Genomic DNA, 55,746 nt, shown 5'->3' with positions numbered 1-55,746 from the left:
GTCATCGACGACCAGGGCCTGCACGTTCTCCAGCCGCGCCCCGTTCACCGACACGGACGCGAGCGTGACCGCCGAGGCGCGCATCGAGCCGCCGGCGGTGGTGACGTCGAAGCCGCGCTTCAGCTCTGCGGTCCTGATGCCGAGGCGCCGCGCATCCTCGGGGGTCAGCGCCACGGCCGTCGCGCCGGTGTCGACCAGGAAGCGCACCGGCTTGCCGTTGACCTCGGCGTCGGCCCAGAAGTGGCCGTCCGAGCCCTTGGCCACCGCGCCCGAGCCCGGCCTGGGCGGGCCGGCCGCGAAGCCGGCGGCTTCCAGCCGCGCCATGCGCAGCGGCTGCGGATCGATGGCGGCCATCGCGCCCGCGCTGGCGGCGGCGGACAGGGCCGCGACAAGCGTGAGCCTGCCGAGAGAAGACACCACAACATCACCTGGTAAGCGGCCGTTCTGGCCTGTCTTGTGCGGCGATGGTTACCCGCTCAGCGTTGGAAACCCGTGAATCGACAGGGTTTCCCGGTGCTTAACCGTGTGGCTCAGAAGAGGCCGAGCTTCTCGGGGCGGATCAGGCCGCGGCGGCCGGGCAGGTCCTCGAGGATCGCTTCGCGCTCGGCGTCGGTGAACCGCGTCCACTGCGCCACCTCGGCGAGCTTGCGGTAGCAGCCGAGGCAGAGGCCGCTTTCGCCGTCGACCACGCAGACCTTGATGCAGGGGGTCTTGATCGGGGCGGGCGGCGCGGCGCTCACGCCGCTCATCCCGGGATCGCGTAGGTGACGTTGGCCTGGGCCGCTAGCCGGTCGGGGTTCTCGCTCCACATCCGCACGTCGCAGACCGCGAGGCGGCGGCCGAGGCGCAGCAACTCGCACTCGGCGTGGATGTCGCCCGGCTGGGCGCCGCGCAGGAAGCTCATCGTCAGGTGCGAGGTCACGGCCATCAACTGCGGGCCGATGTGGGCGAGCGTGATCGCGTAGGCGGCGTTGTCGGCCACGCCCATCAGCGTCGGGCCGGAGATCACGCCGCCGGGCCGCAGGATTCCCTCGCGATAGGGCGAGATCATGTGCAGCCGCCCGGGCTCGATCTCGGTCACCCTCGCCATCAGGGCAGGGTCGGCGTCAGGGAAGGCCCGGCGCAGGAGCGCGTTCACGCCGTCCACGTCGAGTTTCGGTTCCAGCTTCAGCATAGCAACCATCTGACACGATGTGACCGCATCATTACAAGTCGTTTATGCTTCGACGTAACAACTATGTATCATGACTTAATATTAATGCGCGAATACTGATTATTGCAGCTTGTTCATTTGAGATGAGGCGAGGCCGCGTGCAGTCTTCGTTCAGATTTCCAGGGAGAACGCTTATGAAGTTCGCAGCCTTCGCACTTGCCGCCGCCGCGCTGACCGCCGGTTCGGCCGTCGCCGGCGACCGCGTCACCGACGTGGATTTCCTCAAGGCCAACCGTTGCAAGGGCCTGGCCACGTCGATCACCGGCGTCGTCGACCCGGCCAGCCTGGACAGCTTCATCAAGGCCGAGCGCGGAACGCGCGCCGCCTACATCTCGGAACGTGCCTCGGAAGAGTTCGCCAAGGCGAGGAAGGAAGGCCGCAGCGCCGACCGCAAGGAGCGCCTGACCGCCGAACTGGCCGGCCCGTGCCAGGCCTACATGGGCGGCGCGTCCGCGATGGCCAAGCAGTAGGTCCCCGAGACACCCCGCATCGAGTCCCAAGCCCAACTGACCGGCTCTCGTCCGCCGGCGCGCCGCTCCCCGAGCGGCGCGCTTCTTTTTTTGCCAGGAACCAAGCTCGGCCATAGGCTTTGATGCGAAGCGGCGTGTGCGCGGCCGCAGGCGAGGGGCGTTGTCGATGTCGCTGCTGATCCCCGGCGAGACCTGCTGGCGGACCGAGCGGGCCGACCGCGCGGCCTTCCTGATCGACACCGAGGCCTATTTCACCGCGCTCGCCGAGGCGTTGCAGAAGGCGCGGCGCTCGATCCTGATCCTGGGCTGGGGCTTCGACCCGCGCACGCGCCTGACGCCCGACGGCCGCGACGGCCCGGCCGACGCGGACGAGGTGGGCCGGGTGCTCCTGCGGATCGCGTGCGAGCGACCGGAAGTGGATGTGCGCCTGCTGATCTGGAAGTCGGCGCTGCCCATCAGCGCGACGCAGGAGTTCTTCCCGCACAAGGCGCGCAAGTGGTTCCGGAACACGCCCGTCAAGTTCCGCCTGGACGACCAGATCCCCCTGGGCGCCTGCCACCACCAGAAGGCGGTCATCATCGACGACCGGCTGGCGTTCGTGGGCGGCGGCGACATCGCCGTCGACCGCTGGGACACGCCCGGCCATCTCGAGCAGGACATGCGGCGCATCATGCCCGACCAGGAGTGCCACGCGCCGCGGCACGAGGTGATGATGATGGTCGACGGCGCCGCGGCGCGCGCGCTGGGCGACCACTTCCGCGAGCGGTGGCGCTTCGGCGTGGACGAGGTCCTGGCGCCGCCCGAGGACGCCGGCGGCGACCCCTGGCCCGACCGCGTGCCGCCGTCGCTCCTGCACCCGCAGGTGTCGATCGCGCGCACCCGCCCGGCCTGGGGCGGCGAAGGGCGGATCGAGGAGATCGGCCGGCTGGCCCTGCGCTGCATCGCCGAGGCGAAGGAGACCATCTACCTGGAGAACCAGTACTTCACGTCGCCGGTCGTCACCGAGGCGCTGGCGCGGCGGCTGGGCGATCCGGACGGCCCCGACATCGTGCTCGTCGCCACCGGCCAGTCGCCGAGCTGGTTCGACCGGCTCACCATGGACCACGCCCGGGGCGCGATGGTGTGGCGGCTGCGGGTGGCCGACGTGTTCGGCCGCTTCCGTGCGCTCTACCCGACGACGCCGGCCGGCTCGAAGATCATCGTCCACTCCAAGACCAGCATCTTCGACGATCGGATCGTGCGGATCGGCTCGGCCAACCTGAACAACCGCTCGATCGGCTACGACAGCGAACTGGAGCTCGCCGTCGAGGCCGACGAGGACGAGGCGCGCCTGGCGGTCGGCGCCTTCCGCGACCGGCTCGTGGGCCATTTCATGGGCGTGACCGGCGACATGGTCTCCAAGACGCGCCGGGAACGCGGCGGGCTCTGCGCCGCCATCGACCACCTCAACCGCGGCGGCCGCCTCAAGCCCGTGGATCCCCGGCGCGGCAGCGCGATGCAGGAGTTCTTCGCCAACCTGCACCTGGGCGACCCGTCCGACCCCAGCGACGCCTGGCGGCCGTTCCGCCGGCGCGACCGCCTGTTCGGCCAGGCGCGCGAACTCACCACGCGGCCACGCTAGACCAGAGCCTTCGGCGCTCAGCCCGAGGGCGCGAGGTCGAAGTCCATCACCAGGGGCAGGTGGTCGGAGGCCACACGGCTCAGCGGGTCGAAGGGCGCGAAGACGTCGTCCACCCGGATGCCGGGGCTCACGAAGTGGTGGTCGATGCGCAGCACCGGCAGCGGCGAGGGGAAGGTCGACGTCGGCTGTCGGCGCCGCGCGAGCGTGCGGGCCGGCCGCAGGCGCCGGGTCAGGGTGCGGTAGACGAGGGAGCTCGCGGTGGCGTTGAAGTCGCCCAGCAGGATCGCCGGCCCCCGGCACTCGGGGTGCTCCAGCCACTCGGGGCCCGCCAGGTGCGCCGCCTGGATCTGCTGCTCGCGCGGGACGAGGCCCAGGTGGGTGTTGACGATCTGCAGCGGCCGCCCCGCGACCTCCACCTCGATCCACAGCGCCCCGCGCGGCTCCAGCCCGCGGATGCGATCGTAGCCGGGCAGGGCGGCGGCCTTCACCAGCCGCTCGGGCAGGCCCGTGAGGATGGCGTCGCCATAGCGTTCCTCCTCCACCTGCATCGCGGGGTGGAAGTGGTGGGCCATGTCCAGGCGCCGCGCGATCTCGTGCGCTTGGTCGACGCCGCCCGTGCGGCGGCGGCCCACGTCCAGCTCCTGCAGCGCCACGATGTCGGGGTCGAGCGCCGCCAGCACGGCGGCGACGCGGCCCACGTCGAGGCGGCGGTCGTTTCCGACGCAGCGGTGGACGTTGTAGGTCACGATACGGGGCATGGAAGCGGGGGTTGTGGCGGCTCGGGGCCGCAGAGGCAATGAAAACGGGGGCAAGGTTGCCAACTCCCATCCTCAGGGTTCAGTTTCCCGGGCGCTGGTTTGTCATCCGGGGGAGAACGATGAGCGCAGCCCTTGTCGCGGTCCTGTTCCTGCAAGGCGCCGCTGCGGCCCAGCGCCCGGCGCCGTCCACGGCCGACCTGCCGCCCTGGAGCCGGACGCCCACGGCCGAGGACATGACCAAGGCCTACCCGCCCGAGGCGCTGGCCGCCAATTTCGCCGGCTCGGCCACCATCGAATGCACCGTGGGCGCCACGGGCGCGCTCGGCGACTGCGTGACCATCAACGAGACGGCCCCGGGCTTCGGCGCGGCGGGGCTGGCGGTGGCCGACAAGTTCCAGTTGCCGCTCAGGAGCCCGTCGGGCGCCAGCACGGTGGGCCGCAACGTCCGCTTCCCGATCCGCTGGCTGAACCCCACCAGGGCCAAGCTCGAGACCGCCGTGATGTACGACGACGAAGGCCGCGTCGGGAACGTCGCGTTCAACTGCCGCGTCCGCGAGGACCGCGCGCTCGACAACTGCGTGGTGGTCGACGCGCGGCCGGCGGGCACCAACCTGTTCGCCGTCGCCGGCCCGGTGGCGCTGCGCGCCAAGGCCCCCGCCAACATCAAGGCCGGCACGCGGGTGCTGATGGTCGTCGAGCTCCGCGCGAACAGATAGGGCAGGGTCATGTTGAGTTCCGTCCTTGCGGCCGCCCTGATGCAGGCCACGGCGCCCGCCGCCCCGGCCGCGCCGTCGATCATCACCAACCCGGACTGGCAGCGCCGTCCGAGCGGCCAGGACGTCGGCCGGCTCTATCCCAAGGCCGCGTTGAAGGACGACCTGGCCGGGCGCGCCACGATCTCCTGCGACGTGGCCGTCGATGGGCGGCTTACCGGGTGCCGCGCGACCTCGGCCAATCCGGAAGGCGCGGGCTTCGAGGAGGCGGCCCTCGCCATGGCCGACGTGTTCCGCATGCGGCCGCTCACGAAGGACGGTCGCCCGGTGGCGGGCGGCGTCGTTCGGATCCCGATCATGTTCATCATACCGGCCAACCTCCGCGCCACGCCGGTCGCCGCGCGGAGTCCCGAGGTGAAGGCCGAGATCGTGGAGCTGGACTGCCGCTACAGGGACCTGCACCTCGACAACTGCTTCGCGCGCGGCGCGAGCACGGCGAAGGCGCAGGAGGTGGCGCTGAAGCTCGCCGAGGACGTCACCCTGCCGCCGTTGCCGACCGCGCGCCGGCAAGGCCGGATCGTGCTTCCGCTCGTCTTCACCGATGCGTCCGGCGCCATGGCGTCGCCCGACGTGGTGACGCGGCCGATCTGGCACGACCGCCCGACGATCCAGGACGTCTACCGCGCCTACCCGCCGGCCGCGAAGAAGAGCGGCGAGGTGGGCAACGTGGTCGTCGAATGCCAGATGGAGGGCCGCGGGCCGCTCGGCGCCTGCACGGTGCTCAGCGAGGATCCCGCCGGCCGGGGCTTCGGTGCGGCGGCGCTGACGCTGATGCCGAAGTTCCGCGCCGACGAGGCCGACGCCTTCGGCCTGAAGGTGGCCGGCCGCAAGGTGCGCATCCCGATCCGCTTCTCCTCCGCCCCGCCGCCGACGCGCGGGACGGGGAACTGAGGGAGGACGCGAGGCCATGGTCGCGTTGGCGCTCGCCGCGATGCTGCAGGCCGTGGCGCCCGTCGAGGCTACCGCCTCGTCGGCAGGCCGTGAGATCGCCAACCCGGACTGGCGCCGGGTCGAGCGGGGCGGCAGTCCGCTTCGCTTCTACCCGGCCGCCGCGCAGAGACGCGGAATAGAAGGGTCGGCGACGATCGCCTGCGTCGTCGACGCCGGCGGCATGCTTCATGACTGCCAGGTGCTTTCCGAGGCGCCAGTCGGTGTGGGCTTCGGCGAAGCGGCGGTTCGGATGTCCGTGCTCTTCCGGATGCATCCGTTGGACAAGGATGGTCAGAAGGTCGACGGCGGCGTGGTGCGAATTCCCATTCGATTCCGCTTGCCGCGCCGCTGACTCCAGCGCGCGGGCGTCTGGGAAACCCGGCTTCCGCTGACGTTGACGCAAGCGTCATCTTTCGCAGCGCCACTGCCTTGCGTATAGGGTCGGTCCGATACGGCGTAAGCTGCACGCCCTGACGGAGGACGGCCATGAACCTCGATTTCACCCCGGAAGAGAACACCTTCCGCGAAGAGGTCCGGACCTTCATCAAGGAGAACTACCCGGCTGCGCTGCGCAAGGCGCAGGACGAGGGCCGTCCGCTGACCAAGGACGAGTACCTGATGTGGCACAAGATCCTGGCCAAGAAGGGCTGGGTCGCGCCGGGCTGGCCGAAGGAACTGGGCGGCACGGGCTGGACGCCCACGCAGAAGTACATCTGGTCGGAAGAGACCGCGCGCGCCGACTGCCTGCCGATCCTGCCGTTCGGCATGTCGATGCTGGCGCCGGTGATCTACACGTTCGGCACCGACGAGCAGAAGAAGACGTTCCTGCCCGACATCTACAACGGCGACGTCTGGTGGTGTCAGGGCTACTCCGAGCCGGGCGCCGGGTCGGACCTGGCCAGCCTGAAGACCAAGGCCGAGCGGATCACCGCCGACGACGGCAAGGAGTACTACATCGTCAACGGCCAGAAGACGTGGACGACGCTGGGCCAGCACGCCGACTGGGGCTTCTTCCTGGTCCGCACCGATCCCGACGCCAAGCCGCAGTCGGGCATCTCGTTCCTGCTGATCGACATGAAGACGCCGGGCATCGAGGTCCGGCCGATCATCACGCTCGAGGGCGGCCACGAGGTGAACGACGTCTTCCTCGACAACGTGAAGGTGCCGGTCGAGAACCGCATCTTCCACGAGAACCAGGGCTGGACCTGCGCCAAGGCGCTGCTGGCGCACGAGCGCAGCGGCATCGCCGGCGTGGCGCGCTCGAAGCGCAACCTCGAGAAGCTGCGGACCATCGCCAACACCGAGCGGTCGGACACGGGCAGCGCCCTGCTCAGCGACTCCTTCTTCCGCCGCAAGGTGGCCGAGTTGGAGATCGACCTGACGGCGCTGGAGTTCACCGAACTGCGCACCCTGGCGGGCGAGTCGAGCGGCAAGGGCCCCGGCCCGGAGAGCTCGATCCTCAAGATCAAGGGCACCGAGATCCAGCAGCGCCTGCAGGAGCTGGCCCTGGAGGCCGTGGGCCACTACGGCGCGCCGTTCCTGCGCGACCTGTCGGGCTCGAACGCCACCGTGGGCCCCGACTACGCCGACGGCCTGGCGGGCGAGATGTTCAACGGCCGCAAGACCTCGATCTACGGCGGCTCCAACGAGATCCAGCGCAACATCATCGCCAAGATGGTGCTGGGGCTTTAGGGCAGTCGGTTCCCCTCCCCCTTGCGGGGAGGGGCTAGGGGTGGGGGTGTCTACGGTGAGGTGGGGGCAGCACCCCCACCCCCGGTCCCCGCAAGGGGGAGGGGAGATTTGGAGCGAACGCCAGGAGCGATTCACCGATCCGACCGCGCGGACCGTTCCGCGCGTCGGATGCGGCGCACGCCAACCTACGCCGAACGCGATCTCTGGCAGGTGCTCCGCAAGACCGACCTTCACTTCCGGCGACAGGCGCCGTTCGGGCCCTACATCGCCGACTTCGCCTGCCACTCCGCCCGACTGATCGTCGAGCTGGATGGCGGCATCCACGACTTGCCTTCCGTAGCGGCGAAGGACTTGGAACGAGAGGCTTGGCTGACGGCCCGCGGTTATCGCGTTATGCGGTTCCGGAACAGCGAGCATCCCGAGGACATCGTCCGCATCATCTTCGAGCGGCTCAGCGCCGACACCCCCACCCCCAGCCCCTCCCCGCAAGGGGGAGGGGGGCAGAAGGAGTAGACCACCGTGGATTTCAGCTTCACCGAAGAACAGTCGATGCTGCGCGACACGGTGGCGGCGTATCTCGCCGACCACTACGACTTCGACAAGCGCCGCGCCGTCGTGACCAAGGAGCCCGGCTGGCGGCCCGAGGTCTGGAAGGCCTTCGCCGAGGAGCTGGGCATCCTGGGTGCGCCGTTCTCGGAGGAGCTGGGCGGCCTGGGCGGCGGCGCCATCGACAACATGGTCGTCATGGAGGAATTCGGTAAGGCGCTGGTCGTCGAGCCCTACCTCGGCACCGTGGTGATCGGCGGCGGCTTCCTGAAGCACTCGGGCCATGCCGGCGCGGCCGACCTGATCGGCGGCATCATCGGCGGGACCAACATCTTCGCCTTCGCCTACGCCGAGCCGAAGGGCCGCTACAACCTGGCCGCCCTGGAGACCACGGCGAAGAAGGACGGCGCGGGCTGGGTCCTGAACGGCCACAAGGCGGTGGTGATCGGCGCGCCGTTCGCCACCCACCTGATCGTCACCGCCCGCACCGCCGGCGGCCCGCGTGACGCGCAGGGCATCTCGGTGTTCCTGGTCGAGAAGGGCGCCAAGGGCGTGACCACGCGCGACTACCCGACCGTCGACGGCCTGCGCGCCTCGGAGGTCTACTTCGAGAACGTGAGCCTGGGCGCCGACGCCCTGATCGGCCCGGCCGACAACGGCCTGCCGCTGGTCGAGAAGGTGGTGGACGAGGCCATCGCCGCCACCTGCGCCGAGGCCTGCGGCGTGCTGCGCAAGCTGCACGAGGGCACGCTGGAGTACACCAAGCAGCGCAAGCAGTTCGGCCAGCCGATCAGCTCGTTCCAGGTGCTGCAGCACCGCATGGTCGACATGTTCATCAACGTCGAGCAGGCCGTGTCGATGACCTACATGGCCAACATCAAGGTCACCGACGACGCCGAGCGCGCGAAGGCCGCCTCGGCCGCCAAGGTGCAGATCGGCAAGGCCTGCCGCTTCGTGGGCCAGAACGCCATCCAGTTGCACGGCGGCATGGGCATGACCGACGAGATGGCCATCGGCCACTACTTCAAGCGCGCCACCATGATCGAGACGGCGTTCGGCTCGGTCGACCATCACCTGGCCCGCTACGAGTTCTTGAGCCTGGGCGCGGCGGCCTGATCCTCCGACAGGAACGTCATCCCGCGGCTTGTCCGCGGGACCCATGAATGGCGAGATTCCGGAGGCCCGCGGCGGCGACGCTCGCGGGCCTTCTGCCATGTCCGCGCGTATGGGTCCCGCGGACAAGCCGCGGGATGACGTTCTGGTGGGGTGGGGAAGTTCGGGTTGTCCGAACGACCCCTGCGCGGCACACCTTCGCCATGGGCAAGGACGCACAGGTCGCCGCGCGGTTCGCCGACGGCCCCGATGAAGGCCGGTTGCAGTACGAGGCGCCGAAGCTGCTGTTCCGCGGGCGCGAACGGCGCGTGTGGGACGCCGAGGCGCTCAAGGGGGTCCGCGCCGAAGGCCCCGACCTCGTGCTGACGGACGGCGCCCGCTTCACGCTCGGCGAGAAGGCGGCCGCGAACTGGGCCGACGCGATCGCCAATCCCAGGGGGCGGCTCGACAAGATCGGCGTGAAGGCGGGCATGCGCGTCGCCGTCCTGGGCGTCGCCGACCACGCCTTTGCCGGCGAGCTGGCCGCGCGCGACGCGGCGCTCGTGAACGACCTCGAAGCCCTGGACCTCCTGTTCTACGCCGCCGACAGCGCGGGCGAACTGGCCCGCCTCGGCGAGCTCGTGCCGGCGCTGGCGGAGAGGGGCGCGCTCTGGGTCGTCTCGCGCAAGGGCAAGGCCGCCACTGTCAGGGACGTCGAGGTCATGGCCGCGGCCAAGGCCTTCGGCCTCGTCGACAACAAGGTAGTGGGATTTTCCGACACCCTGACGGCGCTGCGCTTCACGCGCCGCCGCGGATGAGCGCCGACATCGCCGGCTTTGCGCGGACATGACGTCAGCCCGCGGTTGCGGGGCAGGGCCGGGGCGCCCTAACCGGGAGCGCGATGGCCCTCCGCGACTTCGCCCTGCTCATGGCCATGTGCCTGGTCTGGGCGGTGAACAACATCGTGTCGAAGTATGTGGTGAGCACGCTGGACGTGCCGCCGCTGTTCTATGCGGCGTGCCGGTTCCTGATCGTGGCGGCCTGCCTGATCCCCTTCCTGCGGCCGGCGCCGAAGCCGACGTGGCGGCTGATCCTCACCGCCTTCCTGATGGGGGGCGGCAACTTCGGCCTGATGTTCGTGGGGCTGAAGTACTCCACGCCGTCGGCCGCGGCGGTGGTGCTGCAGCTCGGCATGCCGATGACGCTGATCCTGTCGATGATGTTCCTGGGCGAGCGCGTGCGCTGGCGGCGCGGGCTGGGCATCGCCCTCACCTTCGCCGGCGTGCTGACCGTGATGTACGACCCGCACGGCTTCGCCCTCTCCACCGGGCTGATGCTGATCGCCGGCGCGACGCTGATGTCGTCGGTGGGCGTCATCCTGACCAAGCAGATGGAGGACATGCGGCCCATCACCTTCCAGGCCTGGGTGGGGCTGGTGTCGCTGGCGCCGATGGCCGCGCTCTCGGCGATCTTCGAGCCCGGGCAGGTGGAGATCGCGCTGCACGCCGGCTGGCCGTTCCTGGCCGCAGTGGCGTTCTCGGCCTTCATCGTCTCGGTGGGCGCGCATACGCTCTACGTGACGATGCTGCAGAAGTACGAGGCCAACCTGATCTCGGCGCTGATCCTGGTGACGCCGCTGGAGACCATCGCGCTCGGCGTCCTCGTCCTGGACGACCCGTTCGGGCCGCGGCTCCTCGTCGGCAGCGCGCTGGCGCTCGCCGGCGTCTTGATCATCGCCCTGCGGGGCAGTCAGGTGATGGCCATGCTGCTCGCCATGCGGAATCGCGCGTGATGGATGTGATCCCGGCCCCGTCGCCGAACTTCGACGCGCGCACGACGCCGCCCTCGATCCTGGTGCTGCACTACACCGGGATGAGATCGGGCGAAGAGGCCATCGCGCGCCTGCGCGACCCCGATGCGCGGGTCAGTTCGCACTACGTGGTCGAGGAGGACGGGCGCGTCTTCAGCCTGGTGGCCGAGGAGCGGCGTGCATGGCACGCGGGCGTCTCGTTCTGGCGCGGCCGCAGGAACGTCAACGGCGACTCCATCGGCATCGAGATCGTGAACCCCGGCCACGAGTTCGGCTACCGCGCGTTCCCGGACGCCCAGGTCGCCGCCGTGACCGAGCTCGTGGGCGACATCCGCACCCGCTGGGCCATCGAGGACCGCGACATCGTCGGCCACGCCGACGTCGCGCCTGCGCGCAAGGAAGACCCCGGCGAACTCTTCCCCTGGAAGCGCCTCGCCGAGGCCGGCCACGGACTCTGGGCCGAGGCCCCGCCCGCGCCCGGCGCCCCGATCGGAGAGGGCGAGGAGGGCGCCGCCGTCTTCGCCCTGCAGGCCGGCTTCACCCGCCTCGGCTACGACCTCCCGCCCTCGGGCCGGTTCGACGCCGACACCGCCGCGGTGGTCCGGGCCTTCCAGCGGCACTGGCGACAGGCGCGGGTGGACGGCCTGGCGGACGGCGAGACGCGCGCGCGGCTGATCGCGCTGCTGCGGCTCTCTTCCCTCCCTTAATGGCGAGGGAAGTGCTAAGTCGCCCGTGGATCAGACGGCCGGGCGGTCGCGGCGCTTTCGGGCGTCGAGGAAAGTCCGGGCTCCACGACGACATGGCGGTGGGTAACGCCCACCGGGGGTGACCCCAGGGATAGCGCCACAGAGAGCAGACCTCCTTCGCCTCGGCGGAGGGAAGGGTGAAAGGGTGGGGTAAGAGCCCACCGGGCCGCTGGTGACAGGGGCCGCATGGCAAGCCCCGCCAGGAGCAAGACCGAATAGGGATCCCGCGTCCTCTCCCATTCTTCGGAGCGGGAAGGGCAGGGCCGTCGCCGGCCCAGGGATCCGGGTAGGTCGCGAGAACCGGCCGGCAACGGCCGGTCCAGAGGAATGACCGTCACGCGCCTCCTTCGCGAGGAGAGGGTGCGGACAGAACCCGGCTTACAGGCCGTCTGATCTCTTTCCCGACCTTGCCTCCCCCCGCTCCGCGCCAAAGATGTTCCAAGTATGTTCTGTGGATAACTCTTGCGAATTAACCATGAGACCGTTGGACACCTCTGTTTTGGCTCAAATAGTCATCTGGTGTCATTGAAACCCACTCAGTCCCATGTTAACCCAATTGCAATTCGTCGGTCGGAACGCGGGGTCGGGCGCGGGTTCCAGAGGCCGCTGAAGGGCAGGGGGCTGGTTCAGAGGGATGTTTCTCTCGACGTTCGAGAAGCAGCTTGACGCAAAGCGGCGCATCGTCGTGCCGCAGGAGTACCGCGCCACGCTCTCGGCGGACGGTGTCTTCGTCTTCCCCTCCATTCGCTCCAACTGCATCGAAGGCGGCGGTCAGGCCCTGTTCGACCGCTATGGCGCGATGGCCGACGAACTGGAGTTCGGCGACGAGCTGCGGGATTCCATCGAACGCAACGTCTTCGGCGAGATGCAGAAGCTCTCCTTCGACACCGCCGGGCGCATCACCCTGCCCGAAGGGCTCTGCGACCAGTACGGCATCGGCGACTGGGTCGCCGTCGTCGGTCTGCGCGACCGCTTCGAGATCTGGGAGCGCGACGCCTATCGCGCCCAGCGCGACGCCGACCGCGAGCGCGCCCGCACCGGCCTGGCCGACATGCGTGTGCGCCAGCGCGCCGCGCGGCTGGGGGGCGGCGCATGAGCGCCCCTTCCAAGACCAGCCCGGGCAAACCTCATATCTCCGTCCTGCTCGACGAAACGGTCGAGCATCTCGCCGCCAAGCCCGGCGACGTGATCGTGGACGGCACCTTCGGCGCGGGTGGCTACACCCGCGCGATCCTGGCGACAGGCGCGAAGGTCGTGGCCTTTGACCGCGACCCTACGGTCCGTCGCTTCGCCGCGGGATTTCCGGAAGACCGCTTCAGACTGGTGGAAGCGAAATTCTCGGAAATGGACGCGGTCCTCGGCGAGGGCCATGCCGATGGCGTGGCCCTCGACCTCGGGGTGTCCTCGATGCAGTTGGACGAGGCCGCGCGCGGCTTCTCGTTCATGGCCGACGGGCCGCTCGACATGCGCATGGGCGGCGACGGTCCGAGCGCGGCGGACCTGGTCAATACGGCCGAGCAGGACGAGCTGGCCCGCATCATCTTCGTCTACGGGGAGGAGCGCGAAAGCCGCCGCATCGCCCGCGCCATCGTCAGGCGCCGGGCCGAGCAGGCCTTCACCCGCACCGTGGAGCTGGCCGAGTTCGTCGAGCAGGCGCTGGGCGGCCGCCGGGGCGCCAAGATCCATCCCGCCACCCGCACCTTCCAAGGCCTGCGCATCGCGGTGAACGACGAACTGGGCGAGCTGGAGGCGGGCCTCGCCGCCGCCGAACGCGTCCTGAAGGCCGGCGGGCGGCTCTGCGTCGTCACGTTCCATTCGCTCGAAGACAGAATCGTGAAGACGTTCCTGGGCGAGCGGGCGGGGCGGACGCCTTCCGGGTCGCGTCATGCGCCGCCGGTGGCGCAAGGACCCGCGCCCAGCTTCCGCCTGCTCTTCAACGGCGCTCAAGGCCCGTCGGAAGCGGAGGTGGCGGCCAATCCCCGCGCCCGCTCGGCGAAGCTGAGAGCGGCGGTGCGAACCGACGCTCCGGCCTGGACCCTGCTTCGCCAGGGCTACGCGGGGCAGGGGGCGGCGCCTGTCCTTCGCAGCTCCGGAAGGAGCGTAGGAGGATGAGCGTGTTTTCGAAGAAGGTCCGGGGTTTCCGGCTGCTCGACCTGATCGGGGTCGGCTTCCTGATCGCCCTGATCCTGGGCGTCTATCTGGCCAAGACGATGGCCGGCCGCGAGCGCGCCGAGATCGCCTCCGTCGAACGCGAGATCAGGACCGAGAGGTCGCGCATCCGCCTGTTGCAGGCCGAGGTGGCCCACCTGGAACAGCCCGGCCGCATCGAGCGGCTGGCGGCCACCTACCTGAAGATGGAGACCGTGCCGGCCAACCGCGAGGCGCGCGCCGACGAGCTTCCGGGGCTGGCCAAGGCCGGCCCTGCGCCGGCGTCCAAGGCCCCGTCGGCCGTCGCCGCCATGGTCGACGGCGGCAACCACGTCCCCGGCGTCCCGCCGCCGCCGCCGCCGGAGGCCAACCCCGTGCGCGTGGCGCAGGCCGCGCCGGTCGTCGCCACGCCGGCCGCCGGAGCGGCGCGATGAGCCTCGATCAGCAGGCGTTCGGCCGCTGGGGCCTGCCGCGCTGGCTCGCCGAGCGCATGTGGGGCCTCGAGCATGCCTTCGAGCGCGCCCGCGCCTCGGGCCGCGCCGAGGACGACACCCGCCTGCGCATCTTCTTCGTGATGGTGCTGTTCGGCCTGGGCTTCCTGACCGTGGCGGTCGGCGCGACCCGCGCGGCCCTGTTCTCGGATGCGGCCAGGACCAGCGGCATGATCGCGCCGGTCGGCGCCTCGCGCGCCGACCTCGTCGACCGCAACGGCCAGTTGCTGGCCCGCGATCTCACGCACTACGGCCTCTACATCGATCCGCGCGAAATCTGGGACCAGGCCGAGACCCGCCGTTCGCTGCTGGCGATCCTGCCCGACCTCGAAGCCGAGCGGCTGGAGCGGGCGCTGCGCGGCCACCGCCGCATCTTCGTCCTGGGCGCGCTGACCCCGGCCGAGCGCAACAGGGTGCATGAGCTGGGCCTGCCGGGCGTGACCTTCGAGCCCGAGCCGCGGCGCGTCTATCCGCTGGGCCCGAGCGCGGCCCACATCATCGGCTTCTCCGACGCCGGCGGCGAAGGCCTGTCGGGCGCCGAGGCCGCCTTCAACGACGACATCCGTGCGGCGGCCGCCGGCAACGGCACGATCCCGCTCTCCATCGACCTGCGCGTCCAGGGCGCGCTGGAGGACGAGCTCTGGAAGGCCGTGGCCGAGTTCACGCCCAAGGGCGCCGTGGGCGTGGTGACCGACGTCCACACGGGCGAGATCCTGGGCCTTGCGAGCTGGCCTGTGTTCGATCCCAACAAGCCCGGCAAGGCCGGCGTCTACGCCCAGACCAACCGCGCCGCGGCCTCGGTCTTCGAGATGGGCTCGACGTTCAAGGGCTTCACGGTCGCCATCGGCCTCGACACCGGGGTGGCCACGCCCACCTCCACCTACGACGCGACCCAGCCGTTCCATCTCGGCTACCGGACCATCCACGACTACCACGCCGCCCGGAAGGTGCTGAACCTGGTCGAGGTGTTCCAGCATTCGTCCAACATCGGCACCGCCAAGCTGGCCGTGGGCATCGGCCCCGAGAGGATGGGCAAGTACTTCAACGGCCTGGGCCTGACGACGCCGGCGAAGGTCGAACTGATCGAGAGCGCGCGTCCCCTGACGCCCAAGGTCTGGAACGAGGACGCCGTCGCCTCCACCTCGTTCGGTCACGGCATCAACGTGAGCCCGCTGGCCCTGGCGCGGGCCTACGGCGCGGTGCTGAACGGCGGAAAGTTGATCCCGCTCACGATCCGGAAGGTGGAACCGGGCGCGCAGATCGACGGTCCCAGGGTCATGTCCGAGAAGACCTCGCTCGAGATGCTGTCGATCATGCGGGCCAACGTCACCGGCGGCTCGGGCAAGTCGGCGAACATCGAGGGCCTGTACGTCGGCGGCAAGACCGGCACCGGCGAGAAGTACGACCCGGCGATCCGCGGCTACAGCCACGCCAAGCAGGTCTCGTCGTTCGCGGCCATCTTCCCGACCACCGGCGGGGTCGCCGACAAGCGCTACTTCGTCCTGATCCTGATGGACGAGCCGCACGCCACGGCCCGCAGCGCCGGCTACGCCACCGGCGGCTGGGTCGCCGCGCCGGCCGTCGGCCGCGTGATCGAGCGCATCGCGCCGTTCCTGGGCGTCCAGCGCCGCCACAACGTCGCCCAGGCCGTCCCCGTGGAGCAGCCCACCGCCGAGGGGGCGAGCGACGGCCAATGACCCTCCTTCGCCAAGGCATCGGAGGGCTTCGGCCCAGATCCTTCGAAGCTCCTGCATGGAGCGAAGCCGGATGACCGCGCGGCTCTCCAAGATCGTGAAGCGCGACCTGGGCGTGGATCCGGAGATCGCCGGCGTCACCGCCGACAGCCGCAAGGTCGGGCCGGGGTTCCTGTTCGCCGCCCTGCCGGGGTCCAGGGCCGACGGCGCGACCTTCGCGGCCAAGGCCGTCGAGGCGGGCGCGGCGGCGGTCATCGCCGACCAGGACCTGAACCTCGCGGTCCCCACGATCGTCTGCCGCGATCCGCGCAGGGGCTACGCCCTGGCCGCCGCCAACTTCTGGGGCCGCCAGCCGCAGACCTGCGTCGCCGTCACCGGCACCAACGGCAAGACGTCGGTCGCGAACTTCTGCCGCCAGATCTTCGCCGGCGCCGGCCACGTCTCGGCCAGCATGGGCACCCTGGGCCTCACCGTCTCGCGGCCCGACGGCGCGGTCGACCAGCTCACCCCGCCCGGCCTGACGACGCCCGACGCCGGCGACGTCGCCGAGCTGCTGGCGCGCATCAGCCAGATGGGCGTGACCCACTTCGCGATGGAGGCCTCGTCGCACGGCATCGACCAGCGCCGGCTGGACGGCGTGCGGCTGGCCGCGTCCGGGTTCCTGAACCTGACCCAGGACCATCTCGACTACCACGTGACCATGGACGCCTACCTGAAGGCCAAGCTGCGCCTGTTCGAGCAACTGATGCCGCGGGGCGCCACGGCGGTGCTCAACGCCGACAACGAGGCCTTCCCGTTCTTCGCGGCCGCCTCGGTGGTGTCGGGCCAGCGGGTGATGAGCGTGGGCGAGACCGGCCAGGCGCTGAAGCTGCTCGCCCGGGAACTGTTGCCCGACGGCCAGCGGCTCCAGGTCCGCGCGGAGGGCCGGGTGTTCGACATGCGCCTGCCCCTGGCGGGCGATTTTCAGGCTTCCAACGCCCTGGTGGCCGCCGGCCTCTGCAAGGCGGCGGGCCTGTCCTACGAGGAGGCCTTCGCCGGCCTCGAGAAGCTGACCGGCGTAGCCGGGCGCCTGCAGCGCGTCGGGACCACCGGCCACGGCGGCGAGGCTTACGTGGACTACGCCCACACGCCCGACGGCCTGGAGACGGTGCTGAAGGCGCTGCGGCCGCACGTCCGCGGCAAGCTGGTCGTGGTGTTCGGCGCCGGCGGCGACCGCGACAAGACCAAGCGCCCGCTGATGGGCCAGGTCGCAGCGAAGTTCGCCGACGTCGCGATCGTCACCGACGACAATCCGCGCACCGAGGTCGCCGCCACGATCCGCGCCGAGGTTCTCGCCGGCGCGAAGGGCGCGAAGGAGATCGGCGACCGCCGCGAGGCGATCCGCGCGGCCGCCGCGATGCTGCAGGACGGCGACATCCTGGTCGTCGCCGGCAAGGGCCACGAGCAGGGCCAGATCGTGGGCGACGTGGTCCACCCCTTCGACGACGTGGCCGAGACCGCCAGGGCGCTGGAGCTGGTCCATGGCTGACCCGCTCTGGACGTCGAAGGATATAGCGGCGGCGACGGGCGGGGTGGAGGCAGGCGGGTTCGCGGCCACCGGCGTTTCCATCGACACCCGCAGCCTGGAGCCCGGCGACCTTTTCGTCGCGCTGGCGGGCGCGCGCGACGGCCACGAGTTCGTGGCGCAGGCGATGGCCGGGGGCGCGGCCGGGGCCCTGGTGAGCCGCGACGTCGATGCGCCGGCGGTGAAGGTCGCCGGCGACGTGCTCGTGGCGCTGGAGAAGCTGGGCGTGGCGGCGCGCGAGCGGGCGCCGCAGGCCAGGCGCGGCGCGGTCACCGGCTCGGTCGGCAAGACCTCGGTCACCCAGGCGGTTATGGCGGGCCTTTCGCTCGCCGGACCGGCCCATTCGTCCGTGAAGAGCTACAACAACCACATCGGCGTGCCGCTGACGCTGGCGCGGATGCCGGCCGCGACGCGGCGCGCGGTGTTCGAGATCGGCATGAACCACGCCGAGGAGATCCGGCCGCTCTCCAAGCTCGTCAGGCCGCACGCCGCGCTCGTCACTACGGTCGGCCCCGTCCACACCGAGAACTTTCCCGACGGCGAGGCGGGCGTGGCCCGCGCCAAGGCGGAGGTGTTCGAAGGCCTGGAGCCCGGCGGCGTCGCCGTCCTCAACGCCGACAACCGCTGGTTCGACCTGCTGGCGGCGGCAGCCCGGGACGCCGGCGCCGTCGTCCGCACCTTCGGCCGGGCCGAGCACTGCGACGCCCGCCTGATCGACTTCCAGGTTCCCGGCTCCCACGCCGTCGTCCAGGCCCGCTTCGACGGCACGGCGATGGACTTCCCGATCCTGCAGACCGGGCTGCACTGGGGCCTGAATGCGATGGCCGTGCTGCTGATGCTGCAGGCCCTCGACGTCGACCTCGACAAGAGCCTGGCCGCGCTGGGCGCGTTCGAACCGCTGGCCGGGCGCGGCGCCGAGAAGACCGTCGCCGTCTCCGGCGGCGCCTTCACGCTCATCGACGAGAGCTACAACGCCAACCCGATCTCGATGGCGTCGGCCATCGCCACCCTGGGCGCGCGGGCCGCGCCGGGCCGCCGGATCGTGGCCCTGACCGACATGCTGGAACTCGGGCCGCAGCAGGCCGAGTTCCACGCCCGCCTCGCGGAGCCGCTGGCCTCTGCGTCGATCGACCTCGTCTTCTGCGCCGGTCCTCTGATGAAATCGCTCTGGGACGCCCTTCCGCCGACTCGGCGCGGCGGCTACGCGGAAACGGCGGCCGAACTCGCGCCGCGCGTCGCCGAAGCCGTGAGAGCGGGCGACGTCGTGATGGTGAAGGGGTCGAACGGGTCGAAGGCCGGGCAGGTCGCCCAGGCGTTGGCCGCGCTCGGCGACCCCTCCAGCGCCCGACCTGGGGAGACGCGCTGATGTTCTACTGGCTCTACCTGGCCTTCGGCGCGCACCAGTACGTCCCGGTCCTCAACCTGCTGAAGTACCAGACCACCCGCACGAGCCTGGCCATCTTCACCGCCTGGTTCGTGGTGACCCTGCTGGGCTCGCGCTTCATCCGCTGGATGCGCGCCAGGCAGGGAAAGGGCCAGCCGATCCGCACCGACGGCATCGAGCGCCACGTCATCGAGAAGGCCGGAACCCCGACCATGGGCGGGGTCATGATCCTGGCGGGCCTGTTCGCCGCGGTCCTGCTCTGGGCCGACCTGACCAACGTCTACGTCTGGGCCGTGTTGATCGTGACGGCCGGCTACGGCGTCCTGGGCTTCACGGACGACTACGCCAAGGTGACCAAGCAGAGCAGCGCCGGCATCTCCGGGAAGCTGCGCCTGGTGCTGGAGGCCAGCATCGCCATGGCGGCGGTCCTGCTGATCATCCTGGCGGCGCCGAAGCCGCCGGAGAACCCGGAGATCCTGACGTCGGTCACCTTCCCGATCTTCAAGCAGTACTTCGTGGACCTCTCCTGGGGCTACCTGCTGTTCGGCGCCTTCATCATCGTGGGCGCCGCCAACGCGGTGAACTTCACCGACGGGCTGGACGGCCTGGCCACGGTGCCGGTGATGATCGCCGCGGCCGCCTACGGCCTGATCGCCTACCTGGTCGGCAACTTCGTCTTCGCCAACTACCTGCAGCTCCATTTCGTGCCCGGGGTGGGCGAACTGGCGGTGTTCTGCGGGGCGCTGCTGGGCGCCGGGCTGGGCTTCCTCTGGTACAACGCGCCGCCGGCGAAGATCTTCATGGGCGACACCGGCTCGCTGGCGCTGGGCGGCGCCGTGGGCGCGATCGCGGTCGCCACACGCCACGAGATCGTGCTGGGCATCATCGGGGGGCTGTTCGTCGCCGAGACGCTGTCGGTGATGATCCAGGTCGTGTGGTTCAAGCGCACCGGCCGGCGCATCTTCCTGATGGCCCCGGTGCATCACCATTTCGAGAAGCTGGGCTGGTCGGAATCGACGGTCGTGATCCGGTTCTGGATCGTCGCCGTGATGCTGGCCCTGGTCGGCCTCGCCACCCTGAAGCTGCGGTAGGGAGGGTCGGCGCAGGCGTCATGATTCCGGTCCGCGGATTCGAAGGGAAGACCGTCGCCGTGTTCGGCCTGGCCCGCACGGGCCTGGCGGCCGCGCGCGCCCTCGAAGCGGGCAAGGCCAGGGTCGCGCTCTGGGACGACAACCCCAGGACCCGCGCCGCCGCGGAAGCCGAGGGTTTCACGCTGACCGACCTCACGAGCGCCGACTGGTCAGACTTCGCCGCGCTGATGCTCTCGCCGGGCGTTCCGCTCACCCACCCCAGGCCGCACTGGACGGTGGAGAAGGCCAGGGCCCAGGGCGTCGAGATCCTGGGCGACATCGAACTCTTCGCGCGGACCGTGAACGCGGCGCCGGAGCACAGGCGGCCGAAGGTCGTCGCCATCACCGGCACCAACGGCAAGTCGACCACAACCGCGCTGATCGGCCACGTCTGCGCCGAGGCCGGGCGCGACGTCCGGGTCGGCGGCAACATCGGCTCGGCGGTCTTCGGCCTGGACGACATGCACGGCGGCGCCGTCTACGTGCTGGAGCTGTCGTCCTACCAACTGGACCTGACGTCCTCCCTGAAGGCCGACGTCACGGTCATCCTCAACATCTCGCCCGACCATCTGGAGCGGCACGGCGACATGGAGGGCTACGTCGCGGCCAAGAAGCGGATCCTCGCCAACCAGGGCAAGGGCGACACCGCCGTCATCGGCGTGGACGACGCCTGGGGCCAGATGATCTGCACCGAGATCACCGCCGCCAACCGTCGAACCATCGTGCCGGTCAGCGCCAGCAAGGCCATGAGCCGCGGCGTCTACGTGCTGGACGGCCTGCTCTACGACGCCTCGGGCGAACGCACCGTCGAGGTCGCCGACCTGAAGCGGGCCCGCTCGCTGCCGGGCCGGCACAACTGGCAGAACGCGGCCGCCGCCTTCGCCGCCGCCAGGGGGCTGGGTGTCGATCCGGCCGCCGCCGCCCGCGCGCTGATGACGTTCCCGGGCCTCGCGCACCGGATGGAGACCCTGGGCGTGGTGGGCAAGGTCCGCTTCGTCAACGACAGCAAGGCGACCAACGCCGACGCCGCGCGCCAGGCGCTGTCGTCCTACCCGCAGGTCTACTGGATCGCCGGCGGCCAGCCGAAGTCGGGCGGCATCGACGACCTCGCCGACCTCTTCCCGCGGGTGGTCAAGGCTTACCTCGTGGGCGAGGCCGCGCCGGCCTTCGAGCAGACGCTGGAGGGCAAGGCCGCGACCGTCCGATGCGGCACGATCCCCGCCGCCGCGGAGGCCGCCTTCCGCGACGCCGAGGCCTCTGGCAAGGACGCGATCGTCCTGCTCTCGCCGGCCTGCGCGTCCTTCGACCAGTTCGCCGACTTCGAGCAGCGCGGCGACGCCTTCCGCGCCGCCGTCAACGCCATCGCCGCCGGTCAGACGCCCTCTGGCAGGGAAAGCAGGGGGGCTGCATGACCACCACCACGCCGAACAGCCACAGCCATGCCCATGCGTTCCCGCGCTCCGACCGCTCGCCGCTGGGCGTCTGGTGGTGGACGGTCGACCGCTGGATGCTGGGGGTCGTCGCGATCCTGATCGGCATCGGCGTGGTGATCTCGTTCGCCGCCAGCCCGGCCGCCGCCATGCGCATGAACATCGGCGACCCATTCCACTTCGCGGTGCGCCAGTGCGTTTTCGCCGCTGGGGCCATCGTCATCCTGATCAGCGTCTCGATGCTGGACGTGAAGGGGATCCGACGCGCCGCCTTCTTCATCTGGATCGCGGCGATCGCGGTGATGATCGCGCTGCCGTTCATCGGCCACAACGCCAAGGGGGCGACCCGCTGGATCGAGTTCGGCGGCTTCACCTTCCAGCCCTCGGAATACATGAAGCCCGCCCTGGTCATCCTGGTCGCCTGGATGTTCGCCGAGGGGCAGAAAGGGCAGGGCGTACCCGGCGTCTCCATCGCCTTCTGCCTCTTCGCCGTCTCGGTGGGCCTGCTGCTGATCCAGCCCGACGTGGGCCAGACGGTGCTCATCACCGTGGCGTTCGGCGCCGCCTTCTGGATGGCCGGCGTGCCCATATCCTGGGTGATGGGCCTGGGCGCCGTCGCCGTCGCGGGGCTCAGTTCCACCTACTTCCTCTTCCCGCACGTCCAGAGCCGCGTCGACCGGTTCTTCTCGCCGGAGAAGGCCGACACCCACCAGGTCGACGCCGCCGCGGTGGCCCAGGCCGCCGGCGGCCTCTTCGGCCGCGGTCCGGGCGAGGGCGTCATGAAGCGCAAGGTGCCCGACCTGCACACCGACTTCGCCGCGAGCGTCGGCGCCGAGGAGTTCGGCCTCGTGTTCCTGCTGCTGGTGATCTCGCTCTTCGCATTCGTCGTGGTGCGCGGCCTCATGCGCGCCATGAAGCTGAACGATCCGTTCGAGCAGGTGGCCGCCGCGGCGCTCTTCGTGCTCGTCGGCCAGCAGGCGATCATCAACCTGGCGGTGAACCTGAACATGATGCCGACCAAGGGCATGACGCTCCCCTTCATCAGCTACGGCGGCTCCTCGATGCTGGCCAGCGGGCTGACCATGGGCCTCGCGCTGGCGCTGACCCGTCGCCGACCCGGCGCGTACGTTCCGACCGAAGGCCTGGCCAAGGCGGGGGCGTACAACTGATGGGGCCTCCCCCGAAGAGGAACGATGCGTAAGATCGCCGTCGTCGCCGCCGGGGGCACCGGCGGGCACCTGTTCCCCGCCCAGGCGCTGGCCGAGGCCCTGATCGCGCGCGGCTGGGGCATCGTGCTGGCCTCCGACGAGCGGGTGGCGGGCCTGGCGCAGGACTTCCCGGCCGAACGCCGCATCGGTCTCTCGGCGGCCACCTTCAGGCGCGGCGATCCCGTCGGCATGCTCCGGGCGGGGTTCGCCGTCTCCCGCGGCGTCCTGCAGGCCCGGGCCGTCTTCCGCGAGATCGGCCCCAGGATCGTCGTCGGCTTCGGCGGCTATCCCTCGGCGCCGGCCCTCGTGGCCGCGATCCTCGACCGCCGCCCGACCGTCATCCACGAGCAGAACGCGGTGATGGGGCGCGCCAACCGCGTGCTCGCCCCCTACGTCCGCACCGTCGCCTGCGCCTTCCCGACGCTCAAGAAGGCTCCGGAGAGGGTGGCCGGACGCGCGCAGGTGGTCGGCAACCCCGTGCGCCCGCCGATCCGCGCGCTGTTCGACCTGCCCTACATGCCGCCCGAGCCGAACGGCCCCGTCCGCCTTCTCGTCACCGGCGGCAGCCAGGGGGCGCGGCTGCTCTCCGAGCTCGTCCCCGAGGCGATCAAGGCGCTGCCCGAAGACCTGCGCAAGCGCCTGCAGATCGTCCAGCAGACCCGGGCCGAGAGCATGAACACGGCCCGCCGAGCCTACCGCGACGCGCTCGTCGACGCCGAGATCGCGCCCTTCTTCCGCGACATCGCCAGCCGCCTGCGCGACGCCCACCTGGTCATCGGCCGGTCCGGCGCCGGCACCGTCTGCGAGTTCGCAGTGGCCGGGAAGCCCGCGATCCTCGTACCCCTGGCCATCGCGCTGGACGACGACCAGGGCCAGAACGCCCGGCTGCTGGCCGACGCCGGCGGCGCCGAGATCGCCCGCGAGGCCCAGCTCACCGTCGAGAGCCTGGCGAGCGCGCTCACCATCCTGCTGAACAATCCGGCGCGGCTCGCCAAGATGGCCGCTTCCAGCCGCAGCGTCGCCATTCCCGACGCCGCCGAACGCCTCGCCGACGTGGTCGAGCGGACCGCGGGCGCCTAGGCAGTCCGGTGCTCAGGCCGGGCGGAGGTCGGGCCGGGCGGAGGTCATGGGGTCCCGCCCTTGCGCGTCCAGGTCTTCAGGCTCTCGAGATAGGCGAGAAGCTCGTCGTAGCCCCGCTTCGAGCCGTAGGCGCAGCCGGTGGTATGCACCTTGGACGTCGCCCGCTGGATCATGATCGCCGGGTGCGCCGGCGAGCCGGGACGCGTAACGAGGTAGCTCACCTTGCCGTCGGGCGAGGAGTAGTAGCTGTAGGGCTCGGCCCCGACCTCGCCGGCCGGCACGAGCCTGGGCTGCGCCTTGATCGCCGCGACCTGTGCGTCGAAGGGCCTGGCGCAGTCGAGGTCCATGTAGACCACCCGCGCGTCCTCGTTGGGCTTCTGCGAGCAGCCGCAGAGCGTGAGGGCGGCGATCAGCGCAGCCCCCGGACGCACCCTAGGCCAGCTCCACCCGGTAGCTTTCGATCACGGTGTTGGCGAGGAGCTTCTCGCACATGGCCCTGACCTCGGCCTCGGCGGCGGCGGCGTCGGCAGCCTTCAGGTCGAACTCGATGGTGCGGCCGACGCGGACGTGTTCGACGCCGCTCCAGCCCAGGCCGTGCAACGCCTGCTCGACCGCCTTGCCCTGCACGTCGAGAACGCCGGGCTTCAGGAACACGTGGACTTTGGCGCGCACTAGTGGAGGCCCCCCTGAATCACGGTGGGCATCTCCTTCATGATCCCGAGACGGCGCGCAACCTCGGTGTAGCTCTCGATGACGTTGCCGAGGTCGCGACGGAAGCGGTCCTTGTCCAGCTTCTCGTTCGTCGCGGAATCCCAGAGGCGGCAGCTATCGGGGCTGATCTCGTCGGCGAGGATCACGCGCGCGAAGTCGTTTTCCCAGACCCGGCCGAACTCGATCTTGAAGTCGACGAGCGTGATGCCGACGCCCTGGAAGAGGCCGGTGAGGAAGTCGTTCACCCGGAGCGTGAGCGCCATCATGTCGTCGATCTCCTGGGTCGAGGCCCAGTTGAAGGCGGTGATGTGCTCTTCCGAGACCATCGGGTCGTGGAGCTTGTCGTCCTTCAGGTAGAACTCGATGATCGAACGCGGCAGGGGCTGGCCCTCAGGAATGCCGTAGCGCGTGGACAGCGAGCCGGCCGCGACGTTGCGGCACACCACCTCCAGGGGGATGATCTCGACCTCCTTGATCAACTGCTCGCGCAGGTTCAGGCGCTTGATGAAGTGGTTCTGAACCCCGATCGAGTTCAGCTTCGTCATGATGTATTCGCTGATGCGGTTGTTGATGACGCCCTTGCCCTCCAGGACGGCCTTCTTGGTCGCGTCGAAGGCTGTGGTGTCGTCCTTGAAGTACTGGATCAGAGTCCCGGGCTCGGGCCCCTCATAGAGGATCTTGGCCTTGCCCTCGTAGATCTTCTTGCGGCGGGTCATATCTGGAGCCTTCTCCATGGGGCGAGGACTTGTCCGCGTCGGTGAAACGAAAAACGCGCGCGACTGATCCTCCGCGCGCGGGTCCGACTCGGCCTCTCGCCCCCATTCAGGCGTGGCAAAAATAGCGAAAGCGGCCGGGTTCCGCAAACGGGTGCGGGGATGCCGCTTTCCATTGCTTGGCCCGCCTGCGCACGATATGGGATCGCCCGCTCCGTGAGTTTTGCCCCCAGGACCCGATGACGACCTTCGACGAACGCGAACAGGGCTTCGAGAAGAAGTTCGCCCTCGACCAGGAGCAGGAATTCAAGGCGCACGCGCGCCGCAACCGCGCGCTCGGCCAGTGGGCCGCCGGCCTGATGGGCCTGCAGGCGCCGCATGTGGACGAGTATGCGAAGGCCGTCGTGAAGTCGGACTTTGAACTGCCGGGCGACGAGGATGTGTTCCGCAAGGTGTTCGAGGACCTGAAGGGCGCCGGCGTGGCCGTGTCCGAAGGCGAGGTCCGCATGAAGATGGCCGAACTGCTGGCCCAGGCCCGCGAAGGCGTGAAGTCGGGGAAGTGACCCGGTAGCGCCACGGCGCGGCGAAGGCCGGGATCCAGCCGGCCCACCCTAGAACCCGTTCGAGCAGCACGCCGGCCGCGGTCATGCGGCTGCCCTACGGTCAGCGCGCGCGCCTGCTAGCGTTCCCACGAGCAGGGGGATGCGCATGGAAGAGACGGCGAGCGGACCGCACCAGGCGTGGCAGGGATTCGTCGAGGCGCTGGCCGAGGCGGGACGGCGCATGGAGGCTGCATCCGGAGATCTCTCGCCGCAGGAGCGCGCGGACGGGTTCCGGGCGCTGGCGCGCGCGCTGTCCAACCAGCTCGGCCGCCTGGAGGTGGACGACGCGCGGCCTGAGCTCGCGCCGTTCAACCTGTGGCGCTCGAAGTTCTACATGGACAATCCGGACTGCCTCTACTGGGTGGCCGAGATCGCCGGCGGCGGCTGCTATCGGATCGAGGGCGTGGCGCGGCATGCGGCCTTCACCTCGGTGAACGTCTACGAGGGCCAGGGCCTGGAGGCGCAGACCGTGGCGCGGATCACCAGCGACGAGCTGGTGCTGGACGCCCGGGGGCGCTTCACGCTGACCCTGGGCGGGGCGGCCGGCGACGCGGTGGGGCAGTGGGTCCCGATCCCTGCCGGCGCGAACATGGTGTGGGTCCGCCAGTTCTATGACGATCCGGAGCGGATGGACGGCGACTGCGCGATCGCAAGGGTCGATGACGTCCCGGCTCCGCCGCTCATCGAGGCCGCGCGGTTCACGCGCCGCCTGAAGAACACGGGGGTCACCCTGGAGCGCGCCGCGAAGGTGCTGGCCCGGAGCGCTGCCCAGGAGACCGATGCCGCGAACAGCATCCGCGAGTGGTCGGAGATGCAGGGCGGGGCGGTCTACACCGAGCCCGGCATTCACTATCAGCGCGGGGCCTGGCGGCTGGAGCCGGGGCGGGCGCTGGTGATCGAGGGGCGCGCCGTCGCAGCTCGGCACTGGAGCGTGTTGCTCTACAGCCGCTTCCTGAACTCGCTGGACTACCGCAACCGCACCGTCTCGCTGGCGGGGCCGCGGGTGCGGATGGACGCGGACGGCCGGTTCCGGATCGTGATCGCGGGCGAGGACCCGGGCGTCGCCAACTGGCTCGACACCGAGGGCCGGCCCTACGGCCTCTTCGTGATCCGCTGGCTGCAGCCGGCCGAGACGCCCGAGCTGCCGGCCGTGCGGGTCGTCGCCATCGCGGACCTGGAGCGCTGAGCGTGTGGACGCAGGCCGAGCGGAGCCCGGAGGCGCAGGCCTTGTACGCGGCGGCCGAGGCCGACCGCGCCGCCAATCCTGACCGCTATCGCCTGGACGTGGACGCGGTGACGGCGGCGGCGTTCGCGAAGGGCGGACTGTCCGAGGCGGACGACGGCGACTGGCGGGCTGGCCTGGAGATCTATCTGGCGTCCGCGCGCGAGGAGGGGCGGCTGAACGCGCTGGGCGTCCGGAGCATCGCGGGCACGGCCAGCGGCCGCCTGCAGGCGCGTCGCGGCATGGCGCGGGCGCTGGAAGCGGCGCCGGAGCGGCAGGCGCGGACGGTCGATCGGCCGGTCTTCATCCTCGGCGGCTGGCGGACGGGGACCACGCTGCTGCAACGGCTGATGTCCGCGCTGCCCGGGCTGCGCGGGCTGTTCCCCGCCGAGCTCTCTGCGCCGTGGCGCTTCGCCGGCCTCGATCCGGCGGCGCGCGAAGCGCTGATCGACGCGGGCGAGGCGGCGCATCGGCGGCTTCACCTGCTCAATCCGGCCATGGCCTCGATCCACCCGTCGGGCGGGCGGCTGGAGGAGGAGTGCGTGCTGGCCATGGGCGCGGACTTCCGCAACTGGGGCTTCACGTCGACGCTGCGCTGTCCGGCCTACGCCCGGTGGCTGGCGACGCAGGACTTCGTGGGCAGTTACCGCCGCTACCGCGACGTGCTGCGGCTGCTGGACGACGGCAGCGGCCGCCGCTGGCTGCTCAAGGCGCCGGCGCACACGGCCGAGCTGGCCAGCCTGCTGACGGTCTTCCCGGACGCGTGCCTCGTGCATCTGCACCGCGACGTGGTGCAGACCGTGACGTCGGGGGCGAGCCTCTTCGCGGTGTTCCGCTCGACCTACAGCGATGCGGTCGATGCGCGCGATGTCGGCCGTTACCAGTTGGACGCGACGGCGGCCTGGTTCGACCGCGCCATGGCGGCGCGCGACGCCCGCCCGGAGGCGCGCATCGTGGATGTGGCCTTCACCGACCTCGCGGCCGATCCCGCCGGCGTGGCCAGGAAGCTCTGCGCCGCCTGTGACGTCGACTGGACCGAGGCGAGCGAAGCCGCGGCCGCGGCGCGGCTGGCCGAGCTCAACCGCCAGCACGGCGTGCATCGCTACGCGCCGGAGGACTTCGGGCTCGATCCCGACGAGGTCCTGGAGCGCTTCGCCGTCTATCGGGGCCGTTTCGGGCTCAGGTGACGGCGCGGTCTGCCAGGAACGGGCGACTGATCTTCTTCGGTACGATCTGGGTCCAGGCCTCGAGGACGAGACCCTCGAGTTCGGCCTCGTCGAGATGGCCGAGCTCGACGTAGCTCCAGTAGACGGTGGCGACGGGGCACTTGCTGAAGGTCTGCGGCCGGATCTCGAAGAGGAGTTCCTGGTGGCCCTTTTCCAGCTTCAGGATCACCCGGCCGTCGATGGCCAGCGCGAAGCTCTTCGTACCGACGTTGAACCAGGGATTACCCTTGTAGGTGACCTCATGGGCCCCGGGCATCGCCAGGGCGAGGCGGCGGAGATCGTCGATCGTGGTGGCGATGACGGCCTCCGTTCCGGGTCTACTCGGCCGCCGCCCTGGCGTGGGCGTCCTCGCCGAACACGCGGGCGAAGATGCGGTCGACGTTCTTGAAGTGGTACTCGAGGTCGAAAAGGTCCTCGAGTTCGGCGTCCGAGAGAGTGATCTCGGGGTCGGCCTTGAGGAAATCGAGGAAGGCCCCTTCGCCGCGCCAGACCTTCATGGCGTTGCGCTGAACGGCGGCGTAGCTCGCCTCGCGGGAGAGGCCCTTCTGGGTCAGCCCCAGGAGCACCCGCTGCGAATGCACCAGGCCGCCGAGACGGTCGAGGTTCTTCGCCATGTTCTGGGGATAGACCACCAGCCGGTCGATCAGGCCGGCGAGGCGGCGCAGCGCGAAGTCCAGATGCACGGTGGCGTCGGGGCAGATGCCGCGCTCGACCGACGAGTGGCTGATGTCGCGCTCGTGCCAGAGCGCCACGTTCTCCATCGCCGGCGTCACCGCCGAGCGGACGAGCCGCGCCAGGCCGGTGAGGTTCTCGGTCAGGATCGGGTTGCGCTTGTGCGGCATGGCCGACGAGCCCTTCTGGCCCGGGTCGAACGGCTCCTCGGCTTCCAGGACCTCTGTGCGCTGGAGATGCCGGATCTCGATGGCGATGCGCTCGATGGAACTGGCGACGACGGCGAGGGCGGCGAAGTAGGCCGCGTGCCGGTCGCGCGGGATCACCTGGGTCGAAACGGGCTCCACGGCCAGGCCCAGCTTGTCGGCGACGTAGGCCTCCACGTCCGGCGAGACGTTGGCGAACGTGCCCACGGCGCCGGAGATGGCGCAGGTGGCGATCTCGAACTTCGCCATGGCCAGGCGCTCCTTGGCGCGCTGGAACTCGGCGTAGTGGCCCGCAAGCTTCAGGCCGAAGGTGGTGGGTTCGGCGTGGATGGCGTGGCTGCGGCCCACCGTGGGCGTGAAGCGGTGCTCGAACGCGCGCTTCTTCAGCGCCGCCAGCACCATGTCGACGTCGTCCAGCAGCAGGTCGGTGGCGCGGCTGAGCTGGACGGCCAGCGCCGTGTCGTTGACGTCGGACGAGGTCATGCCCTGGTGCAGGAACCGCGCCTCGGGACCGACGATCTCGGTGACGTGGGTGAGGAAGGCGATGACGTCGTGCTTCACTTCGCGCTCGATCTCGTCGATGCGCTCGGCGTTCCAGATGGCGTCGCGGCCCTTCTCCCAGATCACCCGAGCGGCCTCCTTAGGGATCACGCCCAGGTCGGCCATCGCGTCGGCCGCGTGCGCCTCGATCTCGAACATGATCTTGAAGCGCGTCTGGGGGCTCCAGACGTCGGCGGCTTCCTTGCGGGTGTAGCGGGGGATCATGGGCGGGGTGTCATGCGACGCCCCGCCCAAGTCAACCTCTTACGAACGCGAGGCCGATCGCCTCAGGCGGCGACAGCGCGGCGACGGCGGAACATCGCCCCCGCCATGCCGAAGCCGCCGATCATCAGGGCCCAGGCGGCCGGCTCGGGCACGGCGGCGCTGGGGCCGGGGCCGAGGTCGGAGGGCTGCTGTCCCGGGTCGCCGCCATCGAAGCCTTGACCGCCGTTGTCGGGGCCGCCGGCGTTCGGGCCATCCCCGTCCGGGCCGGATTGCGCATTGAAGGCCTGGAAGAAGCCCCCGCCGCCGCCCGTTTCCGGCACGAAGATCTCGAGCACCAGCGTCAGGTCGCCGTCCTCGGGGTTCCAGGTGAAGTTCTCGCCCCAGAAGTTCAGTTCGTCACCGGCGATGCCGCCCATGGTGTAGCTGCCCCAGGTTCCGATCTCCTGGCCGTCGATCTGGAACGAGAGGCGGAAGGTCTCGCCGTCCAGGTCGCCGAGGATCGACCGCGCGAGCGCCAGTTGGCTCACGGTGATCGGGCCGCCCGCGCCCGCCGCCGACCAGGTGTGCGTGAAGGAGCCCTGGTCGAAGCAGTTGGTCGCGCCGCAGGCCTCGGTCCAGCCGGCGTTCACCGTCGCCGCGCCTGCCGGCGCAGCGGCGACGGTCAGGGAAAGCGCCCCGATCGCCGCCAAAATCGTCCTGTCGAGCCCGCGCATGTGTCCGCACCCATTTGTCGAGTCATGGACAAACAAGCGCGACCATAGGTGGAGCCGCAAGCACTCGCCCCGCTGGCGCGAGCACCATTCTCCCGCTAAGCGAAAATTAACTATACCCTAAGTGGCGCCAGCCGCCGGGCGCGGCGCAGTGCGGACCCGGCGCCCAGGAACCCCGCGACCATCAGGGCCCAGGCGCCCGGCTCTGGCACCGCGTTGGCTGCGGGGAGGACGTCCGCGGGGGTGAGGCCGGGGGGCATGCCGGGGGCCGCAAGGCCTCCGCCGAAGGCCTGCGGGCCGCTGCCGGCCCACGCGCCGAGGTCGCCCGAGAGGCTGCCGCCGCCGCTGCCGCCGCCCGCGAAGAAGCCGCCGCCGCCGCCCTTCTCGGGGATCAGGAGTTCGAGGTTCAGGGTCAGCGCGCCCATCGAGTCGTCCCAGTCGAACGACTTTCCGCCCAGGACCACCACCTGGCCGGACAGGACCGCGACGGTGAAGGCGCCCCAACTGCCGATGGTGTCGCCCGCGGCGTTCTGGAAGCTCACGCGGACGGCGTAGTCCTGCATGGTCCCCAGCAGGTTGCGGTCCAGGGCCAGCGCGGCGATCGAGGCGCCGCCCTGGAAGTCGCCCGCCGACCAGGTGCGCTGGTAGACGCGCTGGGTCTCGCTGAAGCAGCCCGTCGTCGCGCAGAGGCTCGACGGATTGACGGAAAGCACGGTGGCGGCCTCGGCGGCCGGACCGGCGCAGATCGCGCACGCCGCGGCGGCAAAGGTGGCGAGCCCGAAGCTCCGATGCATATGTCAGCCCCACTCAATACAATGTGCGGCCCCCGACATTGCCAACAACTCGCCGCAGTTGCGGTTGGTTGCGGTGCGAAGCTCGGCTGACGAGATTTTTGTGCGGCCTCCCGCTCAGCTCACCTTGGCCGCCTGCGCGCGGGCGATGTCGCGCGGCAGCGTGATGGCGGCCAGAAGGTAGTGAACCCCGGCCCAGGCGTAGATCAGCAGGTTCGAGACGATGCCCGAGCGGGTGCCCTCGTTCATGGCCGCCTTGCAGGCCGCCGCGAGCTCGGCCGACGACCCCGCCGGCGCCGAGCCGCCGGGGCAGGCCGTCAGGAAGTCGCCCGCCATCCCCTTGGCCGTGAAGGCCGCGCGCGCGAACTGGTCGATGCACCAGCCGCAGAAGGGGGGACCGAAGCCGAGCGCGATCAGGTTCAGCACGAAGAACATCAGCGCCACGGCGGTGGCGCGCATGCGCGTGTCCATGGCGTTCTGCACCACCCCGAACGTCGGGCCGAGGTAGGTGTAGTGCAGCACCCCGGGGATCAGCAGGATGGCGTAGGCCAGTTGCCAGCTCTCGCGGGTGTAGGCGTAGATGTAGATCGGCGTGGCCAGGATGAGGCCGATCGCCGGCACGAGCGCGTACCAGCGCAGCGAGCGCTTCGACGCCCAATCGGTCAGGAAGCCGCCCAGCAGCGTGCCGGCGCCGTTCGAGACGCCCGCCACGAGGCCGCCCACCACGCCCACGACCGCCAGCCCCAGCCCGAACTCGCGCACGAAGTAGGCCGGCGCGTAGTTTCCGGTCCCGTAGCCGGCGAAGCTCGCCATGGTGATGCCGGCGATCATGTGGAACATGCCCCAGCTTCCGAAGAGGCGCTTGCCGACCGCGAGGATCGAGGGCGGGGCCGCAGGCAGATCGGTCGGCGCGCCGGCTTCCGAAGCCTCCTGGCCCAGCGATGCGGGTGGCTCGTCGGCCAGGACCTGCCGGTCGGCCCAGCCGCGCGGCGGCTCCTTGACGAAGAGCTTGATGGATATTGCGACCAGGAGGCCCGGGACCCCCACCGCCATGAAGGCCGCCTGCCAAGACAGGTTCTCGGCGATCCAGCCGCCCGCCATCGCCCCGAACATGCTGCCGAGCGGAATGCCGAAGGCGTAGATCGACAGCGCCGAGGCCCGCTTCTTCGGCTCGAAGTAGTCGCTGATCAGCGAGTGCGCGGGCGGGCTGAGGCCCGCCTCGCCCACGCCCACGCCGACGCGGAAGAGGAGCAGGTGGACGTAGGTCGTCGCCGTGCCGCAGAGCGCGGTGAACGCGCTCCAGATGACGATGGCGATGGAGATGATGTTCACCCGGCTCGTCCGCTCGGCCAGCCGCGCGATGGGGATCCCCAGCGCCGTGTAGAGCAGCGCGAACGACAGCCCGCCCAGCCAGCCCAGTTGCTGGTCGCTGAGCTTCAGGTCGACTTTGATCGCCTGGCCGATGGTGGAGATGATCGTCCGGTCGATGAAGTTGAACGTGTACGCCAGCACCAGCAGCCACAGCACCGCGTTGCGGTAGGACGTGGAGTAGGCGGGCGCGCCGGAGGTGGTGGCCGATGAACTCATGTGACGCGCATTCCCCGCTTCGACTCACCCGCCCGGCGGGTCGCCCCTGTCGGCGCGGACGTTAGCTGGCGTTTCGAAAAGACGGTAGGGGGGCTGCCGTAGGGTCGCGGCGCGTCACGGCTTCTGGCGGGCGCTGAGGAGGCGGTCGCGGAGCAGGGCCCGGTCGACCTTGCCCATGGCGTTCCGGGGGATCTCGTCGGTCCAGGCGAGGCGGAGCGGGGGAAGGTCGGCCACCGTGGCGAGATGGCGCACGAGCCGGCCGCGATCGAAGCCCGGGGCGGCGGTGACGGCGAGCCAGGCCTGATCGAGGCCGTCGTCGCCGGGCGCGGCGAAGCAGGCGGCGTCGAGCACGCCCTCGACCTCCAGGGCGGGGGCTTCGAGGCGCTGGGGCATGAACTTCCTGCCGCCGAGGTTCATGCGCTCGTCGAGGCGGCCCTCGATGACGAGGCGGCCATCGGCAAGGCGTCGGCCGAGGTCGCCCGTGCGGTAGCTGTTGGCGGCGGGGTCGAAGCGGGCGGCGGTGGCGGCCGGGTCGTCGAGATAGCCGGGCGCCGTTCGGGTGGAGCGGACGACGACCTCTCCCGACTGGCCGTCGGGCAACGGGCGGCCGTCGTCGTCTTCGATGGTGACCAGCGCGGAGGCGGGAACGTGGCCGACGGCGCCCGGGGTGTCGGCGAGCGCGGCGGCGGGGCCCGCGGCGACGCGGTTGGACTCGGTCGCGCCGTATCCGTGCCAGACGTCGGGAGTGATACGCAGCATCGCCTCGCGGGCGAGCGCCGCGGGCAGGGCCGAGCCCCCGACCTGCAGCCGCCAGCCGGGCCGCGGCCGGAAGCCGTGCGGGAGCCAGGTGAGGAGGTTGCGGAGCTGGATGGGGGTGAGGACGCAGACGCCCTGGTCGTGGGCCTCGATGAGGGCGGGCAGGGTCTCGAGCGTGACGCCGCTGGCGACGGCGGCGCCCACCGCCCAGGCGGCCACGGAGAGGCCGAAGCCCATGAGGCTGTCCGGGCCGGTCATCGGGACCCAGACGCCGAGCTTGCCGGGACCGTAGACACGGACGGCGGTGAGGGTGGCGGCCTCGAGCCGGCCCCAGGTGTAGCCGACGCGCTTGGGCGCCGCCGTGGTGCCGGACGAGAGCTGGACGCGCACGAGGGCGTCCGGGTCGGGAGCGAGGCGCGGGAGCGGCTCGCAAGGGGCCGCGAGGACGGCGGCGACCTGCTCGCGGGTGAGGGCGATCGTCTGCGGGCCGGCCGCGCTCGGCGACGGCGGGTCGCCGGCGCCGGAGGCGGGCGGGTAGGCGAGGCGGTGCGCGGCGGCCGGGTCGTCGTGCGGGGCGGAGGCCACGCCGAGCCGGGCCAGCGCGCAGAGCGCGACGCGGTTGATGTAGGGATCGGTGACGGCGAGCGAGACGGCGCCCTGACCGGGGGCGAGACCGGGGCCGGTCGCGAGGAAGCGGCTGAAGCGGTCGATGTCGGCGTCGAAGCGGGCGTAGGCGACGGGCCTGAACGGATGGCCCGGGCCGCCTGGGAGGATCAGGGCCGGCGTGCGCGGACGCCACGCGGCGCCGTCGCGGATGTAGCCGTCGAACATCCGGGCTAGCCGCCGGCCGGAGGCGCGTCGGGCCGGGCGGCCAGCGCGCCGAGGACGGCTTCGCGCAGCCGGTTGCGATCGACCTTGCCCATGTCGTTGCGCGGGATCTCCTCGGTCCAGGCGAAGCTGGGCACAGGGATGGCGGGATACGTCGCCAGGTGGGCGAGCAGGCTGTCGCGGTCGAAGCCGGGAACCGTGGCGACGGCGAGCCAGGCGCGGTCGAGGCCGTCGGGGCCGGGCACGGCGAAACAGGCGGCGTCGAGGACGCCCGGGCACTCGAGCGCCGGCTCCTCAATGGCGGCGGGCATCACCTTGAGGCCGCCGAGGTTCATGCGGTCGTCGGCGCGGCCCTCCAGGACGACGCGGCCGTCGGCGAGCCGGCGGGCGACGTCGCCGGTGATGAACCAGCCGTCGCGGAACCGCTCGGCCGTGGCTTTCGGGTCGCCGAGATAACCGCTCAGCATCCGGTCGCCGCGCACGCGCAGGTGACCGGGCTCGCCGGGCGGAAGCGGGACGCCGTCGTCCCCGACGATCTCGACGATCGCGCCGGCGGGCGGGTAGCCCACCGCGCCCGGAAACGCCTCGAGGTCCGCGGCATCGCCGACGAGCGAGAGCCCGGCCTCCGTCGCGCCGTAGATGACGCGGATGTCCGGGGTAAGGCGCAGGCGCGCCTCGCGGGCCAGCGCGGGCGGCAGCAGCGAGCCGCCGCAGGCCACGCGCCAGCCGGGCTGAGGCTGGAAGCCGGGGGGCAGGATGGCCAGGAGCTGGCGCAACTGGGCGGGGGTGAGCGAGAGCACCCCGGGCGGCAGCCGTTCGAGCCGGCCGGGCAGGTCCTCGAGCGTCACGCCGCCGGTCAGCGCGGCGCCGATGCTCCAGGCGCCCATCAGCAGCGAGAAGCCCATCATGGCGTCGACGCCCAGCAGCGGGATGCAGGTCCCGACGCGGCCGTGGAGATAGCTGTGCAGGGTCGCGTGGTTGCCGATCCCGAGGCGACGCCAGGAGAGCGGCAGGCGGCGCGGCGCCTGCGTGGTGCCCGACGAGAGCATCACGCGGCCGGTGGCGGTTGGATCGAGGTCGAGCTGCGGGAGCGGCGTCGCCGCGCGCGCGAACATGGCGGCCTGCCACTCGCGGGTGAGGAACCTCGCCGGCGGCCTGGGCGCGGCGCCGCCGGCGTCGGTGAGGCGAAGGTCGGCCGCGTCGTCGTTGTAGGGCGAGGAGACCACGCCCAGGCGGGCCAGCGCGGCCAGCACCAGCAGCAGCAGGTAGGGATCGTCGACCAGCACGGAGACGACGCCGATGGCGGGCGTGACGCCGAACTCGGCCAGCGCCGCGCCGCAGCGGTCGATGTCGGCGTCGAACTCGGCGTAGCCGGCCGTGCGGCCGGGCGAGATCACCGCCGGCGCGCGCGGGTTCCAGTGGGCATGGTCGCGGACGTAGGCGTCGAACATGACGCCAGCTTAGCCGTGGTCGGCGGTCAGCTCACCATCTCGTCGCGAATCCGGGTGCGGGCGACCCAGAAGAGCACGGCGCTGATCAGGCCGAAGCAGGCCGAGACGAAGAGCGCCCAGCGGATTCCGTCGGCCTTGCCGAGGCCCCAGCCGTAGTTGAACCAGTCGCTGAGCGCGCCGACCACCAGGGCGCCGCCGCCCAGGCCCACCATGTTGATGATGAACAGCACGATCGAGGCCGAGGTGGCGCGCATGTTGGCGGGCACCAGGGACTGGGCCGAGGCGTAGACGGGGCCATACCAGAGCGAGCCCAGCAGGGCGATCGGCACCAGGAAGCTGAGCGCCAGGATCGCCGAGTCGGCCGTGTAGGCGACGTAGTAGCAGGGGATGACCAGCAGGCTGGCGATGGCCGGGACCGAACCGTAGGCCCGCAGGTCGCGGGCGCCGTACTTGTCGGCGATGGCGCCGCCCAGCCAGCTCGAGGCGGTGCCGAAGATGCCGGCGATCAGGCCGAGGGCGAGGCCCATGAAGCCGATGGGCTTCAGCCCGAACTGACCGGCGAGCTGGGCGATCTCGGGACCGTGGTTGCGCAGGAAGAACGAGGCGGTGAAGGGCGAGTGGCCATAGCCGATGAAGGCCTTGATGGCCGCGCCGAAAGCCAGCAGCCAGAAGGTCCGCTTGGCGGCGAGGTACTTGCAGGTGGCGGTGAAGCCCATCTGGCTGGAGGCGTGCGCCTGGCGCGCGGCGGCGGCCATCGCGTTGCGCGGCTCCTTCAGCGTGAAGAAGCAGAGAATGGCGAGGATGAGGCCGGGCAGGCCGGCCACGAGGAAGGCCGTGCGCCAGCCGTAGGCGTCGGCGATGAGGCCGCCCATGGCGAGGCCCAGCAGGCCCCCCAGCGGCGTGCCCATCGAGAAGAAGGCGAGGGCCGAGGCGCGCTTCTCCTTCGGCACGTAGTCGGCGATGAGCGCATGCGCGGTCGGCGTGCAGCCGGCCTCGCCCAGGCCCACGCCCATGCGCGCGGCGACGAGGGTGGCGTAGTTGGTGGCGCGGCCGCAGAGGACGGTGCAGGCGCTCCAGACGGCGAGCGAGCCCGAGATGATCCAGACGCGGTTGAACCGGTCGGCGAGGCGGGCCAGCGGCAGGCCGAAGCCGCAGTAGATGATGCCGAACGCCAGGCCGGTCAGCAGGCCGAGCTGGGTGTCGGAGATCGAAAGCTCGTTCTTGATGGGCTCGGCCAGGATCGAGACGATCTGCCGGTCGAGGAAGTTCACCGTGTAGACCAGCAGCAGGACCACCAGCGCGTAGCTGCGGAATCCGGCCGAGACGAGGGGGGTTTCCGGCGCTGCGCCGACCTGTGCCGTATTCGAGGTCGTGAGCCCTTCGGGGGCGGGGGCGGCCTCGGACATCAGATGAGCTTTCCTCGATTTATCGTTGAGCAGAACTAAGATGGCGCCGCGGCGAGGGCCGCAATAGTCGAAGTGTTTCAGCGCCGCGACATGCCTTCGGGGCATGGGCCGCGCAGGGTCGGGAGAGCGCCGTGGAACTGGTGATCGGGACGAAGCGGTGGTCGACGTGGTCGCTCCGGCCGTGGCTGGTGCTGAGGCGCGCGGGGCTGGCGTTCACCGAGACGCTGGTGGAGCTTCGGCAGGAGAACAACGTCTCGGCCGACCGGATCCGGCAGCATTCGCCGAGCGGGCTGGTGCCGGTGCTGAAGGACGGGGACCTGGTGGTGTGGGACTCGCTGGCGATCAGCGAGTACCTCGCCGAGAAGGCGCCGGGGCTGTGGCCGGCCGATCCGGCGGCGCGGGCGATGGCGCGCGCGGCGGCGGCGGAGATGCACTCGGGCTTCCAGTCGCTGCGCGGCGAGTGCCCGATGGCGCTGGACGAGCCGGCGCGGGCCGTGGAGCTGTCGGAGGCGACGCAGGCCAACGTGCGCCGCTTGGTGGCGCTGTGGAGCGACATGCTGGGCCGCTTCGGCGGGCCGTTCCTGGCGGGCGACTGGTCGATCGCGGACGCCTTCTACACGCCGGTCGCGACGCGGATCCGGACGTACGGGATCAGGCTCTCGGACTACGGCGACGACGGGCGCTGCGGCGGATACGTCGCGCGCCTGCTGGCGACGCCGGAGTTCCTGGAATGGGAACGCGGGGCGCTGGCGGAGACTTAGGCGCTGCGGGGTTCAACCACGAAGGACACGAAGGGCACGCAGGGGCGCCACGCCCTCTCTTCGGGCCTCCGCAGTCATCCTGGAACCGCGGAAGGCGCGGAAGAACGCGGAAAACGCTGTCGGCGCCTTCCGCGCCATTCGCGTGTTCCGCGGTGCTTGCGTCGGAAAGCGCCGCTTCGCGGGCCTCTTGTGTGGTCGCGCCTTGGTATTCTTCGTGTTCCTGGTGGTTTGGATGACGGCGCCTGCGGCGCGTCGGGGAGATGCCGATGAAGCGCTATGCCGGGTTGCTCAGGGCCGTGAACGTGGGCGGGCGGAAGGTGGAGATGGCGCGGTTGCGGGAGGCAGCGGCGGGGGCGGGGTTTCATGAGCCTCGGACGTTGCTGGCGAGCGGGAACATCCTGTTCGGGACGGAGCTTTCGGCGGCGGAGGCGGAGCGGCGGCTGGAGAGGGTTATCGAGGGGGCGTTCGGGTTGTTCTCGGAGGTGATGGTGCGGGACCCGGAGCAGTTGAAGGCGGTAGCAGCCGCCAATCCGTTCCCGCGGCAGGCGGCGGACGAGCCGTCGCGGCTGATGGCGGTGTTCCTGAGCGGGGCGCCGCAGGCGGGGCTGGAGACGCTGGAGAGCGCGTGCGCGTTCGGCGAGGAGGTTCGGCCGGGGCCGGGCTGTCTCTACGTCTTCTTCCCGCGGGGGGCGGGGACGTCGAAGCTGTCGAACGTGGTGATGGAGCGGCGGCTGAAGGTGCGTGGCACGGCGCGCAACTGGAACACGGTGGGCAAGCTCATCGCGGCGCTGGAGGATTGACCGCTCGTCGCCCGGTTGCGCCGCGTCGGCTGGTCCCGGGCGAAATGCGAAGGTAAGCTGCCTGCGTCGGGGAGAGTCAGGGGGCGATGATGGGCGGTCCGTCAGCCGTCGCACGGATGCCAGCGCGGTGAACGCCTCACCGCCGCTTCGTCCAGCCGACCGACGCGCCGCGGCGGCCGCACCGGCGGTCGACAGCGGGCGCGCGCTGTTCTGGCGGCTGATCTTCATCTACTCGCTCGCGACGGGCGTGGCGGTGTCGGTGACGCTGCTGCTGGGCCTGCTGGGGCTGGAGTTCACGGCCTACCAGTGGCTGATCTTCTGGTCGGGCGTGCCGCTCGGGACGGCGTTCTTCACGTCGATCGACTTCTACGTGATCAACCGGCACCTGAGGCCGCTGGCGCCGGTGCTGAGCGCGCTGGACCGCGGGGTGCGGCCGAGCGACGAGGTGCTGGGGGCGGCGCTGGTGCGCGCGCTGAACCTCCCGCAGATCTCGGCGGTGCGGGTGACGACCCTGCACGGCCCTGCGGCGACCTTCGCGCTGATCGGCGTGATCTGGACCGCGAACACCGTGTTCCACGCGGGCATCGCCGGCTGGCAACTGATCGCACTCGGCACGATGATCTTCGTCTTCGCCTCGCCGGCGCACGCGATCTTCGAGTTTTTCGCGGTCTCCAAGGCGATCGAGCCGATCGCCATCCGTCTGTCGCGCGAGCTGGGCGGGCCGATCCCGGCGGAACAGGCGAAGGACCTGATCTCGGTGCCGCTCAGGAACAAGGTGCTGTTCCTGGCCATCTTCGTGTCGTCGCTGCCGCTCGTGTTCAGCGCGGTGTCGTTCCTGTTCAAGTTCGACCGGGTGCTGAAGGCGCACGGGTTCGTCGTGCCGGCGAACGAGATGACGTCGATGTACATCTGGGCCAGCGGCGTCGTGGCGGTGTGCATCGTGGGCGCGATCTCGATGGCGATCCTGACGGCGCGCGAGGTCTCGAACTCGGCGGCGCGGCTGGTGGAGGCCATGCGCCAGGTCGAGCGGGGCGACCTGGACGACGCCAAGGTCGAGGTGCTGACCACCGACGAGTACGCCGACATCAACCGCGGCTTCGGCCTGATGCTGGACAGCCTGCGCGAGGAGCAGCGGCTGCTGGAAGTCACGCAGGACCTCGCGGGCGAACTGCTGCTGGAGGCGCTGATCGGCCGGATCATGACGGCGACCACCGACCTGCTGAACGCCGAGCGGGCCTCGCTGTTCGTCTACGACGACAAGACCGACGAACTGTTCAGCCTGTACGCCGACGGGTTGGAGAAGGTGCAGATCCGGGCGCCCACCGGCGCGGGTATCGCGGGCGCCGTCTTCACCAGCGGCCGGACCGAGAACATCCCCGACGCCTACGCCGACCCGCGCTTCAACCAGGAGGTCGACAAGCGCACGGGGTTCCGCACGCGCTCGATCCTCTGCGTCCCGGTGACCAACAAGGCGGGTGCGCGCATCGGGGTGGCCCAGGCGCTGAACAAGAAGGGCGGCACGTTCTCGGCCAAGGACGAGGCGCGGCTGAAGGCCTTCGCCGCCCAGATCGCCGTCAGCCTGGAGAACGCCAAGCTCTTCGACGACGTGCTCTCCATCAAGAACTACAACGAGAGCATCCTGCAGAGTACGTCGAACGGCATCGTCACCGTGGACGCCGAGGCGAAGGTCGTGACGGCCAACGACCCGGCGCTGGCGTTGCTGGGGCTGGCGCGCGAGACGGTGATCGACCGGCCGTCATGGGAGCTGTTCCAGGGCGCCAACCACTGGATCTCGGAGAGCCTGGCCAAGACGCTGGCCACCGGGGAGACGCACCTGGCGGTGGACGCCGAGCTGACGCGCGGAGGGCCGGATGGCGACGGAACGACGGCGTCGGTCAACCTGACGACCCTGCCGCTGATGGATTCGAACCAGGAGCAGATCGGCTCGATGATCGTCCTGGAGGATATCACCGAAGAGAAGCGCGTCCGTTCGACCATGAGCCGCTACATGTCGAAGGAGGTGGCCGACCAGCTTCTGTCGGCCGGCGAGCTGGAACTGGGCGGGACCGAGCAGAAGGTGACGGTGATGTTCTCGGACATCCGCCGCTTCACCACCATCGCCGAGGCGCTGGGGCCGCGGGACACGGTCTCGCTGCTGAACGACTACTTCACCGAGATGGTCGACGTGATCTTCCAGCACGGCGGCATTCTCGACAAGTACATGGGCGACGGGATCATGGCGCTGTTCGGCGCGCCCATCGTCGGGCCGAACGACGCCGACAACGCGCTGGCGGCTGCCAACGACATGATGGCGCGGCTGGCGGTGCTGAACGAGCGGCGCGCGGCGGTGGGCGGCGAGCCGCTGGACATCGGCATCGGATTTTCGACGGGCCCGACGGTCGTGGGCAACATCGGCTCGGTGCGGCGCCTGGACTACACGGTGATCGGCGACACGGTGAACCTGGCCTCGCGGCTCGAAGGCACGACCAAGCCCTACGGCGCCAAGATCCTGCTGTCGGAATTCACGGTGCGCGAGCTGACCAAGCCGGCGATCCTGCGCGAGCTGGACCTGATCCGGGTGAAAGGCAAGGACCGGCCGGTCGCGGTGTACGAGTCGCTCGGCTACCGGGCGGGCGAGCCGCTGCTGGGCGATCTGCTGGAACTGCATGCGGTGGGCATCAAGGCCTACCGGGCGCGCGACTGGAAGGCGGCAGGCAAGGCGTTCTCGGAGGCGCTGAGGCTCTATCCCGACGACGGGCCGGCTCAGGTCTATGTCGAGCGCTGCCGCCTGCTGGCCAAGGCCCCGCCGCCCGACGACTGGGACGGCGTCTGGAACCTGACCGAGAAGTAGGCGGGCGAAAGCTCCACCCTTCAGGACGTCATGGCCGGCCTTGTCCCACGGCTGTCCATGACGTTCAGAGAGGTGAGTGGGCGCGCGCCTACCTGAAGGCGACGCGCAGCTTGGCGCCGACGAAGCGGCCGGTCTCGTCGTAGCCGCGGGCGGCGGCCACGCCGTACTTCTCGGCGCCGGGTTTGAGGCCGCACATGAACCCGAGCGAGCCGGTGGCGTCGTCGCCCAGGGGGGCGTCGACGCTGGTCTGGGCGACGCCGCGGATGCGGACGGGCTTGTCGCCGTCGTAGCGGGGAGAGAAGGCGGCATGGGCCTGCGGCGCGCGGACAGGCGCAGCGCGGGTGGCCGCGATCAGGGCGGCGGCCGCGTCTGCGTCCTTGGGGGAGAGTTCCTGCGCATCGGCATCCTCGGTCGCCGCCGCGATGGCGACGGCCGCGAGGGCGGCGATGGCGAGGACGAGGAGCTTCATCGGGTTGGTCTCTGCCGGGGCCATGAGCGACCCTCGCCTATAGGTACGGGCGGTGCAACGCGGAGATGCGCCGCAAAAGCGCAGGCCGTGGGCTTTCCTGCGTACAGCGCCATCCCCGGCCCTTCCTCCATCGAGGAGGAAGGGAGAGCACCTGTGGCTACTCCGCCGCGATGGGCAGGATCACCGCTTCGCGGCCGCCCCGGACGAGGCCGCCGGGCAGGGCGCCGGTGTGTTCGCCGTCCTCGAAGGTCACCTGGCCGGACTTGATGGTGTAGCGGTAGCCCTCGGCCTTCTGCACGAGGCGGCGGCCGCCGGCGGGCAGGTCGTGGATGGCGACCGGGCGTTCGAGGTTCAGCTTCTCGAAGTCGATGATGTTGAGGTCGGCGAGCAGGCCGGGCTTGAGCTGGCCGCGGTCGTTCAGACCGTAGGCGCGGGCGGTGTCGCTGGTGAGCTTGCGGACCAGGAACTCCAGCGGGAAGCGGTCGCCCTTCACGCGGTCGCGGGCCCAGTAGCTGAGGATGAAGGTGGGCATGCCGGCGTCGGCGATGACGCCGCAGTGGGCGCCGCCGTCTGAGAGGCCGAACAGCACGTTGGGGTGCTGCATGTTCTTGCGGAAGAAGTCGAAGTTGTACGTCACGTAGCCGCCGAGCGGCTGGTAGAAGAGCTCGCGCCCGCCGTCGCGGATGAGCAGGTCGTACATCATGTGGAGCGGCGGGACGCCGGCGGCCTCGGCCAGGCCGGCCACCGACTGCTCGCGGTCGGGCTCGTAGTTGGGCCGCTCGCCCAGCGGGAAGATGCGCCAGAGCAGGCTGCCGCCGAAGGCGACGGCGAGATCGCCGGCCTGACCCTCGCCGATGGCGGCCTTGATGAGCGGGCTGTCCTCGGAGAGCAGCGCCTCGCGGATCTCGGGCGTCTGCATGAGCGCCAGACGCTCTTCGAGCGAGGCGTCGGCGAGCTTCGTCTTCCAGGTCGGGCTGGCCATGAAGACGTGGAAGCTGGAGGTGAGGCCGTGAAGGATACCGGTGGGCCGCCCCGCGATCTGCGGGCGGATGTCCATGCCGTGTTTCCGGGACTCCTCGGCGATGTTGTACATCTTGTCGCCTTCGTAGGCGCCGGCCGAGGTGGCCACCAGCGTGACGGGCAGCTTGGTCTCGGCCGCGAAGCCCTTGACCCACATCCACTCGTCGTCGTCGCCGAGATGGTCGGAGACCATTTCGAAGACGCCGTGGCGCAGGCCCTTCATCGACATGCCAAGCGCCAGCATCTCGTCGGAGCCGGCGAAGGTGCCGGGCATGTGGACGCCCTTCAGGTCCTTGTGCAGCAGGGTGCGGCTGGTGGAGAAGCCCAGCGCGCCGGCCTCGACGCCCTCGCGGACGATCTCGGCCATCCGCGCGATCTCGTCGGCATTGGGCTCGTAGTCGGTGTTGCAGCGCTCGCCCAGGACGTAGGCGCGGACGGAGGCGTGCGGAACGTGCGTGCCGACGTCGATGGCGCGGGGCTTGGCTTCCAGCGCGTCGAGGTACTCGGGGAAGCTTTCCCACTGCCAGTCGATGCCCTCGTGCAGGGCGGAGCCGGGGATGTCTTCCACGCCTTCCATCAGCTCGATCAGGAAGCCTTCCTGGCCAGGACGCACGGGCGCGAAGCCCACGCCGCAGTTGCCCATGATGGCGGTGGTGACGCCATGCCAGGACGAGGGGGCCATCACCGGGTCCCAGGTGGCCTGGCCGTCGTAGTGGGTATGGATGTCGACCCAGCCGGGGGTGACCGTGAGGCCCGTGGCGTCGATCTCGCGCTTCGCGGCGCCGGCGACCTGGCCCACCTCGACGATGCGGTCGCCCTGGATGGCGATATCGCCCTTGAAGGCCGCAGCCCCGGTCCCGTCGACGATCGTGCCGTTCCGGATGATCAGGTCGCGCATGGGGTTCCTCTCCGCATCACGTGTTCGACGAAGGATACTGCGGCGCCGTTGGGTAAGTGAAACGGGTTTTAGGAATCGCGGAATGACGCGAACGCTCCACACCGTTCATCCCGGCGAATGCGGGGACCCAGGCTTCCCTTCATGTCGCGCCATGACCAGACGCGGGCGCGAAGTGAAGGGGCTCAGCGGACCGCGACGATCTCGACTTCGGCGCCGGCGACGGTGACGACGTCGCCGACCTGCCTGGTGAGGACCGCGCGGGCGAGGGGGGAGACGTAGGAGACGGATCCGGCGGCGGGGTCGGCCTCGTCCTCGCCGACGATGCGCCAGGCCTGGCGGCGACCGTCCCCGCGCTCGATCTCGACCGTGCGCCCGAAGGCGACGGTGTCGGCGGGCGCGTCGGGCGCGGTGAGCTGGGCCGAGGCGCGGCGGGACCCCCAGTAGCGCAGATCGCGGGTGGCGCGCGCCATGGCGGTGCGGTCCGCAGCGACGCCGCCCTCGGCCTGGGCGGCGGCATAGGCGGCGCGGGCGGCCGCGAGCTCCGCCTCGATGGCGGCGAGCCCCTGCGGCGTGACGAGGTTCGGATGGGTCGAGACCGGCCGGTCAGGCAGGTCGGCGGCCTGGGCCTCGTAGTCTTCCTCGCGGGTGAAGGCGACAGCCATGGGCGAAGAGTAGGGCCGCATGAGGGCCAGTGGAAGACGGACGACGCCGAGCGCGGGCTCGACGCCGCCCCAGCTCCACACCGGAGCCCCTGGGGGGCAGGGGTTCGGCATCCAGCGCCGGGATCGTACCAGAACGACGTTCGTCGAGTCCCGCGAGAAGCGCCGGATCGTGCGTCGTCCCGCCGCGGTCCGGCCCGGGGCGGCGACGCGGCGGCGCGAGCTGCGTTCACCCCGTTGAAAGGCCTTCCCCTTACCGTTCGGGGCAGTCGCGGCGGGAGCCCGCGGTCCTGAGGAACGATCTGGTGACCATGGGTCCGAGCGGGGTAGAGGACGCTTTCGTCTTCATCGCCGAGCACACGAACGACGTGATCGTGCGCGTCGACGCCGATGGCCGGATCCGCTTCGTTTCGGAGTCGGCGCGACGTTACGGTTACGCGCCCGAGGACGTGATCGGCACGCCGTTCCTGCGGCTGGCGCATCCGGCCGACGCCGAGGCGCTGGCGCAGGCCACCGCGGCGCTGCTGCGCGGCGAGCTGGACACCGCCCTGCGCCGCCAGCACCGCTTCCGCGCCGCGGACGGCGCCTGGGTCTGGATGGAGGGCAACCCGCACATCGTGCGTGGGCCCGGCGGCGATGTCGTCGAGATCGTCAACATCTTCCGGGACGTGACGCGGCGGCGCGAACTCGAGGACGCGGCGACGGCTCAGGCCGAGCTGTTCGAGGCCGCGTTCCGGAGCGTCGCCGGCGGCATCGCGATCCTCTCGCCAGACGGTGTGGTGCGCCGGGCCAATCCGGCGTGGCGCCGGATCGCCGGCCGTGACAAGGGCGAGGCCGTCGGCCTGCGCATGGCGACCGTCGTGCATCCCGAGGACATGGCGCGCGTGCGCGACCAGGCCCGGGCCCTGCTGCGCGGCGACATCGACAGCTACGAGTCGGACGAGCGCTACGTGCGGCCTGACGGGTCGTTCGTGTGGGTGCGGGTCACCGCCTCCTGCGTCCGGGACGCCGGCGGGCAGCCCCTGCACATCGTCAGCCAGGTGCAGGACCTGACCGCGCAGCGCGCCGCCGAGGAGGCCCTGCGCGAGCGCGGCGCGCAACTGCGCGAGCAGGCCGAACTGTTCGAGAGTTCGTTCGACAACGCCCCGATCGGCATGGCGCTGGTGGGGACGGACGGGTCGTTCCTGCGCATCAACGACGCCTTCTGCCGGATCACCGACTATCCGCGCGCGCGGATGCTCGCGCTCGACTTCCAGACCATCACCCATCCGGAAGACCTGAACGCCGACCTCGAGCAGTTGACCCAACTGACCGCCGGCGTCATCGACGGCTACCGGATGGACAAGCGCTACATCCGGGCCGACGGCGAGATCGTCTGGGTCCACCTGTCGGTGTCGATGGTGCGCAACGCGGACGGGTCGCCCAAGCACTACGTCGCCCAGGTGCAGGATCTGACCGAGCGGCGGGCCGCCGAGGCGGCGCTGCGCGGCAGCGAGGCCCGCTACCGCCTGATCGCCGACAAGATGACGGACGTGATCGTGCAGATGGACGCCGAGGGGCGGATCACCTGGGTCTCGCCTTCGGTCGCCGCCTACGGCTACGAGCCCGACACGCTGCTGGGCCTGACTACGGACCAGATCGTCCACCCCGACGACTATCACCGGATCATGGCGGGCCGCGCTCCCGGTTCGGACCACCGCGGCGACCAGCAGGCGCGCTATCGCGCGGCGGACGGAAGGTGGGTCTGGATGGAGGGCAACCCCCAGGAGATCCGCAACGAGGCCGGCGAGATCACCGGGGCGATCAATGTGCTGCGCAACGTCACCGAGCGCCGCGCGCAGGCCGACCTGTTCGAGACCGCTTTCCAGCAGGCGGCGATCGGCAAGTGCCTGGTCGAACTGGATAGCTCGATCTTCAAGGTGAACCACACCCTGTGCCTGATGCTGGGCTTCCCGGAGGCCGAACTGCTCGGGCTCAACGGCGACGACCTGATGCATCCGGAGGAACGGGGCGCCGGCGACCACCTGATCGCGGAACTCGTCTCCGGCGAGATCGACAGCTACTCGCGCGAGCGGCGCTTCCGGAAGGCCGACGGCGGATACCTGTGGTGCGGCATGACCATCGCCATGGTCCGCAACCCGGACGGATCGCCCAAGCACTACGTGGTCGAACTGCGCGACCTCACCGAGCAGCGGGCGGCGGAGATGGCGCTGCGCGAAAGCGAGGCCCGCTACCGGATGATCACCGAGAACACCTCGGACATGATCATCATGTCGGACCTCAGCGGCAAGGCGATCTACGTCAGTCCCAACGTACGCGCGAGCGGGACGCGGCCCGAGGAGATCGAGGGCAGCTCGTTCGCCGAAAACATGCACCCCGATGACGCCAGGCAGGTCGAGCGGGCCTTCATGAAGCTGGTGAAGGGCGGCGGCTCCACGCGGGTGCGCTGGCGGGCCCGGAACCGCGCGACCGGCGCCTACACCTGGCTGGAGTCGAACCCGACCCTCGTGCGCGATCCCGAGACCGGCGCGCCGACCGGCTTCCTCGACGTGATCCGCGACATTGACCTGCAGGTGGCGCAGGAGGCCGAGATCGCCGAGGCGACGGCGGCGGCCGAGGCGGCGGCGGCGGCGAAGAGCCAGTTCCTGGCCAACATGAGCCACGAGATCCGCACCCCGCTGACGGCGGTGCTGGGCTTCACGAGCCTGCTGAGCGAGATGGAGCTGCCGGAGACGGCGGAGCGCTACGTCGGGCGGATCTCGGGCGCGGGCAACGCGCTGCTGGCCATCGTCAACGACATCCTCGACTTCTCGAAGCTGGAGGCCGGCAAGTTCGAGATCCGGCCCAAGCCGGTCGACGTGGCGACGGTCTGCGAGGAGACGTTGCAGCTCTTCTCGACCCAGGCGCAGGGCAAGGGCCTGTCGCTGGCGTTCGCAGCGCAGGAAGACCTTCCGCGGGTTGCGATGGTGGACGGGGACCGGCTGCGCCAGATGCTGATCAACCTGGTGGGAAACGCCGTGAAGTTCAGCGACGAGGGCGGCGTGACGCTGACCGTCGCCCAGGCGGCCAAGGCGGACTGGATCCGAATCGAGGTGGCCGACACAGGCCCGGGTCTCGATGCCGAGGCGCAGGCGCTGCTGTTCCAGCGCTTCACCCAGATCGACGGCTCGATGACGCGCCGCCACGGGGGCACGGGCCTGGGCCTGGCGATCAGCCGCGGCATCGCCGAGGCGATGGGCGGCGAGATCGGCGTTACGAGCACGCCCGGACAGGGGGCCAGGTTCTTCGTCGAGATCCCCGCGCCCGCCTCCGAGCTGCGGCCCGAACTGGCGGGCGAAGAAGCGGCGGTCGCACGCATCGACGGCACGCGCGTCTTCGTGGTCGACGACAATCCGGTGAACCGCGAGCTGTCCCGGCGGATCCTGGAGGCGGCGGGCGCGGAGGTGTACGAGGCGGGCGACGGCGGCGAGGCGGTGGAGCGGCTGGGCCTGCTGCCGGTGGACGTCGTGCTGATGGACCTGCGAATGCCCGGGGTCGATGGGCGCGCGGCGCTCGGGATGCTTCGCGAGCTGGCAGGACCGAACCAGGACGTGCCGGTGCTGGCGTTCACCGCCGACGCCGACCTGGCGGGCGAGAACGACCTCGCCGGATTCGACGGACTCGTCAGAAAGCCCATCCATCCGGCGGATATGTATGCGGCCATCGCCGCGGCCACCGCGTGGGCGTCGCCGGACGAAGCGGGCGAGATCGGGGGACCGGCGAATGCCGTTGGGTGAAGGGCGGCGCAGGCGCGTGCTGGTGGCGGACGACGAGCCCTACATCCTCGAGCTCATCGTGACCCGACTGGAGCTGGCGGGCTTCGACGTACGCCCGTCCCGCAACGGGCAGGACGCGCTGGAGCGGCTGGCGGACTTCAAGCCCGAGGCCATGGTGCTGGACATCAACATGCCGGTGCTGGACGGCTTCGGCGTGCTGGCGCGCATGAAGGCGCAGGGGCTGTCGGACAAGGTCCCGACGATGGTGCTGACGGCGCGCAACTCGGGCGACGACGTGGCCCGGGCGATCCGGCTGGGCGCCAGGGACTACCTGGCCAAGCCGTTCAAGGACGAGGCGCTGATCGCCCGCGTCGGACGCCTGCTGGCCCGCCCCCGCCCGGTGGCCCGGGTCTAGGCCGGCGGCGCCGATCGGCGAAACGGCCCTGGGTCGGGTTCGGCCGTGACGGGAGCTCCGGCTTTGGCTTAGATCACGGGCCAGACCGTGGGAGTTCCTGATCTTGCGGAAGAAACCGCCACCGCCGTCCGGGCCGGACGATCGCCTGAGCGCGGTCCTGGACGGCATCAGCGACGTCTACTACGCGATCGACCGAGACTGGCGCTTCTGGGCCTTCAACCGGCGGGCCGAGGAGTTCTTCGGCTTCGCGCGCGCCGAGATGCTGGGGAAGCGCTTTCACGACATCTACCCGCAGGGCGCCGGCACCGCGTTCCTGGCGATGCTGGAGCGCGCCATGGACAGCGGCGAGCCGGGGCGGCTGACCGCGCCCTCGGCGCTTCGCGAGCGCCGGATGGTCGACATCCGGATCTCGGCGCTGGGCGAACTGGGCGTGGGCGTGGCCATCGACGACGTGACCGAGCGCACCGAAGCCGAGCGGGCCGTGCGCGAGAGCGAACGGCGCCTGGACCTGGCGGTGGGCGCGCACAAGGTCGGCATCTTCGACTGGCGCCTGCGCTCCGGGAAGTCCGTGTGGAACGGCGAGATGGAGGACATCTTCGGCATCCCGCGCGGCTCGTTCGACGGCCACACCGAACATTTCCGCCAGCGCGTGGTTCCCGAGGACCTGGCGCGCATGAGAGCCGAAACGACGGCGGCCCTGGCGGCGGGCAAGGACCTCGTCGCGTACGAGTTCCGGCTGACCCGCCCCGACGGCGAGGTGCGCTGGATCGAGGGCGCGGCGCGTTTCGTCTTCGACGCCGACGGACAGCCGCGGAGGATGGTCGGCGCCAACGTCGACATCACCGAACGCAAGAAGGCCGAGACGCACCAGCGCCTGCTGATCAACGAGCTGAACCATCGCGTGAAGAACACGCTGGCCATCGTGCAGGGGATCGCGTGGCAGTCGTTCCGGTCGGCGGGCGCGCCGAGATCGGCGACCGAGGCGTTCGAGGGCCGGCTCAGGGCTCTGGCCTCGGCGCACGACGTGCTGACGCGCCAGAACTGGGAAGCCGGCCCGATCGCGCAGATCATCGCGGAGGCCGTGGCGCCCCACCACGACGGGCGCATCGTGGCCGATGGGCCGGCGGTCGACCTCGATCCCAAGGCGGCGGTTGCGGTGGGACTCGCCATGCACGAGCTGGCGACGAACGCGGTGAAGTACGGGGCGCTGTCGTCCGCCGGCGGCCGGGTGGACGTGACCTGGACCGCCGAGGCCGGAAGGCTGCATCTCACCTGGCGCGAGAGCGGCGGGCCGCCGGTGCGGAAGCCCGCGCAACGCGGCTTCGGCGCTCGGCTGCTCGAGCAGGGACTGGCCGAGGAGCTGCGCGGCTCCGTGCGGCTGAGCTTCGCGCCCGAAGGCCTGGTCTGCGAGGTCGAGGCGACGCTGGGCTGACGCTCCCGGTCGGAGCGGATGGCGCCGCCTACGCCGCCTTCGGGGCTTCGTGTTCGTCGGAACCGAGGCTGGCTTCGAAGTCCTGCAGGGTGTCCATCAGTTGCATGACGTTGGCGGCGAGCGGCTTGCCGCGCTGGAACTGGTAGCGCCAGTAGGTGGCGATGTGGCTGACGAGACCGCAGCCGTCGCCCAGTTGCAGGAACATCTCGGGCGACTTCAGCAGGAAGTCGCGGAACGCCAGCGCGTTGCCCTCTACGGTGAGCTGCTGGAAAACCTCGTCGTAGACGCCCAGGTGGCCCATCACCATCTTCACCTGCCGCTCCATCTTCTGGCGCAGGCGCTGCTTGAGCTCCTCCAGCTCGCGACGGGTCTCGGTGTCGAGCGGCCCGATCACCTTCACGCGGCCGAGTTCGGCGAACACCTCGCGCAGGTTCCCCCAGAGGGTGTTCAGCACCCACTTGTAATAGAGGAAGCCCTTCCAGGCGAAGATCCCCTCCTTGTAGTTCTCCTTCTCCAGCCGAAGCGTCAGCCGCAGCGGCTCCAGGCGCTCGTCGGTGCGCGAGGACAGCAGGGCCTCGACGAGCCGGCTGATGTTGCCCTCCTGGCCATCCGCGTCGCGATAGGCCAGCTCGATGAGCTTGGCGATCTCGGAGCCCACGAAGCGCTGCATGCGGGCCAGGTCCGGGGCGGAGATCTCGAAGTGGCTGGGACTGATGTCGAAGCCCCGCCGCTTCATGTGCTCGCGCAGCAGGAACGGGTCGAGCGACGGCAACTCGTCGATGGCCTCGAGCACGGCGATGTCGCGCGGCAGGTCGGGAAGGTCGCCGCGAAGCTCCTCGAACACGTCCATCCAGCCGCGCTCGGTGACGAACAGGGAGCGCCCGCCGAGGCCCAGGTCCGAGCGCTCGAACGGGATGATGAGCTTGGTGGCCGTGTAGCGGACGCGGTCGAACGATTCGCGCTCCTGGTCGCGCAGCCGGTGGCGCACGATCACCGCGCCGTTCAGCGTCTGGGCGACGAAGAAGGGATTCTTCTCATGCTCGGGATTGCCGGCGTTGCGGGTGGAAAGCGCGGCCAGATTCAGGACACGGCTGGTCGACGCGGTCTTTTCGAGACCCCGCAGACTCCGATAAGTCCGATCCGACGCTTTTCCCAACTCCGAACGCTCCCCCGTCCGCCGGGCCGCTGGGGAGGGGCCAAGTGGGCGATACCACCTTAGAGTGCAGTGCAACTGTTACCGAGAATCAGAAGATTCGAGGTCGGCCCGCAGAATGCCCCGTCAACCTTGCCAAGAACCTACTCATTTTGGGTCTCATGTCATTTTTCGCACGGCGCAGGCTGTAGTGGGACGAACGACGATATCCGAAGTGTCCGCGGCGACGCGACGCTTGCGCGGACAGGCTTTGACGACGAGTTTCGGGGAATCGAGTGCTTCGGGGGTTAGGGATGATGCGGGCGAGCGCCGGCGTTGCGGTGGCAATGGGGCTCATGGCGGTTTCGGGCGCGGTGGCGCAGGAGCAGGCGAGTTTCCCGCCGTCGCTCGACCGCGGCCCCCTGCTGTCCTGGCTGCAGCGCGAAACGGACATCCTGCCCGAGCGCGTGGTGGCCGTGACGCCGCAGTCGATTACCTCCGTAGTCTCCACCTTTCCGGCCGGCGGCGGGCAGGGCCCGCGCGTGGTGATCCGCGCCGAGGCGCTCGCGCCCGAGACCTATGCCCGCACGGGCTCGCTCTCGTGGCACGTGTCGCTGAACGCCGATTGCCCCGGCCACCGCGTGCGGCTGGGAGAGACGACGGGCTATCCGCAGCGCAACCTGCTGGGTGAGCGGCGCATCCTGCGCGAGGCCGATACGGAATGGCGGGTTCCGGAGGCCGGGACGGCGCTGGACTTCGCGTGGCGCGCCGCCTGCGATGCCGGGTTCCAGGGGCCGTTCCAGACCAGGTCGATGAAGGTGGTCCAGGCGGACGGCGCGATGGCGACGGCTGCGCCCGCTTCCGCCCCCGCTCCCGCGCCTGCCGCCGGCGCCGCGGAGCCGCCAAAAGCGTCCGCCAGGCCCGCGCCCGCCAAGGCGGACCCGAAGCCGGCCGTCCCGAAGCCCGCGGCCACTCCGCCCGTGACCGCCCAGTCCGTGACCGCCCAGTCCGCAACGGCGGCGAAACGGACCGGAGGGCCCGTGGCCCAGATCGGCTCGGTGACGTCCGACGCCGACGCCCGAGGGCTGCTGCGGGCCCTGGGCTCGCGGATCGGCGGTCGCGCGACGTGGGTCGAGAAGGCCGAAGTCGGAGGCAGGACCTGGTTCCGCGCCGTCGTCGGTGGCTTCGGGGACAGCGCCGACGCCAACCGGTTCTGCGCCGAACTGAAGGCGGCGGGCCGCGCCTGCCTCGTGCGGGCCGGAAAATCCGGCTGACGCGCGACCCGGTCGCCGCGGGGCTGCGCCCCGACCTCGCCGACCGCGGAGGTCGTGAAATGGCCACAGCGGCGCCGTTTAAGCCCGCCTCAAGCCCTTCGGGTTAGGGAGGAGCGATGCTGGCAGGACTGAGACAGGCGTTGATGAGCCCGGTGACGGGGCCGATCGCGACGGCCATCGCCTTTACGCTGGCCGTCGGCTACGGCGTCTCGGCCTCGACCTGGAAGGCCGAGAAGGCCGGCTACGAGCGCCGCATCGCCGACCTCACCCAGGCCTCCGACAAGGCGCAGGGAGACCTGCGCAACGAACTCGCCGCCTGCCACGCGGCCGGCGCGGCGCGGCAGGTCGCCACGTCGGACTATGTGGCGGCTGCGACCCCCGATGGCGCGCGGCGACTGCTGGAACGGCGTCCGGAGGGGATCGACGCCTGCGCCCGGATGGAGAGCGCCGACCGGGCCGTGCTGTCGAACCTGAAGAAGAAATGAGCCGGCGCGTGCGGATCGCCCTGCTGGCCGCCGGCGCGGCGCTGGCGCTCAGCGCCTGCGGGACGACGCGGGGGAAGCCCAGGGTGCTGGACATCCCGGCGGCTCCTGCGCCGCCGCCACCGGCGCCGGCGGTGACCTCGCCCCGGCCCGCGCCGCCGCCGCCCGCGCCGGTCACGAGGAACTGCGTGCCCCGGACCCTGCCGCCGGCCCCGCGCTATCCCGACACCGACGCGGCCCTGCGCGCCGCCGCGGGCGCGGCCGACCGCTACCAGTTGCTGGCCGCGGGCCGTATCCTGCGCGAGAAGCGGCTGGAGCAGTTGGAGGCGGTGGTCGCGAGCTGCCGCTAGAGCCCAGCTAGACCGTGAGGCCCACGGTGACCGAGCCGGTGTAGCCCGCGCTGACGCTGCCCGTGAGGGCCGGGGTCATGGCGGCGATCTGGGCTGCGGTGTTGTCGCCGAAGACGTTGTCGTTGCCGGTGGTCGTCTGGGCGAAACGGGCGGCGCTGCCGGTGTAGTTCGAGTCCGCGTAGACGGCGCTGCATGCGGCGGCCGGCATGGCGAACTGCGAGGTGAGCAGGCGGTTCGAGACGTTGGTCGCCGTGGCCAGGCTGCGGAACACCTCGAAGTGGATGTGCGGATAGCGGCCGGCGTAGCAGCCCGGGAAGATGGTGGTGAAGGTGGCCTGGCCGCTGGCGTTGGTCGCCTGGACGCCGCGCAGATAGTTCTGCTGGGGCAGGTCGTAGAGCGAATAGCGCCCCAGGGCGTCGGCGTGCCAGATGTAGATCGCATAGTCCGCGAGCGCGGCGCAGGACGCATTCACGTTGACGAGGTTGATGGCGAGCGTCAGCGGCACGCCGGCGGCGGTCCCCGAGAGCGACCCGAAGCTGGAGCGGATATCGCTGCGCACGATGCCGGCGGCGGTCAGGCTGTTGGAGAGCACGCCGTTGGCCATGTTCGAGCCGTCGGAGGGGTAGGGGCCGTTCGTTTCGGTGGGCGTGGCCGAGCAGGAGGACGAGCCGGTCGTGCCTGTGCCCGTGCCGGTGGTTCCGGTCCCCGTCGTGCCTGTGGTCGTCGTCGACGAACTGGACGTGGCGGCGGTGTCCGAGCTTCCGCCGCCGCTGCACGCGTCGAGCAGGAGCGCCCCGCCACCGGCCGCCATCAGGCCGAGCAGCCGGCGCCGGCGCAGTGTCTGGAGATCGAAGATCAGGCCCCGGTCGTGATCGTGCATCCCGTGAAGTCCCCATCGCGTGAGTTGTGTAAGAACTGCACTATTCGGAATGGAACGAGGCGGAATTGTTGCCGCGATGTTTCAAGGACCAAAGTTCGGCGGAGCGCCCGGAACGAAAGACGCCCCGGCTGCGGGCCGGGGCGTTTCGCAGGCGCCGATGCGCGGCGCGATCAGCGGAAGCGGTACTGGAGTTCCACGCCGTAGGTGCGCGGCAGGATGTAGGAGACCGTCTCGTTGATCTTGTTGAACAGTGGGTGGTTCACGTTGTTGCCCACCGCGTTGTTGCTGATCCGCGCGGCGCTGACCCCCGCCGAGCCGCGCTGGTCGAACACGTTCTTGATCGAGGCGATGAGCGTGAAGCGATCGTCCTTGTCGTTGAACAGCATCCGGAAGTCGGTGGTGCCATACGACTTGGCGCGGTTGGCGTAGGTGTTGAACACCGAGTAGTAGGTCGCCGCGCGCCACACGTAGCTGGTCGAGGCCGACAGGCGGCCGGCGTCGAATTCCCAGGTGTAGTTGGCGTTGATCGTGAACCGGTGGGGCGTCGAGGACGGGAGCTTGGAGCCCGTAATGTCCTGGTTGACGTTGACCAGCAGCGAGCAGGCCGCGGCGCCGGTTCCGGTCGGGGAACGGCCGGGAATGCACGCGTTGGCCGCCTGGGCCGACGCCGGCGCGATCCTGGCGCCCGGCAGCAGGGCCAGCGGATCGTCCGGATCGGGCGAGAACACGCCCTCTTTGATCTTGGCGTTCAGGTAGGAGTAGTTCGCCAGGATCTGCAGGCCATCGATCGGCTGCCACACCGTCTCGACTTCCAGACCGTAGTTCTCGGCTTTCGGCACGTTGACGAACCGGGTCTGGTTGGCGCCGACCGTCTCGTTGAAGAACGACAGCGGGATCTGGATGTCCTGGTAGTCGTAATAGAAGGCCGAGACGTTGGTCTGCAGGCGGCCGCCGAAGGTCTTCTTCAGGCCGACCTCGTAGGCGTCGATCGTCTCCTTCTCGGTGGTGACGAAGGTCTGGAGCGTGGTCGTTCCCGAGTCGAAGCCGCCGGCCTTGTAGCCGCGCGAGTACTTTGCGTACATCAGGGTGTCGGGATCCGGCTTCCAGTCGATGCCGAAGGTGCCGGTCAGCGCGCTCCAGTC

The 55,746-nt window shown here is 70.5% G+C and carries 54 protein-coding genes and 1 other RNA gene (1 of these 55 only partly in view); 34 read left to right on the top strand and 21 right to left on the bottom strand.

Going from position 1 to position 55,746, the window contains the following annotated elements:
- The 3 genes from JNL41_RS01010 to JNL41_RS01000 all read right to left on the bottom strand — a co-directional run.
- Window positions 1-417: the 5' portion of a TIGR02281 family clan AA aspartic protease gene (locus JNL41_RS01010; RefSeq protein ID WP_293472329.1), read on the bottom strand. Its footprint begins 90 nt before the window's first position; only the first 417 of its 507 coding nucleotides appear in the window; it begins with the start codon at window positions 415-417; its stop codon lies off the left edge, out of view.
- 113 nt (window positions 418-530) lie between these two features.
- A complete protein-coding gene (locus JNL41_RS01005; RefSeq protein WP_293472327.1) occupies window positions 531-749 on the bottom strand; it encodes a DUF1289 domain-containing protein in 219 nt (72 codons plus the stop codon).
- On the bottom strand, window positions 746-1,174 hold the full coding sequence (locus tag JNL41_RS01000; RefSeq protein WP_293472325.1) for a PaaI family thioesterase: 429 nt from the start codon (window positions 1,172-1,174) through the stop codon (window positions 746-748). The genes JNL41_RS01005 and JNL41_RS01000 overlap by 4 nt, the downstream gene beginning before the upstream one ends.
- Window positions 1,175-1,347: 173 nt before the next feature.
- Between JNL41_RS01000 and JNL41_RS00995 the strand changes: the two genes are divergently transcribed.
- Both JNL41_RS00995 and JNL41_RS00990 read left to right on the top strand, forming a co-directional pair.
- Window positions 1,348-1,683 (top strand): hypothetical protein, encoded by a 336-nt coding sequence (locus JNL41_RS00995; RefSeq protein WP_293472323.1) that lies wholly within the window; start codon window positions 1,348-1,350, stop codon window positions 1,681-1,683.
- A gap of 166 nt (window positions 1,684-1,849) precedes the next feature.
- Window positions 1,850-3,304, top strand: a complete 1,455-nt coding sequence (locus tag JNL41_RS00990) for a phospholipase D-like domain-containing protein (protein WP_293472321.1) — start codon at window positions 1,850-1,852, stop codon at window positions 3,302-3,304.
- Window positions 3,305-3,321: 17 nt separating this feature from the next.
- Here JNL41_RS00990 and JNL41_RS00985 read toward each other — a convergent pair whose 3' ends face one another.
- Window positions 3,322-4,062 (bottom strand): endonuclease/exonuclease/phosphatase family protein, encoded by a 741-nt coding sequence (locus JNL41_RS00985; RefSeq protein ID WP_293472319.1) that lies wholly within the window; start codon window positions 4,060-4,062, stop codon window positions 3,322-3,324.
- 119 nt (window positions 4,063-4,181) lie between these two features.
- Between JNL41_RS00985 and JNL41_RS00980 the strand changes: the two genes are divergently transcribed.
- From JNL41_RS00980 to murG, 20 genes are all read left to right on the top strand, one after another.
- Window positions 4,182-4,778 (top strand): hypothetical protein, encoded by a 597-nt coding sequence (locus JNL41_RS00980; RefSeq protein WP_293472317.1) that lies wholly within the window; start codon window positions 4,182-4,184, stop codon window positions 4,776-4,778.
- 9 nt (window positions 4,779-4,787) lie between these two features.
- A complete protein-coding gene (locus JNL41_RS00975; RefSeq protein ID WP_293472315.1) occupies window positions 4,788-5,726 on the top strand; it encodes a TonB family protein in 939 nt (312 codons plus the stop codon).
- A 16-nt stretch (window positions 5,727-5,742) separates the two neighbouring features.
- Window positions 5,743-6,117 carry an energy transducer TonB gene (locus tag JNL41_RS00970; protein ID WP_293472313.1) on the top strand — a complete coding sequence of 125 codons (375 nt, stop codon included), beginning with the start codon at window positions 5,743-5,745 and terminating at the stop codon, window positions 6,115-6,117.
- A 134-nt stretch (window positions 6,118-6,251) separates the two neighbouring features.
- Window positions 6,252-7,457 (top strand): acyl-CoA dehydrogenase family protein, encoded by a 1,206-nt coding sequence (locus JNL41_RS00965; protein ID WP_293472311.1) that lies wholly within the window; start codon window positions 6,252-6,254, stop codon window positions 7,455-7,457.
- Window positions 7,458-7,517: 60 nt separating this feature from the next.
- Entirely contained in the window at window positions 7,518-7,970 is a 453-nt protein-coding gene (locus tag JNL41_RS00960) for an endonuclease domain-containing protein (protein ID WP_293472309.1), read from the top strand.
- Between the two features lie 6 nt (window positions 7,971-7,976).
- Window positions 7,977-9,119, top strand: a complete 1,143-nt coding sequence (locus JNL41_RS00955; protein ID WP_293472307.1) for an acyl-CoA dehydrogenase family protein — start codon at window positions 7,977-7,979, stop codon at window positions 9,117-9,119.
- Window positions 9,120-9,319: 200 nt separating this feature from the next.
- Entirely contained in the window at window positions 9,320-9,913 is a 594-nt protein-coding gene (locus JNL41_RS00950; RefSeq protein ID WP_293472306.1) for a DUF3052 domain-containing protein, read from the top strand.
- Between the two features lie 83 nt (window positions 9,914-9,996).
- Window positions 9,997-10,887, top strand: a complete 891-nt coding sequence (locus tag JNL41_RS00945; protein WP_293472304.1) for a DMT family transporter — start codon at window positions 9,997-9,999, stop codon at window positions 10,885-10,887.
- The gene (locus JNL41_RS00940) at window positions 10,887-11,612 is read left to right on the top strand and encodes an N-acetylmuramoyl-L-alanine amidase (RefSeq protein ID WP_293472463.1); all 726 of its coding nucleotides are present in this window, start codon (window positions 10,887-10,889) and stop codon (window positions 11,610-11,612) included. Before JNL41_RS00945 ends, JNL41_RS00940 begins: the two co-directional genes overlap by 1 nt.
- A gap of 30 nt (window positions 11,613-11,642) precedes the next feature.
- Window positions 11,643-12,048: RNase P RNA component class A (rnpB, locus tag JNL41_RS00935), an RNA gene on the top strand.
- Between the two features lie 237 nt (window positions 12,049-12,285).
- Window positions 12,286-12,747 (top strand): division/cell wall cluster transcriptional repressor MraZ, encoded by a 462-nt coding sequence (locus JNL41_RS00930; RefSeq protein WP_293472302.1) that lies wholly within the window; start codon window positions 12,286-12,288, stop codon window positions 12,745-12,747.
- Window positions 12,744-13,763, top strand: coding sequence for a 16S rRNA (cytosine(1402)-N(4))-methyltransferase RsmH (rsmH, locus tag JNL41_RS00925; RefSeq protein ID WP_293472300.1), 1,020 nt, complete (start codon window positions 12,744-12,746; stop codon window positions 13,761-13,763). The genes JNL41_RS00930 and rsmH overlap by 4 nt, the downstream gene beginning before the upstream one ends.
- Window positions 13,760-14,233: a cell division protein gene (locus JNL41_RS00920; protein WP_293472298.1), complete on the top strand. Its 474-nt coding sequence runs from the start codon at window positions 13,760-13,762 to the stop codon at window positions 14,231-14,233. Before rsmH ends, JNL41_RS00920 begins: the two co-directional genes overlap by 4 nt.
- Window positions 14,230-15,987 (top strand): penicillin-binding protein 2, encoded by a 1,758-nt coding sequence (locus JNL41_RS00915; protein WP_293472296.1) that lies wholly within the window; start codon window positions 14,230-14,232, stop codon window positions 15,985-15,987. The genes JNL41_RS00920 and JNL41_RS00915 overlap by 4 nt, the downstream gene beginning before the upstream one ends.
- A gap of 70 nt (window positions 15,988-16,057) precedes the next feature.
- Window positions 16,058-17,512: a UDP-N-acetylmuramoyl-L-alanyl-D-glutamate--2,6-diaminopimelate ligase gene (locus tag JNL41_RS00910; protein WP_293472462.1), complete on the top strand. Its 1,455-nt coding sequence runs from the start codon at window positions 16,058-16,060 to the stop codon at window positions 17,510-17,512.
- Complete coding sequence (gene murF, locus JNL41_RS00905; protein WP_293472294.1) at window positions 17,505-18,914, top strand: UDP-N-acetylmuramoyl-tripeptide--D-alanyl-D-alanine ligase; 1,410 nt, start codon at window positions 17,505-17,507, stop codon at window positions 18,912-18,914. Before JNL41_RS00910 ends, murF begins: the two co-directional genes overlap by 8 nt.
- A complete protein-coding gene (gene mraY / locus JNL41_RS00900) occupies window positions 18,914-20,023 on the top strand; it encodes a phospho-N-acetylmuramoyl-pentapeptide-transferase (protein ID WP_293472292.1) in 1,110 nt (369 codons plus the stop codon). Before murF ends, mraY begins: the two co-directional genes overlap by 1 nt.
- 20 nt (window positions 20,024-20,043) lie before the next feature.
- Window positions 20,044-21,474 carry a UDP-N-acetylmuramoyl-L-alanine--D-glutamate ligase gene (murD, locus tag JNL41_RS00895; protein WP_293472290.1) on the top strand — a complete coding sequence of 477 codons (1,431 nt, stop codon included), beginning with the start codon at window positions 20,044-20,046 and terminating at the stop codon, window positions 21,472-21,474.
- Window positions 21,471-22,661 carry a putative peptidoglycan glycosyltransferase FtsW gene (locus tag JNL41_RS00890; RefSeq protein ID WP_293472288.1) on the top strand — a complete coding sequence of 397 codons (1,191 nt, stop codon included), beginning with the start codon at window positions 21,471-21,473 and terminating at the stop codon, window positions 22,659-22,661. The genes murD and JNL41_RS00890 overlap by 4 nt, the downstream gene beginning before the upstream one ends.
- A gap of 24 nt (window positions 22,662-22,685) precedes the next feature.
- A complete protein-coding gene (murG, locus tag JNL41_RS00885) occupies window positions 22,686-23,780 on the top strand; it encodes an undecaprenyldiphospho-muramoylpentapeptide beta-N-acetylglucosaminyltransferase (RefSeq protein ID WP_293472286.1) in 1,095 nt (364 codons plus the stop codon).
- Between the two features lie 44 nt (window positions 23,781-23,824).
- On the opposite strand, the gene JNL41_RS00880 is transcribed toward murG, so the two are convergent.
- From JNL41_RS00880 to purC, 3 genes are read right to left on the bottom strand one after another with little or no spacing between them, the layout of a single operon-like run.
- Window positions 23,825-24,211, bottom strand: coding sequence for a hypothetical protein (locus tag JNL41_RS00880; RefSeq protein WP_293472284.1), 387 nt, complete (start codon window positions 24,209-24,211; stop codon window positions 23,825-23,827).
- Window position 24,212: 1 nt separating this feature from the next.
- Window positions 24,213-24,452 (bottom strand): phosphoribosylformylglycinamidine synthase subunit PurS, encoded by a 240-nt coding sequence (gene purS / locus JNL41_RS00875; RefSeq protein ID WP_293472282.1) that lies wholly within the window; start codon window positions 24,450-24,452, stop codon window positions 24,213-24,215.
- Entirely contained in the window at window positions 24,452-25,207 is a 756-nt protein-coding gene (gene purC, locus JNL41_RS00870; RefSeq protein ID WP_293472280.1) for a phosphoribosylaminoimidazolesuccinocarboxamide synthase, read from the bottom strand. The genes purS and purC overlap by 1 nt, the downstream gene beginning before the upstream one ends.
- A 236-nt stretch (window positions 25,208-25,443) precedes the next feature.
- Between purC and JNL41_RS00865 the strand changes: the two genes are divergently transcribed.
- The 3 genes from JNL41_RS00865 (at window position 25,444) to JNL41_RS00855 (ending at window position 28,215) form a co-directional block, all read left to right on the top strand.
- Window positions 25,444-25,767, top strand: coding sequence for a DUF1476 domain-containing protein (locus tag JNL41_RS00865; protein ID WP_293472278.1), 324 nt, complete (start codon window positions 25,444-25,446; stop codon window positions 25,765-25,767).
- A gap of 145 nt (window positions 25,768-25,912) precedes the next feature.
- Window positions 25,913-26,992, top strand: a complete 1,080-nt coding sequence (locus tag JNL41_RS00860; protein ID WP_293472276.1) for a DUF1214 domain-containing protein — start codon at window positions 25,913-25,915, stop codon at window positions 26,990-26,992.
- A 2-nt stretch (window positions 26,993-26,994) separates the two neighbouring features.
- Entirely contained in the window at window positions 26,995-28,215 is a 1,221-nt protein-coding gene (locus JNL41_RS00855; protein WP_293472274.1) for a sulfotransferase, read from the top strand.
- Here the strand turns inward: JNL41_RS00855 and JNL41_RS00850 are convergent.
- The 8 genes from JNL41_RS00850 to JNL41_RS00815 form a co-directional block, all read right to left on the bottom strand.
- Entirely contained in the window at window positions 28,208-28,510 is a 303-nt protein-coding gene (locus JNL41_RS00850; RefSeq protein ID WP_293472272.1) for a hypothetical protein, read from the bottom strand. The genes JNL41_RS00855 and JNL41_RS00850 overlap by 8 nt on opposite strands.
- A gap of 61 nt (window positions 28,511-28,571) precedes the next feature.
- Window positions 28,572-29,897 (bottom strand): adenylosuccinate lyase, encoded by a 1,326-nt coding sequence (gene purB, locus JNL41_RS00845; protein ID WP_293472270.1) that lies wholly within the window; start codon window positions 29,895-29,897, stop codon window positions 28,572-28,574.
- A 62-nt stretch (window positions 29,898-29,959) separates the two neighbouring features.
- Window positions 29,960-30,610, bottom strand: a complete 651-nt coding sequence (locus tag JNL41_RS00840) for a PEPxxWA-CTERM sorting domain-containing protein (RefSeq protein WP_293472268.1) — start codon at window positions 30,608-30,610, stop codon at window positions 29,960-29,962.
- Between the two features lie 110 nt (window positions 30,611-30,720).
- Entirely contained in the window at window positions 30,721-31,401 is a 681-nt protein-coding gene (locus JNL41_RS00835) for a PEP-CTERM sorting domain-containing protein (protein WP_293472267.1), read from the bottom strand.
- 114 nt (window positions 31,402-31,515) lie between these two features.
- Window positions 31,516-32,985 (bottom strand): MFS transporter, encoded by a 1,470-nt coding sequence (locus tag JNL41_RS00830; protein WP_293472266.1) that lies wholly within the window; start codon window positions 32,983-32,985, stop codon window positions 31,516-31,518.
- 114 nt (window positions 32,986-33,099) lie between these two features.
- Window positions 33,100-34,572: a class I adenylate-forming enzyme family protein gene (locus tag JNL41_RS00825; protein ID WP_293472264.1), complete on the bottom strand. Its 1,473-nt coding sequence runs from the start codon at window positions 34,570-34,572 to the stop codon at window positions 33,100-33,102.
- A gap of 5 nt (window positions 34,573-34,577) precedes the next feature.
- Window positions 34,578-36,020: a class I adenylate-forming enzyme family protein gene (locus JNL41_RS00820; protein ID WP_293472262.1), complete on the bottom strand. Its 1,443-nt coding sequence runs from the start codon at window positions 36,018-36,020 to the stop codon at window positions 34,578-34,580.
- Window positions 36,021-36,046: 26 nt separating this feature from the next.
- Window positions 36,047-37,426: an MFS transporter gene (locus JNL41_RS00815; protein ID WP_293472260.1), complete on the bottom strand. Its 1,380-nt coding sequence runs from the start codon at window positions 37,424-37,426 to the stop codon at window positions 36,047-36,049.
- 131 nt (window positions 37,427-37,557) lie between these two features.
- On the opposite strand from JNL41_RS00815, the gene JNL41_RS00810 reads away from it, so the two are divergent.
- From JNL41_RS00810 to JNL41_RS00800, 3 genes are all read left to right on the top strand, one after another.
- Complete coding sequence (locus tag JNL41_RS00810; RefSeq protein WP_293472258.1) at window positions 37,558-38,187, top strand: glutathione S-transferase family protein; 630 nt, start codon at window positions 37,558-37,560, stop codon at window positions 38,185-38,187.
- Between the two features lie 266 nt (window positions 38,188-38,453).
- Entirely contained in the window at window positions 38,454-38,987 is a 534-nt protein-coding gene (locus tag JNL41_RS00805) for a DUF1697 domain-containing protein (protein ID WP_293472256.1), read from the top strand.
- Window positions 38,988-39,114: 127 nt separating this feature from the next.
- Window positions 39,115-41,838 (top strand): adenylate/guanylate cyclase domain-containing protein, encoded by a 2,724-nt coding sequence (locus tag JNL41_RS00800; RefSeq protein WP_293472254.1) that lies wholly within the window; start codon window positions 39,115-39,117, stop codon window positions 41,836-41,838.
- 88 nt (window positions 41,839-41,926) lie between these two features.
- Here JNL41_RS00800 and JNL41_RS00795 read toward each other — a convergent pair whose 3' ends face one another.
- From JNL41_RS00795 to greA, 3 genes are all read right to left on the bottom strand, one after another.
- Complete coding sequence (locus tag JNL41_RS00795; protein WP_293472252.1) at window positions 41,927-42,307, bottom strand: hypothetical protein; 381 nt, start codon at window positions 42,305-42,307, stop codon at window positions 41,927-41,929.
- Between the two features lie 157 nt (window positions 42,308-42,464).
- Window positions 42,465-44,225: an amidohydrolase family protein gene (locus JNL41_RS00790; protein ID WP_293472250.1), complete on the bottom strand. Its 1,761-nt coding sequence runs from the start codon at window positions 44,223-44,225 to the stop codon at window positions 42,465-42,467.
- A 182-nt stretch (window positions 44,226-44,407) separates the two neighbouring features.
- Complete coding sequence (greA, locus tag JNL41_RS00785; RefSeq protein WP_293472461.1) at window positions 44,408-44,887, bottom strand: transcription elongation factor GreA; 480 nt, start codon at window positions 44,885-44,887, stop codon at window positions 44,408-44,410.
- 308 nt (window positions 44,888-45,195) lie between these two features.
- Between greA and JNL41_RS00780 the strand changes: the two genes are divergently transcribed.
- The 3 genes from JNL41_RS00780 (at window position 45,196) to JNL41_RS00770 (ending at window position 50,486) form a co-directional block, all read left to right on the top strand.
- Window positions 45,196-48,660: a PAS domain S-box protein gene (locus JNL41_RS00780; RefSeq protein WP_293472459.1), complete on the top strand. Its 3,465-nt coding sequence runs from the start codon at window positions 45,196-45,198 to the stop codon at window positions 48,658-48,660.
- Window positions 48,647-49,054: a response regulator transcription factor gene (locus tag JNL41_RS00775; RefSeq protein ID WP_293472249.1), complete on the top strand. Its 408-nt coding sequence runs from the start codon at window positions 48,647-48,649 to the stop codon at window positions 49,052-49,054. Before JNL41_RS00780 ends, JNL41_RS00775 begins: the two co-directional genes overlap by 14 nt.
- A gap of 103 nt (window positions 49,055-49,157) precedes the next feature.
- Complete coding sequence (locus JNL41_RS00770; protein ID WP_293472248.1) at window positions 49,158-50,486, top strand: HWE histidine kinase domain-containing protein; 1,329 nt, start codon at window positions 49,158-49,160, stop codon at window positions 50,484-50,486.
- A 28-nt stretch (window positions 50,487-50,514) separates the two neighbouring features.
- On the opposite strand, the gene JNL41_RS00765 is transcribed toward JNL41_RS00770, so the two are convergent.
- On the bottom strand, window positions 50,515-51,642 hold the full coding sequence (locus JNL41_RS00765) for a hypothetical protein (RefSeq protein WP_293472246.1): 1,128 nt from the start codon (window positions 51,640-51,642) through the stop codon (window positions 50,515-50,517).
- A gap of 332 nt (window positions 51,643-51,974) precedes the next feature.
- Between JNL41_RS00765 and JNL41_RS00760 the strand changes: the two genes are divergently transcribed.
- The 3 genes from JNL41_RS00760 (at window position 51,975) to JNL41_RS00750 (ending at window position 53,724) form a co-directional block, all read left to right on the top strand.
- Window positions 51,975-52,892, top strand: coding sequence for an SPOR domain-containing protein (locus JNL41_RS00760; RefSeq protein WP_293472244.1), 918 nt, complete (start codon window positions 51,975-51,977; stop codon window positions 52,890-52,892).
- A 116-nt stretch (window positions 52,893-53,008) separates the two neighbouring features.
- Window positions 53,009-53,377: a hypothetical protein gene (locus JNL41_RS00755; protein ID WP_293472242.1), complete on the top strand. Its 369-nt coding sequence runs from the start codon at window positions 53,009-53,011 to the stop codon at window positions 53,375-53,377.
- Window positions 53,374-53,724 carry a hypothetical protein gene (locus JNL41_RS00750; protein WP_293472241.1) on the top strand — a complete coding sequence of 117 codons (351 nt, stop codon included), beginning with the start codon at window positions 53,374-53,376 and terminating at the stop codon, window positions 53,722-53,724. Before JNL41_RS00755 ends, JNL41_RS00750 begins: the two co-directional genes overlap by 4 nt.
- Before the next feature lie 7 nt (window positions 53,725-53,731).
- Here JNL41_RS00750 and JNL41_RS00745 read toward each other — a convergent pair whose 3' ends face one another.
- Both JNL41_RS00745 and JNL41_RS00740 read right to left on the bottom strand, forming a co-directional pair.
- Window positions 53,732-54,604 (bottom strand): intradiol ring-cleavage dioxygenase, encoded by an 873-nt coding sequence (locus JNL41_RS00745; RefSeq protein ID WP_293472239.1) that lies wholly within the window; start codon window positions 54,602-54,604, stop codon window positions 53,732-53,734.
- Between the two features lie 170 nt (window positions 54,605-54,774).
- Window positions 54,775-55,746, bottom strand: a 972-nt coding sequence (locus JNL41_RS00740) for a TonB-dependent receptor (RefSeq protein WP_293472237.1), incomplete at its 5' end; no start/stop codon positions are given.

Source organism: Phenylobacterium sp., from assembly GCF_016793285.1.
GTDB lineage: Bacteria > Pseudomonadota > Alphaproteobacteria > Caulobacterales > Caulobacteraceae > Phenylobacterium.
Note: the sequence above shows the minus strand (reverse complement) of the source record. Positions and strands in the feature narration are given on the sequence as shown.

Coding starts and splice junctions, on each gene's coding strand:
- JNL41_RS01005 (WP_293472327.1), bottom strand. CDS start 749: ATGAGCGGCGTGAGCGCCGCGCCGCCCGCCCCGATCAAGACCCCCTGC.
- JNL41_RS01000 (WP_293472325.1), bottom strand. CDS start 1,174: ATGCTGAAGCTGGAACCGAAACTCGACGTGGACGGCGTGAACGCGCTC.
- JNL41_RS00995 (WP_293472323.1), top strand. CDS start 1,348: ATGAAGTTCGCAGCCTTCGCACTTGCCGCCGCCGCGCTGACCGCCGGT.
- JNL41_RS00990 (WP_293472321.1), top strand. CDS start 1,850: ATGTCGCTGCTGATCCCCGGCGAGACCTGCTGGCGGACCGAGCGGGCC.
- JNL41_RS00985 (WP_293472319.1), bottom strand. CDS start 4,062: ATGCCCCGTATCGTGACCTACAACGTCCACCGCTGCGTCGGAAACGAC.
- JNL41_RS00980 (WP_293472317.1), top strand. CDS start 4,182: ATGAGCGCAGCCCTTGTCGCGGTCCTGTTCCTGCAAGGCGCCGCTGCG.
- JNL41_RS00975 (WP_293472315.1), top strand. CDS start 4,788: ATGTTGAGTTCCGTCCTTGCGGCCGCCCTGATGCAGGCCACGGCGCCC.
- JNL41_RS00970 (WP_293472313.1), top strand. CDS start 5,743: ATGGTCGCGTTGGCGCTCGCCGCGATGCTGCAGGCCGTGGCGCCCGTC.
- JNL41_RS00965 (WP_293472311.1), top strand. CDS start 6,252: ATGAACCTCGATTTCACCCCGGAAGAGAACACCTTCCGCGAAGAGGTC.
- JNL41_RS00950 (WP_293472306.1), top strand. CDS start 9,320: ATGGGCAAGGACGCACAGGTCGCCGCGCGGTTCGCCGACGGCCCCGAT.
- JNL41_RS00945 (WP_293472304.1), top strand. CDS start 9,997: ATGGCCCTCCGCGACTTCGCCCTGCTCATGGCCATGTGCCTGGTCTGG.
- JNL41_RS00940 (WP_293472463.1), top strand. CDS start 10,887: ATGGATGTGATCCCGGCCCCGTCGCCGAACTTCGACGCGCGCACGACG.
- JNL41_RS00930 (WP_293472302.1), top strand. CDS start 12,286: ATGTTTCTCTCGACGTTCGAGAAGCAGCTTGACGCAAAGCGGCGCATC.
- rsmH (WP_293472300.1), top strand. CDS start 12,744: ATGAGCGCCCCTTCCAAGACCAGCCCGGGCAAACCTCATATCTCCGTC.
- JNL41_RS00920 (WP_293472298.1), top strand. CDS start 13,760: ATGAGCGTGTTTTCGAAGAAGGTCCGGGGTTTCCGGCTGCTCGACCTG.
- JNL41_RS00915 (WP_293472296.1), top strand. CDS start 14,230: ATGAGCCTCGATCAGCAGGCGTTCGGCCGCTGGGGCCTGCCGCGCTGG.
- JNL41_RS00910 (WP_293472462.1), top strand. CDS start 16,058: ATGACCGCGCGGCTCTCCAAGATCGTGAAGCGCGACCTGGGCGTGGAT.
- murF (WP_293472294.1), top strand. CDS start 17,505: ATGGCTGACCCGCTCTGGACGTCGAAGGATATAGCGGCGGCGACGGGC.
- mraY (WP_293472292.1), top strand. CDS start 18,914: ATGTTCTACTGGCTCTACCTGGCCTTCGGCGCGCACCAGTACGTCCCG.
- murD (WP_293472290.1), top strand. CDS start 20,044: ATGATTCCGGTCCGCGGATTCGAAGGGAAGACCGTCGCCGTGTTCGGC.
- JNL41_RS00890 (WP_293472288.1), top strand. CDS start 21,471: ATGACCACCACCACGCCGAACAGCCACAGCCATGCCCATGCGTTCCCG.
- murG (WP_293472286.1), top strand. CDS start 22,686: ATGCGTAAGATCGCCGTCGTCGCCGCCGGGGGCACCGGCGGGCACCTG.
- purC (WP_293472280.1), bottom strand. CDS start 25,207: ATGACCCGCCGCAAGAAGATCTACGAGGGCAAGGCCAAGATCCTCTAT.
- JNL41_RS00865 (WP_293472278.1), top strand. CDS start 25,444: ATGACGACCTTCGACGAACGCGAACAGGGCTTCGAGAAGAAGTTCGCC.
- JNL41_RS00860 (WP_293472276.1), top strand. CDS start 25,913: ATGGAAGAGACGGCGAGCGGACCGCACCAGGCGTGGCAGGGATTCGTC.
- JNL41_RS00850 (WP_293472272.1), bottom strand. CDS start 28,510: ATGCCCGGGGCCCATGAGGTCACCTACAAGGGTAATCCCTGGTTCAAC.
- purB (WP_293472270.1), bottom strand. CDS start 29,897: ATGATCCCCCGCTACACCCGCAAGGAAGCCGCCGACGTCTGGAGCCCC.
- JNL41_RS00840 (WP_293472268.1), bottom strand. CDS start 30,610: ATGCGCGGGCTCGACAGGACGATTTTGGCGGCGATCGGGGCGCTTTCC.
- JNL41_RS00835 (WP_293472267.1), bottom strand. CDS start 31,401: ATGCATCGGAGCTTCGGGCTCGCCACCTTTGCCGCCGCGGCGTGCGCG.
- JNL41_RS00830 (WP_293472266.1), bottom strand. CDS start 32,985: ATGAGTTCATCGGCCACCACCTCCGGCGCGCCCGCCTACTCCACGTCC.
- JNL41_RS00825 (WP_293472264.1), bottom strand. CDS start 34,572: ATGTTCGACGGCTACATCCGCGACGGCGCCGCGTGGCGTCCGCGCACG.
- JNL41_RS00820 (WP_293472262.1), bottom strand. CDS start 36,020: ATGTTCGACGCCTACGTCCGCGACCATGCCCACTGGAACCCGCGCGCG.
- JNL41_RS00815 (WP_293472260.1), bottom strand. CDS start 37,426: ATGTCCGAGGCCGCCCCCGCCCCCGAAGGGCTCACGACCTCGAATACG.
- JNL41_RS00805 (WP_293472256.1), top strand. CDS start 38,454: ATGAAGCGCTATGCCGGGTTGCTCAGGGCCGTGAACGTGGGCGGGCGG.
- JNL41_RS00795 (WP_293472252.1), bottom strand. CDS start 42,307: ATGAAGCTCCTCGTCCTCGCCATCGCCGCCCTCGCGGCCGTCGCCATC.
- JNL41_RS00790 (WP_293472250.1), bottom strand. CDS start 44,225: ATGCGCGACCTGATCATCCGGAACGGCACGATCGTCGACGGGACCGGG.
- greA (WP_293472461.1), bottom strand. CDS start 44,887: ATGGCTGTCGCCTTCACCCGCGAGGAAGACTACGAGGCCCAGGCCGCC.
- JNL41_RS00780 (WP_293472459.1), top strand. CDS start 45,196: ATGGGTCCGAGCGGGGTAGAGGACGCTTTCGTCTTCATCGCCGAGCAC.
- JNL41_RS00775 (WP_293472249.1), top strand. CDS start 48,647: ATGCCGTTGGGTGAAGGGCGGCGCAGGCGCGTGCTGGTGGCGGACGAC.
- JNL41_RS00760 (WP_293472244.1), top strand. CDS start 51,975: ATGGCGGTTTCGGGCGCGGTGGCGCAGGAGCAGGCGAGTTTCCCGCCG.
- JNL41_RS00755 (WP_293472242.1), top strand. CDS start 53,009: ATGCTGGCAGGACTGAGACAGGCGTTGATGAGCCCGGTGACGGGGCCG.
- JNL41_RS00750 (WP_293472241.1), top strand. CDS start 53,374: ATGAGCCGGCGCGTGCGGATCGCCCTGCTGGCCGCCGGCGCGGCGCTG.
- JNL41_RS00745 (WP_293472239.1), bottom strand. CDS start 54,604: ATGCACGATCACGACCGGGGCCTGATCTTCGATCTCCAGACACTGCGC.